49 protein-coding genes are annotated in these 53,393 nt (G+C 48.5%); 31 read left to right on the top strand and 18 right to left on the bottom strand.

Annotation, left to right across the window (positions count from 1 at the left end):
- The first annotated feature begins 658 nt into the window (after window positions 1-658).
- The 4 genes from AAKU64_RS15045 to AAKU64_RS15030 all read left to right on the top strand — a co-directional run bounded on the left by AAKU64_RS15045 (window position 659) and on the right by AAKU64_RS15030 (window position 5,434).
- Window positions 659-1,552 (top strand): DUF1700 domain-containing protein, encoded by an 894-nt coding sequence (locus AAKU64_RS15045; protein WP_354333269.1) that lies wholly within the window; start codon window positions 659-661, stop codon window positions 1,550-1,552.
- Between the two features lie 72 nt (window positions 1,553-1,624).
- Complete coding sequence (locus tag AAKU64_RS15040; protein WP_354333271.1) at window positions 1,625-2,464, top strand: head GIN domain-containing protein; 840 nt, start codon at window positions 1,625-1,627, stop codon at window positions 2,462-2,464.
- 353 nt (window positions 2,465-2,817) lie between these two features.
- Window positions 2,818-3,933, top strand: a complete 1,116-nt coding sequence (locus tag AAKU64_RS15035; protein WP_354333273.1) for a substrate-binding domain-containing protein — start codon at window positions 2,818-2,820, stop codon at window positions 3,931-3,933.
- 172 nt (window positions 3,934-4,105) lie between these two features.
- Window positions 4,106-5,434 (top strand): TIGR03862 family flavoprotein, encoded by a 1,329-nt coding sequence (locus tag AAKU64_RS15030; RefSeq protein WP_354333274.1) that lies wholly within the window; start codon window positions 4,106-4,108, stop codon window positions 5,432-5,434.
- Between the two features lie 66 nt (window positions 5,435-5,500).
- Here AAKU64_RS15030 and AAKU64_RS15025 read toward each other — a convergent pair whose 3' ends face one another.
- Window positions 5,501-5,935, bottom strand: coding sequence for a hypothetical protein (locus AAKU64_RS15025; RefSeq protein WP_354333276.1), 435 nt, complete (start codon window positions 5,933-5,935; stop codon window positions 5,501-5,503).
- A 198-nt stretch (window positions 5,936-6,133) separates the two neighbouring features.
- Here AAKU64_RS15025 and AAKU64_RS15020 point away from each other — a divergent pair, with 198 nt between their 5' ends.
- The 5 genes from AAKU64_RS15020 to AAKU64_RS15000 all read left to right on the top strand — a co-directional run bounded on the left by AAKU64_RS15020 (window position 6,134) and on the right by AAKU64_RS15000 (window position 9,538).
- Window positions 6,134-6,481 carry a PilZ domain-containing protein gene (locus tag AAKU64_RS15020; RefSeq protein WP_354333278.1) on the top strand — a complete coding sequence of 116 codons (348 nt, stop codon included), beginning with the start codon at window positions 6,134-6,136 and terminating at the stop codon, window positions 6,479-6,481.
- Window positions 6,482-6,613: 132 nt separating this feature from the next.
- Complete coding sequence (locus AAKU64_RS15015) at window positions 6,614-7,111, top strand: YbaK/EbsC family protein (RefSeq protein WP_354333280.1); 498 nt, start codon at window positions 6,614-6,616, stop codon at window positions 7,109-7,111.
- A 7-nt stretch (window positions 7,112-7,118) separates the two neighbouring features.
- Window positions 7,119-7,358, top strand: coding sequence for a DUF1289 domain-containing protein (locus AAKU64_RS15010; RefSeq protein ID WP_354333281.1), 240 nt, complete (start codon window positions 7,119-7,121; stop codon window positions 7,356-7,358).
- Between the two features lie 156 nt (window positions 7,359-7,514).
- Window positions 7,515-8,402 (top strand): MBL fold metallo-hydrolase, encoded by an 888-nt coding sequence (locus AAKU64_RS15005; protein ID WP_354333346.1) that lies wholly within the window; start codon window positions 7,515-7,517, stop codon window positions 8,400-8,402.
- A gap of 188 nt (window positions 8,403-8,590) precedes the next feature.
- Window positions 8,591-9,538: an alpha/beta hydrolase gene (locus AAKU64_RS15000; protein WP_354333283.1), complete on the top strand. Its 948-nt coding sequence runs from the start codon at window positions 8,591-8,593 to the stop codon at window positions 9,536-9,538.
- Between the two features lie 143 nt (window positions 9,539-9,681).
- Here AAKU64_RS15000 and AAKU64_RS14995 read toward each other — a convergent pair whose 3' ends face one another.
- A complete protein-coding gene (locus AAKU64_RS14995; protein WP_354362354.1) occupies window positions 9,682-10,311 on the bottom strand; it encodes a hypothetical protein in 630 nt (209 codons plus the stop codon).
- A 103-nt stretch (window positions 10,312-10,414) separates the two neighbouring features.
- Window positions 10,415-13,003: a DEAD/DEAH box helicase gene (locus AAKU64_RS14990; RefSeq protein ID WP_354333287.1), complete on the bottom strand. Its 2,589-nt coding sequence runs from the start codon at window positions 13,001-13,003 to the stop codon at window positions 10,415-10,417.
- 223 nt (window positions 13,004-13,226) lie between these two features.
- Between AAKU64_RS14990 and AAKU64_RS14985 the strand changes: the two genes are divergently transcribed.
- Both AAKU64_RS14985 and AAKU64_RS14980 read left to right on the top strand, forming a co-directional pair.
- Complete coding sequence (locus tag AAKU64_RS14985) at window positions 13,227-14,489, top strand: efflux RND transporter periplasmic adaptor subunit (RefSeq protein ID WP_354333289.1); 1,263 nt, start codon at window positions 13,227-13,229, stop codon at window positions 14,487-14,489.
- Window positions 14,490-14,491: 2 nt separating this feature from the next.
- Complete coding sequence (locus AAKU64_RS14980) at window positions 14,492-17,731, top strand: efflux RND transporter permease subunit (RefSeq protein WP_354362353.1); 3,240 nt, start codon at window positions 14,492-14,494, stop codon at window positions 17,729-17,731.
- 129 nt (window positions 17,732-17,860) lie between these two features.
- Here AAKU64_RS14980 and AAKU64_RS14975 read toward each other — a convergent pair whose 3' ends face one another.
- Window positions 17,861-18,715: an enoyl-CoA hydratase-related protein gene (locus AAKU64_RS14975; RefSeq protein WP_354362352.1), complete on the bottom strand. Its 855-nt coding sequence runs from the start codon at window positions 18,713-18,715 to the stop codon at window positions 17,861-17,863.
- A 44-nt stretch (window positions 18,716-18,759) separates the two neighbouring features.
- Complete coding sequence (locus tag AAKU64_RS14970; RefSeq protein ID WP_354333294.1) at window positions 18,760-19,413, bottom strand: TetR/AcrR family transcriptional regulator; 654 nt, start codon at window positions 19,411-19,413, stop codon at window positions 18,760-18,762.
- A 170-nt stretch (window positions 19,414-19,583) separates the two neighbouring features.
- Between AAKU64_RS14970 and AAKU64_RS14965 the strand changes: the two genes are divergently transcribed.
- The 3 genes from AAKU64_RS14965 to AAKU64_RS14955 all read left to right on the top strand — a co-directional run bounded on the left by AAKU64_RS14965 (window position 19,584) and on the right by AAKU64_RS14955 (window position 22,767).
- A complete protein-coding gene (locus tag AAKU64_RS14965; protein WP_354333296.1) occupies window positions 19,584-20,558 on the top strand; it encodes an NAD(P)H-dependent flavin oxidoreductase in 975 nt (324 codons plus the stop codon).
- 497 nt (window positions 20,559-21,055) lie between these two features.
- Complete coding sequence (locus tag AAKU64_RS14960) at window positions 21,056-22,177, top strand: carbonic anhydrase (RefSeq protein WP_354362351.1); 1,122 nt, start codon at window positions 21,056-21,058, stop codon at window positions 22,175-22,177.
- Window positions 22,178-22,542: 365 nt separating this feature from the next.
- Window positions 22,543-22,767: a hypothetical protein gene (locus AAKU64_RS14955; RefSeq protein ID WP_354333360.1), complete on the top strand. Its 225-nt coding sequence runs from the start codon at window positions 22,543-22,545 to the stop codon at window positions 22,765-22,767.
- Between the two features lie 67 nt (window positions 22,768-22,834).
- Here AAKU64_RS14955 and AAKU64_RS14950 read toward each other — a convergent pair whose 3' ends face one another.
- Window positions 22,835-23,545, bottom strand: a complete 711-nt coding sequence (locus AAKU64_RS14950; protein ID WP_354362350.1) for an ArsR/SmtB family transcription factor — start codon at window positions 23,543-23,545, stop codon at window positions 22,835-22,837.
- Window positions 23,546-23,620: 75 nt separating this feature from the next.
- Here AAKU64_RS14950 and AAKU64_RS14945 point away from each other — a divergent pair, with 75 nt between their 5' ends.
- On the top strand, window positions 23,621-24,007 hold the full coding sequence (locus tag AAKU64_RS14945) for a RidA family protein (protein WP_354333302.1): 387 nt from the start codon (window positions 23,621-23,623) through the stop codon (window positions 24,005-24,007).
- 7 nt (window positions 24,008-24,014) lie between these two features.
- Here the strand turns inward: AAKU64_RS14945 and AAKU64_RS14940 are convergent, their stop codons facing one another.
- The 4 genes from AAKU64_RS14940 to AAKU64_RS14925 form a co-directional block, all read right to left on the bottom strand.
- On the bottom strand, window positions 24,015-25,277 hold the full coding sequence (locus tag AAKU64_RS14940; protein ID WP_354333304.1) for a phenylacetate--CoA ligase family protein: 1,263 nt from the start codon (window positions 25,275-25,277) through the stop codon (window positions 24,015-24,017).
- Between the two features lie 53 nt (window positions 25,278-25,330).
- Entirely contained in the window at window positions 25,331-26,179 is an 849-nt protein-coding gene (locus tag AAKU64_RS14935; RefSeq protein WP_354333348.1) for an ABC transporter ATP-binding protein, read from the bottom strand.
- Between the two features lie 111 nt (window positions 26,180-26,290).
- Window positions 26,291-27,601, bottom strand: coding sequence for an ABC transporter substrate-binding protein (locus AAKU64_RS14930; protein ID WP_354333305.1), 1,311 nt, complete (start codon window positions 27,599-27,601; stop codon window positions 26,291-26,293).
- A 96-nt stretch (window positions 27,602-27,697) separates the two neighbouring features.
- On the bottom strand, window positions 27,698-28,756 hold the full coding sequence (locus AAKU64_RS14925; protein ID WP_354333307.1) for a branched-chain amino acid ABC transporter permease: 1,059 nt from the start codon (window positions 28,754-28,756) through the stop codon (window positions 27,698-27,700).
- An 11-nt stretch (window positions 28,757-28,767) separates the two neighbouring features.
- Between AAKU64_RS14925 and AAKU64_RS14920 the strand changes: the two genes are divergently transcribed.
- Window positions 28,768-29,052, top strand: a complete 285-nt coding sequence (locus tag AAKU64_RS14920; RefSeq protein ID WP_354333309.1) for a hypothetical protein — start codon at window positions 28,768-28,770, stop codon at window positions 29,050-29,052.
- Between the two features lie 6 nt (window positions 29,053-29,058).
- On the opposite strand, the gene AAKU64_RS14915 is transcribed toward AAKU64_RS14920, so the two are convergent.
- Genes AAKU64_RS14915 through AAKU64_RS14905 form a run of 3 tightly spaced genes read right to left on the bottom strand, consistent with a single transcriptional unit; the run spans window position 29,059 to window position 32,794 of the window.
- Window positions 29,059-29,955: a branched-chain amino acid ABC transporter permease gene (locus AAKU64_RS14915; protein WP_354333350.1), complete on the bottom strand. Its 897-nt coding sequence runs from the start codon at window positions 29,953-29,955 to the stop codon at window positions 29,059-29,061.
- Window positions 29,956-29,975: 20 nt separating this feature from the next.
- Window positions 29,976-30,809 carry an ABC transporter ATP-binding protein gene (locus AAKU64_RS14910; RefSeq protein ID WP_503012619.1) on the bottom strand — a complete coding sequence of 278 codons (834 nt, stop codon included), beginning with the start codon at window positions 30,807-30,809 and terminating at the stop codon, window positions 29,976-29,978.
- A 17-nt stretch (window positions 30,810-30,826) separates the two neighbouring features.
- Window positions 30,827-32,794 carry an AMP-dependent synthetase/ligase gene (locus tag AAKU64_RS14905; protein ID WP_503012617.1) on the bottom strand — a complete coding sequence of 656 codons (1,968 nt, stop codon included), beginning with the start codon at window positions 32,792-32,794 and terminating at the stop codon, window positions 30,827-30,829.
- Between the two features lie 559 nt (window positions 32,795-33,353).
- On the opposite strand from AAKU64_RS14905, the gene AAKU64_RS14900 reads away from it, so the two are divergent.
- Window positions 33,354-34,007 (top strand): Crp/Fnr family transcriptional regulator, encoded by a 654-nt coding sequence (locus AAKU64_RS14900; protein ID WP_354333356.1) that lies wholly within the window; start codon window positions 33,354-33,356, stop codon window positions 34,005-34,007.
- Window positions 34,004-34,843, top strand: a complete 840-nt coding sequence (locus AAKU64_RS14895; RefSeq protein ID WP_354333311.1) for a Rossmann-like and DUF2520 domain-containing protein — start codon at window positions 34,004-34,006, stop codon at window positions 34,841-34,843. Before AAKU64_RS14900 ends, AAKU64_RS14895 begins: the two co-directional genes overlap by 4 nt.
- Here AAKU64_RS14895 and AAKU64_RS14890 read toward each other — a convergent pair.
- Both AAKU64_RS14890 and AAKU64_RS14885 read right to left on the bottom strand, forming a co-directional pair.
- Window positions 34,828-36,363, bottom strand: a complete 1,536-nt coding sequence (locus tag AAKU64_RS14890) for a sensor domain-containing diguanylate cyclase (protein WP_354333313.1) — start codon at window positions 36,361-36,363, stop codon at window positions 34,828-34,830. The two genes, AAKU64_RS14895 and AAKU64_RS14890, sit on opposite strands and share 16 nt — an antisense overlap.
- 269 nt (window positions 36,364-36,632) lie before the next feature.
- The gene (locus tag AAKU64_RS14885; protein WP_354333315.1) at window positions 36,633-37,175 is read right to left on the bottom strand and encodes a glycine zipper 2TM domain-containing protein; all 543 of its coding nucleotides are present in this window, start codon (window positions 37,173-37,175) and stop codon (window positions 36,633-36,635) included.
- Window positions 37,176-37,389: 214 nt separating this feature from the next.
- On the opposite strand from AAKU64_RS14885, the gene AAKU64_RS14880 reads away from it, so the two are divergent.
- From AAKU64_RS14880 to ptsP, 8 genes are all read left to right on the top strand, one after another.
- Window positions 37,390-37,788, top strand: coding sequence for an MAPEG family protein (locus tag AAKU64_RS14880; RefSeq protein WP_354333317.1), 399 nt, complete (start codon window positions 37,390-37,392; stop codon window positions 37,786-37,788).
- 17 nt (window positions 37,789-37,805) lie between these two features.
- Window positions 37,806-38,816, top strand: a complete 1,011-nt coding sequence (locus AAKU64_RS14875) for an AI-2E family transporter (RefSeq protein ID WP_354333319.1) — start codon at window positions 37,806-37,808, stop codon at window positions 38,814-38,816.
- A gap of 57 nt (window positions 38,817-38,873) precedes the next feature.
- Entirely contained in the window at window positions 38,874-39,173 is a 300-nt protein-coding gene (locus AAKU64_RS14870) for an antibiotic biosynthesis monooxygenase family protein (protein WP_354333321.1), read from the top strand.
- Window positions 39,174-39,541: 368 nt separating this feature from the next.
- The gene (gene gshA, locus AAKU64_RS14865; RefSeq protein WP_354333323.1) at window positions 39,542-40,840 is read left to right on the top strand and encodes a glutamate--cysteine ligase; all 1,299 of its coding nucleotides are present in this window, start codon (window positions 39,542-39,544) and stop codon (window positions 40,838-40,840) included.
- Window positions 40,841-40,957: 117 nt separating this feature from the next.
- The gene (gene gshB, locus AAKU64_RS14860) at window positions 40,958-41,896 is read left to right on the top strand and encodes a glutathione synthase (protein WP_354333325.1); all 939 of its coding nucleotides are present in this window, start codon (window positions 40,958-40,960) and stop codon (window positions 41,894-41,896) included.
- A gap of 94 nt (window positions 41,897-41,990) precedes the next feature.
- Window positions 41,991-42,398 carry a PTS sugar transporter subunit IIA gene (locus AAKU64_RS14855; RefSeq protein ID WP_322120835.1) on the top strand — a complete coding sequence of 136 codons (408 nt, stop codon included), beginning with the start codon at window positions 41,991-41,993 and terminating at the stop codon, window positions 42,396-42,398.
- A 122-nt stretch (window positions 42,399-42,520) separates the two neighbouring features.
- The gene (locus tag AAKU64_RS14850) at window positions 42,521-42,790 is read left to right on the top strand and encodes an HPr family phosphocarrier protein (RefSeq protein WP_322120836.1); all 270 of its coding nucleotides are present in this window, start codon (window positions 42,521-42,523) and stop codon (window positions 42,788-42,790) included.
- 89 nt (window positions 42,791-42,879) lie between these two features.
- Window positions 42,880-44,631 carry a phosphoenolpyruvate--protein phosphotransferase gene (ptsP, locus tag AAKU64_RS14845; RefSeq protein WP_354362349.1) on the top strand — a complete coding sequence of 584 codons (1,752 nt, stop codon included), beginning with the start codon at window positions 42,880-42,882 and terminating at the stop codon, window positions 44,629-44,631.
- Between the two features lie 82 nt (window positions 44,632-44,713).
- Here the strand turns inward: ptsP and AAKU64_RS14840 are convergent, their stop codons facing one another.
- The 3 genes from AAKU64_RS14840 to AAKU64_RS14830 are packed head-to-tail and all read right to left on the bottom strand — an operon-like array spanning window position 44,714 to window position 47,093.
- Window positions 44,714-45,418: a c-type cytochrome gene (locus AAKU64_RS14840; protein ID WP_322120838.1), complete on the bottom strand. Its 705-nt coding sequence runs from the start codon at window positions 45,416-45,418 to the stop codon at window positions 44,714-44,716.
- The gene (locus tag AAKU64_RS14835) at window positions 45,419-46,750 is read right to left on the bottom strand and encodes a cytochrome C (RefSeq protein WP_354333329.1); all 1,332 of its coding nucleotides are present in this window, start codon (window positions 46,748-46,750) and stop codon (window positions 45,419-45,421) included.
- A gap of 37 nt (window positions 46,751-46,787) precedes the next feature.
- Window positions 46,788-47,093: a high-potential iron-sulfur protein gene (locus tag AAKU64_RS14830; RefSeq protein WP_354333330.1), complete on the bottom strand. Its 306-nt coding sequence runs from the start codon at window positions 47,091-47,093 to the stop codon at window positions 46,788-46,790.
- A gap of 874 nt (window positions 47,094-47,967) precedes the next feature.
- Between AAKU64_RS14830 and metX the strand changes: the two genes are divergently transcribed.
- The 5 genes from metX to AAKU64_RS14805 all read left to right on the top strand — a co-directional run bounded on the left by metX (window position 47,968) and on the right by AAKU64_RS14805 (window position 53,358).
- The gene (gene metX / locus AAKU64_RS14825) at window positions 47,968-49,167 is read left to right on the top strand and encodes a homoserine O-succinyltransferase MetX (protein ID WP_503012708.1); all 1,200 of its coding nucleotides are present in this window, start codon (window positions 47,968-47,970) and stop codon (window positions 49,165-49,167) included.
- The gene (gene metW, locus AAKU64_RS14820) at window positions 49,164-49,766 is read left to right on the top strand and encodes a methionine biosynthesis protein MetW (protein ID WP_354333334.1); all 603 of its coding nucleotides are present in this window, start codon (window positions 49,164-49,166) and stop codon (window positions 49,764-49,766) included. The genes metX and metW overlap by 4 nt, the downstream gene beginning before the upstream one ends.
- Before the next feature lie 2 nt (window positions 49,767-49,768).
- Window positions 49,769-51,061: an AmpG family muropeptide MFS transporter gene (locus AAKU64_RS14815; RefSeq protein WP_503012618.1), complete on the top strand. Its 1,293-nt coding sequence runs from the start codon at window positions 49,769-49,771 to the stop codon at window positions 51,059-51,061.
- Between the two features lie 83 nt (window positions 51,062-51,144).
- Window positions 51,145-52,029, top strand: a complete 885-nt coding sequence (locus AAKU64_RS14810) for a M48 family metallopeptidase (RefSeq protein ID WP_354362348.1) — start codon at window positions 51,145-51,147, stop codon at window positions 52,027-52,029.
- 684 nt (window positions 52,030-52,713) lie between these two features.
- On the top strand, window positions 52,714-53,358 hold the full coding sequence (locus tag AAKU64_RS14805; protein ID WP_354362347.1) for a TonB-dependent receptor plug domain-containing protein: 645 nt from the start codon (window positions 52,714-52,716) through the stop codon (window positions 53,356-53,358).
- The last annotated feature ends 35 nt before the right edge of the window (window positions 53,359-53,393 follow it).

Here is a 53,393-nt window from a genome sequence, read left to right as displayed (position 1 = left end):
CCAGACAGTGCGCCGGAGCGTGCGGTGGGGCTGGTGGTGAGGTAATCCATCAAATGTATTTCCGTGAACGTGGGCTTGTTGATGTTGATAAATTAGTGGTTGTAAATCAATGGCAATAAATTAATGTTGATAATTTTATCATGACATTTTATAAAGAAAGAAAAGTAGATGTATAAATGGCATTTATTCTAAGGCTGCAGATTTGATGCGAAGGCTTAGATTTACAATCCAGCGCAAGTGATGAGGCTCAAGCTAATACCGTAGCGTAACAATGCAGAGCGTGACTGCTCGTCTAAATGGGCTTGAAATCAATATACTCCCAATCAAATTTATGAAATATGCCGTATTGTCCAGGGGTTATATGGAGGACTAATATATACCCTTAGGGAGTATATTAATTAAGAAAATGACAGGCAGCTTAAGTCCTTGATGCGCAATGGCAGAGTTTTGCTGAAAAAAAAGGCATCTCGATTCAACTGACGGCCAGCTTATATCCCATTGCCCGGCTCATTTTTCTAGCCAACTATCCCCGTCTCTCGCAATCTGATCCCACTATCTTGCGTACTGTCGCATCCGGGTAGCGCCATGCAGCGTGATTGCTTACAGTCACTCTACGCAATCCGTTATGACTACCCACAGAGCATCAGAGGAGAACAAAATGAACAAAGCAGAATATATGAATGCCCTCAAGCAATCGCTGGATGGCTTACCTACAGCGGTAGTGGAAGAAACCATGTGGGCTTACGAGAGCAAATTTATTGACGCTTTAATGGCGGGGCGCAGCGAAGAACAAGTTGCTGCCAGTTTGCCTTCGCCACAATTGGTCGCTGCGCAACAACGCAGTAAAGCGCGCCTGGATGCGTTTAAGCATCGAGCTAGCCCGGCTAATCTGGCGGCTTTGCTGGTGGCTCTGTTAGGCGTGATGGTGTTTAACTTATTTATGATTATTCCGGCGATTGTGTATGTCAGCATGCTCGTGGCAGCCTATGTCACTTCATTAAGTTTCTACGTTGCTGGCATTGCGATTGCAGCAGGTGGTCTGTCCGGCGTAGAGCATTTTAAATTTGACATGCCGTCGCACAACCATCATGTGGTGATCATGGATGACCATGATCTCAAATTCCATGGTCGTAACAATGTCACCGTCGATATCACGCCGGTCGGAATTAATATCGAGGATGGTGATACTGAGTCGTCTGATTCTGTGGAGCCGTTGGCTTCCACCAGTTCTAAAACAACTACCAATAATCCAGTCAATAGCGCCTCCAGCGTTGTAGCGAATAGCGCATCTAGTGCTGTAGCCAGCAACACTCTCGGTGCAAGCACCATCGCAATAGAAAGCAAGAGTAAGCAAGGCGGTATTCAAGTCAATGTTGACAATGGTTTGAATCGATACCATGTCTTGCAAGGTATTGGCTTTCTGCTCGGTGGCATTGCCTTATTCATGCTGTGTCTGTTCATGACGAAATACACTTTCATCGGCTTCAAAAATTACTTGCAATGGAATATTTCGCTGCTGCGCTTGCCTGCTCACGCTAATGCTAATGCCTAAGAATCCCAGCCTAAAACATCATTTTAATTTTTGCGCCCACGTTATTTGTTTATTTATTTGCAGGAGAAAATCATGAGAAATATCATCAAAACAGGTCTAGGCATGTTGTTGCTCGCCATCGTTTTAATCGGCTTAAGCGCGGTCGTAATGCGGGCGCATGCAGCATCTGTATCACTAGTGATATCAGCCTCGTCAGCTTCGTCAGCCGCATCAGTTACATCATCTGCCTCCAATAGCGAGGTGCGACCTGTTGATGCTTCCATCGTCAATATCGTGATGAACGGGCCGATTGATCTGGTACTGAAACAAGCGGCAGTACCTGAGTTGATGGTACATGGCGAACCTAATATGTTGTCTCGCGTGACTACCAGAATCGAAGGCAATACTTTGTATATCGGCACCCGTGGCATGTTCATCGTGATCCGTCAGCCCTTGCGTATAGAGATGGCGCTACCTGCGCTAGAAAAATTGCAAATGCAGGGCAGTGGTGATGCCATGATCAAAGGCTTTCATGGAAGACAGTTTGAAACCATCTTGCGTGGCTCGGGCAACCTCCAGTTTGAGGGCGATTATCAGCAAGTGTTGGCCAATGCGGTTGGCAGCGGCGATGTTAATCTGGTCTTACCCAACAGTGACAATATTGAACTGACCGCTATGGGGTCTGGCAACATCAATCTAAAAGGTCAAACTAAACTACTGACGGCAAAAATGAGTGGGTCGGGCAACCTCGACGCCGTGGCTTTACGTGCAAATCTAGCGATACTCAATGCCAGTGGCTCTTCTGACGCAAAGATCACGGCAACGCAAGAAGTCAAAGTACGTCTCAGCGGCAGCGGTGACGCTAGAATTTACGGCAATCCTACTAAACGTACAGTACAGAGCTCTGGCTCGGGAGAAGTTAACTGGCAATGAGTTGTGAACTCCAGACTGACATAAAACTGCCCCAGCTAAGTTGCCGCTCCTGGTTGCTTCGCCGGGGCAGTTTTGTGTCTGCTCTAAAGCGCTGATTTTGTCGCACCGCAACCACTTATTATTAAAGTTTATTCTGATAAAAATAAGTTTCAAAGAATAAAAGTCAGTTTCGTTGATGTGATCCAGTTTAATATTCTTCCGTGACCGCTTGGTAGTGAAACTCTATTTACGCACGACAATTTTCTGCAATAATCATTCCGCATTTGTAAAATAAGTTTCATCAGCGGTGCGGACTGTCTGCAGATCACCTTCAGGCATGCCGGTTTTTTACTCAACTTGACCGATCCAGAATCATGACTGCTATTCAAAGTAAGTGCTTGACCTTGTTGCTTGTTGCGTTTTGCTCCATCAGTGGTATTGGTGCCGCCAATGCCCAGGAAAATCCTATGCTGTTCCTCAGCCGTGCTAATGCCACCGTAGCAAAAGCAGCTGGATTAAACAATCGCTGGGAAGGTCCGGTAGACGGTCCCAAATTACTCAAGAAAAAGAAAATTGTCTTTGTCGCCGCCGATCTAAGCGACCCGGGTATCGTTGGCGTTTTTAATGGTATTAAAGAGGCGGTCAAAGGCGCTGACTGGGAACTTTTATATATCGATTGCAGGGGCAGATGCAACCAGGGCGCTGCGATTGTCAGTCAGGCGCTGGACATGTCACCGAACGGCATTATTTTGGCAGGTGTAGACGCGACTAGCCAGGCTAAAGGTTTAGCTGCCGCAGCCAAAGCAAAAGTACCGGTCGTCGGCTGGCATTCTATGGTCAAGAGCGGTCCCTCCGAGGGCATGTTCACCAACATCACTTCTAATCCCAAAGAATCGGCACAAATTGCGGCTTTGTATGGCGTAGTTGAGTCCAATAGCAAGGCCGGGATTGTCGTTTTTTCAGATATGTCCAGTCCGTACACGGCTGCCAAATCCAATGCGATTATTGAAGTCATCAAGCAATGCGAAAATTGCCGTTTGCTAAGCGTAGAAGATGTGCCGGTAGCGGAGGCTTATACCAAGATGTCCAAAGTTGTTGAGAGCGTAGAGAAAAAATTCGGTGCTAAATGGACGCATGTTATTGGTGTAAATGACGTGTATTTTGATTTGCTGGAAAAACCAAGTATCGCGGCTCTGCTTGGCGGAAATAAAGTGATCGGACTATCAGCAGGCGACGGTTCTAATAGTGCCTTCAAGCGCATCCGGGCGAATGCCTTACAAATTGGCACTGTGCCAGAGCCGTTATCTTTACATGGCTGGCAGTTAGTCGATGAAATGAATCGTGCTTTTTCAGGGGTCGCCCCCAGCGGTTACGTCACTCCAGTACATCTGGTCACGAATCAAAATATTGCCTATGACGGCGGTCCAAAAAACATGTTTGACCCAGAAAATGATTATCGCAATCAGTATTTAAAAATTTGGGCTAAATAAACACTATAGATATTGAATGAGCAGCTGCACTAGAAATCAGCAGCAAATCAGCAGCAAGTAATCGTAAGCTTCATGACAAACAAAGGGTGAGTGGGAAACCATTCACCCTTTGTTTTTTGTTTTGCGGTTCTTAGCCTTTACAATGTGCTGATTCATAAAAGATGGAAGCAGTATGCAGACAGGTGCACAAACAAGCATAAGAACCAATGTAAAAACCAGCGTAAAAACCGCCAAGCATAAGGTAGTCATTATTGGCGGTGGTCCCGCAGGTTTGATGGCGGCAGAAACGGTATCGCAAGCGATTAGTAGCGATGCCACGCAGCTTACTGTTCAGACGGATGTGCAGACGGATGTGCAGGTGGATGTATATGATGCTATGCCCTCAGTCGGGCGCAAGTTTTTACTCGCCGGTAAAGGCGGGATGAACCTCACCCACTCCGAACCCAGCGACGCTTTTCTGGCGCGCTATGGAGATCGCCAACAATATTTAGCTGGCATGTTAGCGAGTTTTGGAGCTGCCGAATTAAGAGCCTGGGCAGAGGCGCTGGGTGTCACTACGTTTGTCGGTAGTTCCGGTCGCGTCTTTCCCACCGATATGAAAGCCGCACCGCTTTTGCGTGCCTGGTTGCATCGCTTGCGAGCTGCTGGCGTTGGCTTTCACATGCGGCATCGTTGGTTGGGCTGGGATGGTGCTGCGCTACGTTTTAGTACGCCAGAGGGCGAGCAAACTATACAAGCCGATACCGTTGTATTGGCATTAGGTGGTGGTAGTTGGGCACGCCTCGGGTCAGACGGTGCATGGGTGGCGCCTTTACAGCAGCGAGGTATCGACGTTGCGCCTTTGCAGCCTGCCAATTGTGGTTTTGATGTTGGCTGGTCTGAACACTTTCGACAGCGTTTTGCCGGGCAAGCGCTCATCACGGTAGTTGCGCACTTTATTCAAGATGATGGCACGCCACTCGCACGCCAAGGGCAATTTGTCATGACAGAAGGCGGTGTAGAGGGCAGTCTGATTTATGCTTTATCAGCACTGCTACGTAAGCGTATCGCTAGCCAAGGCAAGGCCGTAATGCACCTGGACCTTGCGCCCGGCAAAAGTGCAGAACGCATCATGCAAGAGGTAATGCATCCACGAGGATCTCGCTCGCTCTCTAGTCATTTACAAAGCAAAGTCGGGCTTGATCCCTTAAAGATCGGCTTGCTGCGAGAGTGCCTGACTGCAGAACAATTCCAACAACCTGCCTCGCTAGCAGCAGCGATCAAAGCGCTGCCACTCACCTTGCATGCAGCAAGACCAATTGATGAAGCCATCAGCAGTGCAGGTGGCGTGATGTTTGATGCTTTAAACGATAAGCTGATGTTGCAGAATTTGCCCGGGGTATTTTGTGCAGGCGAGATGCTGGATTGGGAGGCACCGACCGGAGGATATTTATTAACAGCCTGTTTTGCCAGCGGCAGGCAGGCCGGTTTGGGAGTGCTTGATCTGCTAACTAAGATTTAGAATAATTCAGTTTGTTTAAACACAGGGTCAATTCATCTTTTAGTTATAGATCTTTTTAAGAAATTATTATTGTCTTGGTTCGGTGATAATAGTATTTGCGCTGTCAGACTGAATAATTTTGTGTACCTGATTAAAAAGTTTTTTGATTGTGGACTCCGTATCCTGTTTGTAAAATAATTTGCTTATCAGTGACTGCTCAGCGACGATGGTGGATGTCCAAACCACTTCGTTGCCAATAGGGAGTGGGTTATTTTCAGATGAATTAAAATAATCATGGACGTTCACACAGCTTATCCAAAGTAAGAATGGTTTGCGCTGAACTACAACACACCACCCCCAGTCTTCGGGAACAACTTCCAATACTGTCAGACCCTCCTTTAGAAGTTGTTCATGCATCCAAGACGCAAATTGACGACCAAAACACATTGGATTCGTTTCCTCATCTTCACCATGTTCAATATTGAATAAAGTTGACTGGAAAAAAATTTGATAGTTGGACATAGTTAACTTTGTTTGTTCTTTGGCTACCCTAGCTTACTAAGAATGAAAAAGCAATTTTGACGGAATTAGGAACAACAAGATTATCGCAACATTTAAGTTGCGCTATGGAAAAATTTGGTACAATCAAAACGTCAATTTGAATTTTTTCTTTCAACTTTTAATCAATTTCAGCTCTGTTTTTCTAGTCTGTGTTTTGTCATGAATGAGTCCCGTACTAGTCCTCGCTCTAATGTGTCCTGGCGTTCTGCCATCTTGATTTCCCCCGGTAATATTGTCGCCTCCAAAATCCTTAATTTTTCTGGTTCTGGTATTCAGGTGCAATGTGCGCATTTATTAAAGGACGGACAAATTTATCAAATGATGATGGAAGTGCCGGATCAGCGTGATGCCTCGCAACGGACACAGGTTATTTGTAAAGCGACCTGCCTTTACAGCATTTTAAGCGGCAGTGAATACCGTGCCGGTATGAAGTATTTTGATGTGCCTTCACAACATCAGGCTCTGCTCAATAGCTGGGGTGGCAAAGTCGCTGTGACGATGGAGTAAGTATTTTTTTGCTGGATTTGTTGCTATCAAAATCTTCTTAAGCACCCCGCAATATCACATCGCTACACCCGCACAAGCATCCTTGTGCGGCCTATGTTATAAATTGATCTGTTTCGTTTGAACTTTACGCTCATGTCCACAGATCAAGCTCTTCCCGAAACCGTACAACGCGTTGCCGGTTTACTCCAACATTTAGGTCACGACCAAACCATTGTCATGCTGCCAGCCAGCGGCAAAACCTCGGCCGAAGCAGCCGCCGGTCTGGGTTGCAGTATTGCTGAAATCGCTAAGTCGATTGTATTCCGCCGTTTGTCGGATGATGCTGCCGTGATGGTCGTTGCCAGTGGCAGCAACCGCGTTGATGAGAACAAAGTTGCCGCGATTGTCGGCGCACTGGGCAAAGCCGATGCGAGGTTTGTAAAAGAAAAAATCGGTTATGCCATCGGTGGCGTTTGCCCTATCGGTCATCTGGAAAAAACATTAGTCTTGATTGATCAGGACTTGATGCAATACCCTGCGGTCTGGGCGGCTGCCGGACATCCGCATGCCGTCTTTAAACTCACCCCAACACAATTAATCGCCATGACCCAAGCGCCATTGGCAGACATCGCACTGAAAACATCTTTATGAGTAATTTATGAGTAATGGAAATAATCTTAACAGCGGCACAAGCAAAAACGTTTTATACGATTACGACCCTGAAAACAGTGTCGGCGATGTGCCCTCACCTTGTATCGGCATTTGCAAAATGGATCAGGTCAACGGCTGGTGTGCCGGATGTTTTCGGACCATACCGGAACTGACTGGCTGGAGCACCGCCAGCAACGACATTAAGCGCCAGATTTGGATGCAGGTTAAGGAGCGGATGTTTGCTTAGAAATGATGAGGACTTACATCCTTAGCTAATATTAATACTCCACCGCGTTCAGACAGAAGCTTCATGCCAGCCACAACTAATACTCAGAATATTCAGCCAGCAATATCCTCATCCATCCGGTTAGCAGATCCGGTTGGCTTGCAATTGCCCGCGGGTATGCAAGTCTTTGAACGCGGCTGGCTCTCGTCCAATAATATTCTTTTGGTAGACGAACACACGACCGCCTTGGTTGACAGCGGTTATCTGACGCATGCCGGTCAAACCCTGGCACTAGTGCAGCATGCACTGCAAGGGCGTCCATTAGATTTGCTGATCAATACTCACCTGCATTCAGATCATTGTGGTGGTAACGCCATCCTGCAACAGACTTACGCTTGCCGCACGCTGATTCCGGTGGCAGATGCGCCGGCGGTTGCGGCTTGGGATGAAGATGTCCTGACCTACAAGGCGACCGGGCAACGTTGCCAGCAATTTAGTTTTGATGCCAGTTTGTCGCCGGGTCAGCAGGTGACTTTGGCCGGTTTGCAATGGCAAGTATTGGCGGCACCCGGTCATGATCCACATTCGCTGATGCTGTATTGCGCCAGCGAGGCAATTTTGATTTCCGCCGATGCCTTATGGCAAAACGGTTTTGGTGTGATCTTTCCCGAACTGGAAGGTGAATCCGGTTTTGCTGAGCAAGCAGCAGTCTTGCAGATGATTAGCGAGCTCGAGGTACGCATCGTTATTCCAGGCCACGGCGCACCGTTTACCGATGTTGCTGCAGCGCTTGAGCGTGCCCACAGCAGGCTCGATTATCTGGCGGCTGATCCCAAACGCAATGCCCGCAACGCCTTAAAGGTGATGATCGCGTTTCAGTTATTAGAGACGCAGCAATTACCAGTAAGCGCCATCCGGCAATCGCTGACGCAAAACCGCATCATGCGAGCGTCTTCGCAGATCGTTGATGAAGCTGTAGAGCCCTTAATGAACTCCTTGCTTGCTGACTTAATTAAATCCGGTGTCGCCAGATTGCAGGATGATGTGCTGGTAAGTACCCGCTAACATAATTTATTGATTCGGCAATTCAATATGCGGGCTCAATTTGATTCTCACTTCGTCGCTCCTGCGAGGGCAGGAATGACGTATTTTAAGAATTGCCGGAGTAACAGCAACACTCAACAAAGCCGTTGATTTGAATCCAAACGCGGTTTTACTGCGAATAAAGTCATACCCATCTTCTAGGAGCTACTGTGGCAGCTTGGCTAAAACTCATTATTTCTATAGCGACGGTACTAATTCTGTTTGGCGTTATCGCTGCCTGTTCACCGGTACGTACGATCAATGCACTGACGCCAAGCTCGTCGTATAGCAAGGTTGCCGATATTGCTTACGGCACCGACCCGCGGCAAAAGATGGATATTTACACGCCCACCGGCAATCCTCCTGCGTCGGCTAGTACTACCAATACCATGCCCAAGGCTTCATGGCCGGTCGTGGTGTTTTTTTATGGCGGTACCTGGAATTCGGGCTCGCGTGCTGACTATCTGTTTGTGGCAGAAGCGTTGACCTCACGCGGCATTCTTTGTGTGTTGGCAGATTACCGTTTGTATCCGCAAGTCCGGTATCCGGCATTTTTGCAAGACGGCGCATTAGCCATGGCGTATGTGAGTAAAGAAATCCAGCGTTACGGCGGTGATCCCAAGCGCCTTTTTGTGATGGGGCACAGCGCCGGTGCCTACAACGCGGCGATGATCGCGCTCGATCCGCGCTGGTTGGCAGCGGTCGGTATGCAGCCTTCGGCCTTGCGCGGCTGGATCGGTTTGGCCGGGCCGTATGACTTTATTCCCATCACTAATGAAGAAGCGAAGCCAGTATTTTTTTATCCGGATACGCCTGTAGATTCTCAACCGATTAACCATGTCAGTACCAGTTCGATACCGAGTTTATTGATCGCGCCAGTGGACGATAAGTTGGTGAATCCCATCCGTAACACTACCGGACTCGCCAACAAATTACGTGCTGCCGGTGTGCCGGTGCAGGAGTTCCATTTTGATAAAACCAGCCATGTGAGTCTGATCGGCAGCATGTCCTGGCCACTGCGAGGCCTGGCGCCGACCTTGGACACCGTCAGTCAATTTGTGTTGACGGACGCCGGGCGTCAGCCTGTATCTACGACGGGATCTCAGCCAGCGAAGTAAGATCAGCGCGGGTAATCAAATAAATACTCCGCCCTAGTAATATTTTGTTGTCCAATGATTATATGGACACTATGGCATATTGAAGGTTAAAACTGGGGGAGTATATGATTTTGGCGCGGTATTAATCGCGCTCTTGATCGCTGTTAGGTTGGTGCTGGGGTGTACATAATGCCGATCACGGTCAGTAACCATAAGATCGCTCCGATCAGCATCCAAAACCAATTTGCTTCAGATAAGCGCGAATTGGATTGTCCTTTGGGATCATTGCAGGCGACGTTGATAGCAATCTGAACCTGACTCAACAAATAGCCCAATACAAATAGCAAACTCATGCTTACCGCATCAAATAGGCCCCAATCAGTATTCTTACTAGCGAAGCGCTCAACAAGGCGGTTTAAAATACTTAGGATTACGAACGTAGTTGCAACCATGCTGGGCGACCAGCTGAAATTCTTTTGTTGATCTTGTATTTTTGCATCAACCGCGTTGCATAAATAATGTGTGAAAAAGATATAGAAAATGGCGCGTGGTACCGGCCATATGTCCTTATCGTCGCTGCTCTGTTTATACATCGCCCAGTTCTTATAAAACCAGAGCACGCCATAAAAACCCATGGTCAGCACAAATAAGAGCCAGAATTTTTTCAGTGAAACGACGTAAAAATCTTGCGTTGGTCCGGCTTCGACGATGGTTTCCGGCGTAACGATATCGCTAGAAAAACTGCTGGATTGAGTCACATTGTCTTGCTCGGGTGATTGATGATTGGTGTTCATAAATGTAGGTAAAGTAAAAAAGCCCGTCGATGGTATCAAGCCTTTAACTCAACAACAATGATCGAGCTGATATTGAACCGATCTTGGCACGACTAATGTTGTTTTAGACACTCAGCGGTGCCAGCAATGCCTGCAAATCTTCCACAGTAAACTTCGGTGCCAGAGCAGCATCACTGCCTAAGATACCTTCCGCCAGCGCCGCCTTGCGCGCTTGTAAGTCGAGTATGCGTTCTTCTATGCTGCCTTCGACCACCAATTTATACACAAAGACGGCTTGCTCCTGACCAATCCTATGCGCGCGTGCGGTAGCTTGTTCTTCTACCGCCGGATTCCACCAAGGGTCCATGTGGATCACGGTGTCGGCAGCGGTTAAGTTTAGCCCCACGCCGCCTGCTTTCAGGCTGATTAGTAAAATCGGAATAGTTTTACTCTGGAACTCTGCCACCACGGCACCGCGTTGCGCTGGTGGTGTTTTTCCGGTCAGCGACAACCACGGCAATTCCAGTTCGGTTAGCTGTGTGGCGATCAGCTCCAGCATTTCTGTAAATTGAGAAAACACTAGTATCCTGCGCCCTTCGGCGACCAGATTTGGCAGCATATCGCTGAGCATCTCTAGCTTGGCGCGCTCCATTGTCGGAAATCTGGCTGCTCCGGTTTGCCCCTTTGATCCTCTCGATTGTTTTAGCAGATAGGGATCGCAACAAACCTGGCGCAGTTTTAATAAGGCATCCAGAATCGTAATTTGTCCGCCGCTAAACCCTTTGCGCTGCAGGATGCGCCGCACCTGTTCGTCGGCAGCGACGCGTACGCTTTCGTACAAATCGCGCTGCTGGCCTTGCAGTTTCAGCCGTTTGATGACTTCGGTTTTTGGCGGCAGCTCGCTGGCAACATCTTGCTTTCGCCTGCGCAGAATAAAAGGCCGTATCCGCTGCGATAGCAATTGAGCCCGCAGGGTTTCGCCATTGACTTCGATGGGTTTGCGCCATAAGCGTGTAAAACTGCGCATGTCGCCAAGAAAGCCTGGCATCAAAAAATCAAACTGGGTCCATAGTTCGCCCAGATGATTTTCCAGCGGTGTTCCGGTGATGCACAGACGATGCCGGGCGCGCAGGCGGCGGACTGCATCGGCACTGCGGCTTGCAGCATTTTTGACGGTTTGTGCTTCATCCAGTATCAGTAAATGAAATTGCTGCGCCTCAAGATAGGCAAGATCGCGCCACAACAGCGGGTAGGTGGTCAGTACGATATCTGCCTTTGACATTTGCTCAAATCCGTCGGCACGCTCCGCACCTTGCAAAGCCAGTACGCGCAGCCCAGGTGTCATACGCCGCGCCTCAGCCTGCCAGTTAAAAATCAGCGAAGTAGGTAATACGATGAGAGCGGGGCAATCAAGACGCCCTGCTTGTTTTTCTATCAGAATATGTGCCAGCGCTTGTGCTGTTTTACCGAGTCCCATATCGTCCGCTAAAATCCCTGCCAGATGATGGGTACGTAAATATTGTAGCCACGCGACGCCATGCAATTGATAAGGCCGCAGCGTAATGTTTAAGCCTTCTGGTGCGGTCACGGCTTGCGGGCTTCCCGCTGTTGTTAAGCGGTTTGCCAGTGCACGCAGTCCCAAGTCACCTCGCAATTGCCAGCTGCCATGCACACCGGCACGGTCGGCCTGACTGTCTAACAAACTCTGGCGCAGGGCTTCCAGCCTTTGGGTGTCCCATGCAGACAAATGCAAAGCGGTTGAAGCTGGATTGTTCAGGCGGGAGTCGTCAGTGAGCAAGTCCAGCATATGCATGACGATGGCTTTTAAAGGTGCGGCTACAGCGTCAATCCGTTTGCCGCCTGGTGCCCTTAGCTGTACTACTTCCAGATCGTCAATTGCCATGACTTGCTTGATGTTTAACCAGCGTCTGTCGCGCTGGAGCAAATTGGCAAGCAAAGGGACCAGATCGAGGATTTGCCCATCGATCTCGATTCCCAGACTTAGTAGCCATGAGCCTTCGCGTGCGGGTAACCCGAGTCGGCTGATTTTGGCAAGAGCACTACTATCGACACCGTTAGTGTTGGGAAGGCGGGCGGTCTGGTCTTCATTGCCATCATTACCTTCATTACTTATGAGTTCTCCGCTATCCTGATTAATCATCAGATGCCAGGCTTCCACCGGCACACTTTGATGGCCAAAGCCAGGGCGTATCACCACCGACCAGCCCAGCGCCTGTAACACTGGTAACTGCTCAGCCCAAAAGTCAGCGAAAAAATGTTCTTGCTGCAAACTCCAGAACGGACCGAACTCGGTTGCCGCCGCCTCATCCCGCCATTGCAAACAGGTGGCAGGTAGCGGTTGTAAATTCAGTTCCCAGACTTTGTCCAGTGCATCGGCTTCTGCACCCAGATCACGCAATAACAGAAAAGGCTTAGATTGCGCATCAAGTAGTTCCTGAGTGGAATGTGGCCGGCGGTTAAGCAGGGTGGTTGGCGCCGGTGTCTGCCAAGTAATGTTGTTTTGGTTGGAAGGGGCGACCGTGTGGTCGATTTTATACAGCCAGTCGATCTGCACTACCGTCACGCTGCCACCACGCGGACCAAAAGTGCCGGTCGGCTTCATCCCTAACAGGCCATCGCCACGCCCCAGAGTTTGCAAAGTGATTCTTGGGCGAAATGTGCCGGGCAGAGTGAGTACAGGTGCTTGTGACATTCTGGCTTAGTTCAGGAGGATGGACGCCTTGCATCTTAAGCGAAAAGCAGCGCCGCAAGAGAAGTCCAGGAATCTGGCACAGCAGGCTATTGCACTTCAAGCTGTAAAAATGGCATTTCATCCGTCCAAAACAGCAACTCGCCACTTCGCCTCTTGAAGCCAAACTGGTGCTTGCTCATACTGCGGCATCATTCCCCCATTCCTCTTGCCTCAGGGATTCATCATGTTACGACAAACGGTTCTCGTATTCGCCACCACAATTGCTATCGCATCTGGTCTGGTTGCATGCAGCAAAGATAAAAAAGATACAGCGAGTGCTGATGCGTCCGCCGCCAGCAGTGCTGCTGCAAGTGCGGCTAGTTCGGCGGCAAATACCGCCCCCGATAAAACCAGCGCAGGCGACAAAAAGGATGCTAAGCCACCAGTCAAACTTGTCATCGCGCCAGAAGATGTCATGACCGTGCAAAGCAATGCGCTGGCATCAGGACCGGTTGTGACCGGATCGATACAGCCAGAACGTAAGGCAGATTTACGTGCCGAAGTTTCTGCCGTGGTATTGCAGGTACTAAAAGAAAACGGCGATGTCGTTAAGCATGGCGATATTCTGGTCAAACTGGACGAAACCTCGATCCGCGATAATTTGGCCTCGGCAGAAGACAACGCCCGTAATGCGGCGTCGGCGCTGGATCAGGCGGATCGTGCCTTGCAACGCTTAAAAACTTTACGTGCCTCAGGCATGACGTCGATGCAAGCGATGGATGATGCGGAGGTACGTCGCAATAGCGCACAAAGCGAATTATCCGCCTCCAAAGCGCGTGCGGTCGTCGCGCGGCAGCAGTTACAGCGCACGGTTGTGCGGGCACCGTTTGATGGTGTGGTCAGTGAGCGCAAGGTATCGGCGGGTGATACGGCATCCATCGGTAAAGAACTGGTCAAGGTGATCGACCCTACCAGCATGCGTTTTGCAGGTCGCGTCTCTGCCGACAAAATCGCTATGGTAAAAACTGGTCAGGCGGTCAGCTTCCGCATCAATGGTTATGGCGGCCAGGAATTCCGTGGCAAAGTCAGCCGGGTTGATCCGGCTGCGAATGATGTCACGCGTCAGGTTGAAGTGCTGGTTACTTTTGCTGATACCAATCAGCCACGTGTCTCTGGTCTGTATGCCGAAGGCAATATCGAGGCCGCGACTGTCAGCGCCTTAATGTTGCCAGAAGCTGCGGTAGTCAAGTCGGGTGACAAATCCTATGCATGGAAGATCGCAGGAAAAACTCTGAGTAAGGTCGATCTGCAAATCGGTAAGCGCGATCAGCGTACCGGCAACTACGAGGTGCGTAGTGGTCTGAGTGCAGGCGACATTATCATGCGTAATCCAAGCTCTAATTTTAAAGACGGTCAGTCGATAGAAATGGCAGCGGCGAAAGTAGCGATTGCGGCGGCGACAAGTTCTGCTACCGGTACTGCAAACGCCACTTCGGAAGGAAACTGATTATGTTTTTATCCGACTTCAGTATCAAACGACCTACGGCGACTATCGTTTTAATTGTTGCTCTGATGGCGATGGGTTTGCTCGCCATCACCAAGCTCAAGGTCAATCAAAACCCGGATGTGGAAGTACCCGGCCTATCGATCGTGATTGCCTATCCAGGCGCATCGCCTGATACGGTAGAGCGCGAAATCATCAACCGGATTGAGAAATCTTTGCTCAGCGTATCCGGTGCGAGTCAGGTCTATGCCAGTGCAAAAGAGGGCACTGCCCAATTCGACGTGGAATTCGTGTTTAAGAAAAACATGATTGAAGCCAGTGATGAAGTGCGTAACGTCATCGCCAGTGTCCGCTATAAATTACCGACAGAAATGCGTGAACCGATTATTGAACGCTGGGACCCCGCGGCACAGCCTATTTTGAATCTGGCACTTTCTTCCAGCAAGCAAACGCATGCCGAAATTTCCCGCTTGGCAGAAGATCAGTTAGCGGACAAATTGCGCGGTGTCAGCGGTGTTGCCAACGTAGAGGTCAATGGTTCTTTAAAGCGTGAATTGTCGGTCTTACTACGCGCAGAAAAACTACGCGAATTTAATGTCTCCGCTGGAGAAGTCGTCAACGCGCTACGCAACCAGAATACCAACGCGCCAGTCGGTAAACTTCGCGGTACTCTGGAAGAAGAGAGCATCCGTCTGGTTGGTCGCATTGAATCACCAGAAGAGTTCCAGAATATTGTGGTGAAACGCAATGGCGATCAAATCGTGCGCCTGGCGCAGGTCGCCACGATTGAAGACGGCTTTGCTGATGTCAATGGATTGAGTATCCGTAGTGGTAAGCCCAACGTCGGTTTATTGATCACCCGTTCGCATGATGCCAGCACCGTCAGCGTCGCCAAAGCGGTACGCGATATGGTCAAAGAAATTAATACTGATCTAGATAAAAACCATCCGGGTACAAAGCTGGAAATCACGCGTGATGGCGGTAAAGATGCACAAAACAGTTTGAATAATGTGATCGAATCGCTGGTCTTGGGTGCAGGCTTAACTATTTTTGTGGTGTACGCTTTCCTCAATTCATGGCGTTCAACGCTGATCACCGCTTTGAGTTTACCTACCTCGGTGATTGCTGCGTTTATCGCGGTCTGGTTGTGTGGCTTTACCCTCAACTTCATGACTTTGCTGGGACTGTCGCTAGCGATTGGCGTACTGATCGATGATGCGATTGTGGTGCGGGAAAATATCGTGCGCCACATGCAGCGCGGCTCGGATCGCCGTACTGCTGCACTGGAAGGTACGGCTGAGATTGGTATGGCCGTTGCTGCGACCACCTTCTCTATCATTGCGGTATTTATTCCTGTGGCGTTTATGCCGGGTATGCCCGGCGAATGGTTCCGTCCGTTTGCCTTGACGGTGACTTGTTCCGTCCTGGTCAGCCTGGGTATTTCTTTTACGCTCGATCCTATGTTGTCTGCGTATTGGGGTGATCCTGTCGATCATCACACCGCGCCTAAAAAAGGTATCAGCAAAGTTCTGGCGCGTTTTAACGACTGGTTTGATCATCAGTCCGACCGTTATAGCCAAGTGATCGCCTGGGCTTTGCATCATCGTCGCTGGATGGGGACGATTGCGCTGGTGACTTTGATCGCGGCTTTGGGTTTGCAGATTAAATGGGGCGGTACCAGTTTCTTGCCTACGGCGGATTCCGGCAACTTGATGATACAAGTGCGGACACCTGCATCCTCATCACTGGAATATGCTCGTCTGAAAATGGAGCGCGCCGCAGCGATTGCACGCAGTATTCCTGAGACTAAAGACACTAATAGCACAATCAATCCAGCTGGTGGACGTATCTATGTGGACATCGGAAAACGTACCGAACGTAAGCGCAGCGCCAAAGAAATTGCGGTTGAATTGCGTGAAAAAGTCCGTGGTCTGGTCGGTGCAGAATACGTGGTACTGGATGATCTGAACAACGGTGCCCGCAAGCCGGTACAAATTGATTTTACCGGTCCTGATTCCCGTAAATTACTTGAAATCACCAGCGCCTACATGGATAAGTTGCGTGAAGTGCCGGGTGCCGTAGATATCGGCTTATCAGAACAAGATCCTAAGAAAGAATTGAAGATCGAACTGAACCGTGGCTTAGCCAATTCTATGGGTATTTCATCCAACGATGCGGCACAAGCTTTACGGGTTGCATTTGCCGGCATTGAGGTGGGTGACTGGGTTGATCCAACGGGTGAAACCCGTGATGTGGCGGTACGTTTGCATCCCGATGACCGTGTCAGCAAAGAGAATATTGAACGTCTGCCGATTTCTGTCACCGGTACAAATCAAATGGTACCGCTGGATCAGATTGCGACGATTTCTATGGGCAAAGGTCCTTCTGGTATCGAACATGCTAACGGCAAGCGCACGATTACCGTGTCTGCCAACGCCCAGGGCCGGTCTAATGGTGAGGTGATTGATGATGCCTTGAAGTTGGCCAAGTCATTTAACTATCCTCCTGGCTATGGTTTGTCACTGGGTGGTTCTGGTCAGGATCAGGAAGAGGTATTTAGCGCCATGTTGATCGCCTTATTATCGGGTATCGGTTTGATGTATCTGATTCTAGTGATTCAGTTCGGTTCTTTTACCGCACCTTTGGGCGTGATGTTGTCCTTGCCGTTGTCACTGATCGGCGTGGTCGTCGCGTTATTGATTACAGGTAGCACACTCAATCTGATGAGCTTTATCGGCATCATTATGCTGATGGGACTGGTCGCGAAAAATGCCATCTTGTTACTCGATGCGGCACGCAAAAATGAAAAGGAAGGGATGAATCGTGAAGACGCTCTGATGCATGCTGGCCGTATCCGTTTGCGTCCTATCTTGATGACGACCTTTGCACTGATCGCGGGCATGATGCCGGTCGCATTAGGCTTGGGTGAAGGCGGCGAGTTTTATCGTCCGCTGGCAATCGCGATTATCGGCGGCACGATTACTTCTACGATTTTGACGCTGCTGGTCGTGCCAACTTTTTACGACAGTATTGAGATTGCACGTGATCGTATGATGGTCAAGATGCATCGCCGCATGGAGCGCTTTAATCCTTTATTAGGATTCACCATGACCATGCTGGAGGCCTTGTTCACGCTATTGTTCTTGCGATTGATTTATCGCCTGCTGAAAAAATTATTGATGCTGGTGTCAGGTCGCGGTAAGCGAGTCAAAGAGAGCAAGCAGCAAGCTGCACCGATCCTATAAACAGTAAGTTGTGTGCTTGGTTGTTGGTTCAAACACTCGGTGAGTGAGTAAACCAACAACTGCTTCCTGCTTACCGCTTCCTGTTTTATTGATTTATTGTTTCTTCACCGGCTTATCAAATCAGATTAATTATTTGACTTGATAAGCCGCATCCGCAAACGAGCTGATCGGCAGCAGATCGGCATATTCGGTAGGGCGTCCTTGTTGCTTCGCCATAAACGCTTCCATCAAATTACTGTTTTGCCAGATTCCGGATTGTAGCCAGCCCATTTGCTGTAAGGCGTCGTGCGTAGAATGGTCGCGGGCGTAGTGAATCGCTTGCTTGCTGCCCCAGATCGCCACCGGTGGTTTCTCCGCGATTTCAGCTGCCATTTGCAGCGCGGCGGCGAGCATGTTTTCTTGCGTATCAAATAGTTCATTGACCAGGCCAACCGCTAAGGCGCGTTGTGCTGGCAGGCGCCGACCTGTATAGGCCATTTCGTGGACGATACCTTCGGGTATCAGTTTTGGCAAGCGTTGCAAGGTGCCAAGGTCGGCGGTCATCCCGATATTAATTTCTTGGATGCAGAAAAAAGCATCCGTTGTTGCCAGACGGATGTCACTGGCGCACACCATGTCCACGCCGCCGCCGATACAACCTCCCTGAATCGCGCTGATTACTGGCATACGCAAAGTTTCAATCAGATTAAACGCCTGATGCATGTCTTGCAATGCCAGCACAATATTGGCGCGAACGACTGCCGTCAAATCATCCATCGTCATCCCGCCGCTAGAAAAAACATCCAGCGACATGCCCGCCGTAAAGTGCTTTCCGGTAGAAGAAATCACCAAGGCTCTGGCGCTGGCTTCGCGTTGCAGGGTTTGTAGTATTCCGGTCAGCTCGCGCCAAAATACTGGCTGCATGGTGTTCATGCTGGCAGGGCGGTTCAGTTGCAGATGAGCGACTTTATTGCTGATGTTGAGGGAAAAACATTGGTAAGTCATGGTGTCTCCGATTTGGATTTTTTGATTTTGATCGTGCGAAGTTCTTATGCTTCAGGATGTTTAAGCGATTGCAATACGGCATTCACGGCTGCGCGATACAGTTCATCCGAATGCTCTTTTTTTAAATAATACCCTTTGAGTTCCAGGCTGATCACGCCATGCATTGCCGCCCACAAAAGACGCGCGGCATTGGTCGATTTAGTCGTCGTGGGCAGGCTGCCTTCTTGTATGCAGTGGTCAAACTCATTGATCAGCGGCGTAAAGGATTCCCAGGCGGCGACCCGCGATTCTAGCGGTGGCACAAAGCCTGCAATCGCATCGCCAAACATCACCATGTAATAGCTAGGATTACGGCGGGCGTATTGATGATAATTGGTGGCATACATCCACAATCGATCGAGGCCATGCGTCTTTTCGGCAAGTGGAAGGCTAGCTTCGTAGGTAGCAAAGTCTTGTTTAAGCCGGCTAAAACCCTCCAGATACAGGGCATTGGATAAACCGTCCTTACCGCCAAACAAGGAGTACAAAAGCGTGGTCGAACAATTGACCGCCTCGGCTACTTTACGTACCGTCAGCGCGGCTGCGCCTTCTTCCACCAGCAAGCGGCTGGCGGCATCCAGCATGCCTTGGCGCAAAGTGCTGCGTAGCTCTTCCTGCCCCTGCTTAAAATCGATGACTTTGGGTTTTTGTGTTGGCATAATGACCCGCAAATTTTTTATGAAAAACAACGTTTTTTCTGATAACATCATATCAGCATCATTAATAAATACCAAAATAATTTCTAAGATCAGTACAAACATCAACAAAAACGTCAGCAAAAACATCAGTACCAAGTTCAGACCAGACAAACCACATTAGAGACAAGATTATGACCACTTCTCATCTACCTAAAGCCTTACAAAATCTCTCGCTGCCAGTGATAGGTTCACCGCTCTTTATCGCCAGCGGTCCTAAGCTGGTCGCCGCCCAATGCAAGGCTGGTATCGTCGGCTCTTTCCCTGCTCTCAACGCTCGTCCGGCAGAATTACTAGACACTTGGCTGACCGATCTGAAAGCAGAACTGGCCGACTATCAAGCCGCCAATCCGACCGCCAAAGTCGGGCCGATTGCGGTCAATCAGATCGTGCATCAATCCAATGATCGCCTCGCCCATGACGTAGAAATGTGCGTCAAGCATCAAATTCCTATCATCATTTCATCCCTGCGCGCACCACCAAAAGAGATGCTGGACGCGATCCATAGCTACGGCGGTATCGTCATGCATGACGTGATTTCTATCCGTCACTCAGAAAAAGCGTTGGAAGCGGGTGTCGATGGTTTGATACTGGTCGCTGCTGGTGCTGGTGGCCATGCCGGTGGTTTGTCGCCATTTGCGCTGGTCGGCGAAGTGCGCAAGTTCTTCAAAGGTCCGATTGCGTTGTCCGGTTCGATTGCCTCCGGCGATGCGATTTTGGCAGCCCAGGCGATGGGAGCAGATTTTGCCTACATCGGCTCACGCTGGCTGGCAACGCAAGAATCGAATGTGGATGATGGCTATCGCAATGCAATTATTGAATCCTCCGCAGCCGATATCGTCTACACCAACCTGTTCACCGGAGTGCACGGCAACTACCTGAAAAAATCCATCGTCGCTGCTGGCCTCGACCCGGACAATTTGCCAGTCGCCGATAAAACCGCCATGAACTTTGGCTCAGGCAGCAGCAGTAAAGCCAAAGCCTGGCGCGACATCTGGGGCGCTGGCCAAGGCGTAGGTCTGATGGAAGATGCACCAAGCGTGGCGGAAGTCGTTGCGCGGTTTAAGCTGGAATACGATGCGGCGAAAGCGCGTTTGATGGCGCTGTAATTGATTGCGAGTGTGTCCTGACAAACTTGCAGGCGCGCTCAAAAATCACTCTAAAAAGCATCCATACCGGATGCTTTTTTACTTTGCTGCCAGCGCATTACTTTCTCATGTCATTCCGGCATGGTTTTAGCCGGAATCCCGTGTCTTCATCTTGATAACGTTTGCTGTCGCTAGTTTCCGGCTTAAAACACGCCGGAATGACGCTTCCGTTTTTTTGAACATCAATGTGACGATGATCAATATTTAACCTGAATATAGCCATCCGTTCAACATACTCCCCTTTTATTTTATAAAAATTGCTCTATTGTCCAGCAATTATATGGACAATCTATATATACTAATTACCAGTATATTTTTATCATAACGTACACGGATCAAACTGCCGGCAGTTGCAAGGCTAAAATTTCCTTCATCGTAGCGATCTCTTGCCGCCATTCAAGTTTTTTCCACAATCTGCCGTAACCTCGTCATACCCCGCCAACTACTTCCCAATTCTTATGATGCGTCGCCTGATTGCTGTGCTGATCCCCGTATTGCTGTGCGCCCAGGTGCAGGCGAATGACGAGCCGACTCCGTCTAAACCGATTAAACCAGCTGCCGCAAAAGAGGAGGCTTCGGTAAAAGACGAAGCAAAACCCGCTGCGAAAGAAAAAGACAGCAAAGACAAAGAACCGAAAGAAACCAAAGAAAGTAAAGCTGCCGCCGCAGCGCGTGCCAAAGAAGCTCTAGCCGCCGATGAGCTGGCCGCCAAAATTGCCGACAAGCTCGCCATCATCCGCAAAGAAAAAGAAGAAACGTCCCGTAGCAATCCTAAGGCGATGGCGAGAAGTTACGCCTATGCACCACCGGTCAAAAAACCAGTAAGCGCTGACATGTCAAAAGAAAAAATCATGGATAGCCGTGGCATGACCATCAGCCCCAACGGCACCATGGCATCCAGCAAACCGGTGCAATGGAGTTATGAAGGTGAGGGCGGACCTTTAAACTGGGGCAAGATTAGCCCTGCTAACGCCAAGTGCGATAGCGGCGACCGGCAATCGCCGATTGATATCCGTGACGGTATCCGGGTGGATCTGGCTCCCGTCAGTTTTGACTATAAACCGGCTGGTTTCAGAGTCACGGACACTGGTCATACGATTCAGGTCAACCTTGGTCCCGGCAATTACATTACGGTGAATGGCCGTAGTTTTGAGCTGGTGCAATTCCATTTCCATAAGCCAGCGGAAGAGCGCGTCAATGGCAAAGGTTTTGAGATGGTCGTGCATCTGGTACACAAAGATGCTGATGGCAAACTCGCGATCCTCGCAGTGCTGATTGAGCGCGGCAAACCGCATAGTCTGGGGCAATCGGTCTGGAATAATTTGCCGCTGGAAAAAAATGACTCCATGCAAGGACCTGCTGCAATGGATTTAAACGAGATACTGCCAGCCAGGCGCGACTATTACACTTTTATGGGGTCTCTGACCGAACCACCTTGTACCGAAGGCGTATTGTGGCTGGTCATGAAAGAGCCGATAGAAATATCCGCAGAGCAATTAGCGATCTTCAACCGTTTGTATCCGATGAACGCCAGACCGATACAAAAGACCTCGGGTCGTCTGATCAAGGAATCTAACTAATTTAGAGATTAACTTAGGGCACGGTTCAGACCTTGGCTCAAACATTATTTTATCGAGATCAATCAACGAATTAAAATATACTCCCCTGTATTTTTCATAAAAATGCTCTAATGTCTAGTTAATACATGGACGGTTAAATATACATATAGGGAGTATAAATAAAATCATAGATAGCAGACCGCCTATTACCATGTTCATTTCACCGGAATGAACACCTTAATATCGATGAGTTGTCATCAAGCCGAGTCAAAAAATTAGTCATAGTTGCTTACGGACGCAACATTCGCTTACAAGCTTTTCGTCAACGCAAATCGCCTCCAAAGAGTTAATTCCCTACACGGACAATTAATTAAAAGGAGCCCATCATGCGCCTGCCACTGAACAACCTTTCGTTGAGTTTATCTCAGCATGTTTCCCGCTATGCCATCATCACAGCGGTCGTCGCCTCAAGTTTGTTATCAGGCTGTGCGGTCTACGGACCGGCACCATACGGTCCGGCGGTGTATGTCAGACCCGCGCCTGTCGTCGTTGCACCAGCCTGGGGTTATGGCTATGGCGGCTACGGATACGGACACTGGCGTCGTTGGTAGTTTGTATTCTTCAGGCTTGATTACCTTGATTTAGTATTGGGTAATCAAGGCCTGACTAACAGACTAATTAGTCACGAACGCCGAGTATGTATTTAAAGGCATCATGTCCCTTGGGTGTGATGTTGACTACGCGAGATTGAGTCGTCCTGAGTATCCACCCATCTCGCACATACAAATCAAGCAATGCAGCGCCCAAAACGCCCGCCAGATGCGGGCGTCGTTGCGTCAGGTCGACACAACTGCGTGCAAATAGCCGTCGCCCTTTAGTTTCACTCTGCACCTCTATGTCTAGCGCAGCTAATTTCTCTTTACCTAAAGGCGTCAACGCAAAATCTTGTCCTTCGCTGACCAGCCATGCGGATTTCAGCATAGCCTGCAACACTTTCACTGCCATATCGCCTGCCAAGTGGTCGTAGCAAGTCCTTGCATGCAAAAATTGACTGGGCATGGTTTTTAGCAGCGGTGGACTACGTGGTGTTTTCGCTTGGATTGATGCGCCAAATGAGGCCATGTTTTCGATCAAATTCGCGGCCTCGGTGCTCGCAATTTTAAAATATCGATGCCGTCCTTGCGCCTCTGAAAGTAGCAGGCCACCTTCGACCAGTTTAGTTAAGTGGGCACTGGCAGATTGTGGCGATACATTGGCTGCAAACGCTAACTCACCGGCAGGACGCATCGTGCCATCAATCAAAGTCCAAAGCATTTTTGCCCGTGCGGGGTCGGCCATCAAATTGGCAACGGCTGGTATGTTGAGTGCGGTATTTAGTGTGTCAGCCATATTTCATCGCAAGGTGAAACGTCGAGCATCTATATTGCCCATAATCGTTGGCACTGTCCATAACGAAAGAAATAAATGAATACTCAGCACAATATTGGCGTCGCCAGCCAAATTGGTAAGTACACAGATGCAATAGAAGTGCCAACAGGCGCAAGATGGTTGATGACATCGGGTACGCCAGGTTTGGCATTGGGTGGCGCATTGCCGGATGGAATCGTGGCACAGGCAGAGATGGCCTGGCAGCACATCCTTACTATGCTAGATCGTGCGGGAATGACGGTAAACGACTTGGTAAAAATTAACCACTACTTAACACAGGAGTCTGATGTCCCTGAGTATGTGCAAGTCCGCAGTCGTTTTCTTGGCGATGCCAGACCTGCTTCTATGCTGATGGTGATTCCTGCGTTAGTCAGGCCAGGATTTTTGGTCGAAATTGAAATCGTTGCCGCTAAGATGTCGTGAGAATGGTTTACTCATAGGTTCTGGCATCATCAATGACTTTGCCGTCATTGGGCAGACTACCTTTCGCCAGCAACACGACATCGCCGCGTAGTTTAGTCAGGTCACGCATGCAATTGATCAGGGCTTCCTTAAAATCTGTTTGCGTGGACGTTTCGGCTGTTTTATCCACCTCGCAATGCAAAGTCATCACGTCATTCGCCATTTCACCTGTCACAACCAGTCGGGCTTTATGAATCTGCGGATGGCGTTTGACGATCTCTGCGACCTGTGACGGGTGCACAAACATCCCCTTAATTTTGGTGGTCTGATCGGCGCGCCCCATCCATCCCTTAATACGGGTATTGGTACGGCCGCATGGCGAGATGTCCGGCAAGGTAGCTGACATATCGCCAGTGCCAAAGCGGATTAAAGGGTAATCCGGATTGAAGGACGTGACCACGACTTCGCCGACTTCCCCTTCTGCTACCAGATCACCGGTGCCCGGGCGGACGATTTCTAGCAAGATATCTTCGTCTAATACCATACCGGGATTGACTTGTCCGTTGGTCAGCGTCTCATAAGCGATATTGCCGATATCTGCAGTGGCATACATCTGCACCACATTCGGTATGCCGTGTTCTTGCAGCCATTTTCGCAAGCTGGGTGGTAAGGCTTCTGCGCCCAAAATCGCGTATTGCACGCTGCTGATATCCGCGCCCATTTCTGCCGCTTTGTCGATGATGATTTTTAAAAAACTGGGCGTACCTACGTAAGCATCAGGACGTAATTCCACCATGGCTTGGACTTGCATCTCGGTCTGGCCTATGCCTGCCGGAATCACGGTACAACCCAGCTTAGCCGCCGCGCCCTCCACCATAAACGCCGCAGGCGTGAAGTGGTAAGAAAAACAGTTTTGTATGATGTGACCTGCACGCAGGCCGACTGCGTGCATCGGTCTGGCGAAGCGCCACCAGTCTTGTGTACGACCTTCAGGATCAAAAATCGGACCGGGCGACATAAAAATACGACTCAATTGCCGCGGTGCTGTTGTCGTTAATCCGCCAAAAGGTAATGCTGTTTTTTGTATGGTTTTTAAATCCGATTTGCGCGTTACCGGCAACTGCGCCAGTGCTTGCCTGCTTTTAATCTCAGACGCCTGTACTCCCTGCAAAATATGCGCCCATCCCGGTGCAGTCTGCGCATGTGCAATCAGTTGCGGCAAGCGTGTTAACAAGGCTTGCTCGCGGCTTGGAGGGTGACGGGTTTCTAATGCATCCAGATAGGCGTTCATAGCTTGTTCTAGTAGGGGGTAACGTTATTGACGAGATTTAAAATAGGTATTAATTACGCTAGCCAACGCTTACGACGACGATAAAATTTCATCTCACGGAAACTCTTGCGACCAGCACCGGAGACACCTAGATAAAATTCTTTGACATCCTCATTCGTTGCCAACTCTTTAGCGTCACCCTCCATCACGACTCGACCGTTTTCCAGGATGTAGCCAAAATCGGCGTAACGTAAAGCGACATAAGTGTTTTGTTCCGCCAGTAAAAATGAGACGTTTTCTTTGGTGTTCAGACTTTTGACGATGTCAAAAATCTCCTCGACTAATTGTGGTGCGATTCCCATCGACGGCTCATCTAACAATATCATCGAGGGCTTCGCCATCAGTGCACGACCGATTGCGCACATCTGCTGCTCGCCGCCAGAGGTATAGCCTGCCTGCGACGTGCGACGCTGCTTTAAACGGGGGAAATAGTGATACACCATCTCTAGCGATTCTTTTAATTCAGCGCGTGAGATTTTGCGCGTGTACGCACCCGTCAGCAGATTTTCTTCTATGCTGAGATGTCCAAAACAATGACGACCTTCCATCACTTGCGATAAGCCGCGTTTGACTAATTCGTTCGGTGTCAGATGGTCAACTCGCTGTCCTTTAAAGCAAATATCGCCTTTGGTAATATCGCCGCGTTCATTGCGTAATAAGGTGGAGATCGCTTTGAGCGTGGTTGATTTCCCTGCGCCATTAGCACCGAGCAGAGCAACGATTTTGCCCTGCGGGACTTGCAGCGAAATCCCTTTTAATACCAGGATGACGTGGTCGTAAATCACCTCAATATTATTCACACTCAGATAGGCGGGGCTGGCCGCTACCGCATCAGTGATACCAGCAATACTATGGGTCGTCATATCGATCTCACCTGCGATTTCATCCAATTTATTGTTGATCAATAAAACAGGGGAAAGAAGCTGTGCCAATGATATTTTTTACGGGCACAGCGACTCCCTCGTCGCAACAATTTATTTCAAACAAGCTGGTGTAATTTTCTTCTCAGCGGCATATTTATTCGACGATTCTTCGAGCAAGCTGCGGGTCAATGCTTTGTCACCGACCATCCAGTTCGGTGTGATGGCGACCCATTTGCTGCCATTCCATTGCTGTACTTTGACTGCGCCAGAACCTTCATGATCGTCGCAAGATGTTTTGACCGGCGGGAACATACCAAAAGCGCCCAAGGCTTTTTGACGTGCATCGTCCACGTTCAGATTCTCGAAGCCCCAACGGATTTGCTCGCCTGTCATTTGCTTACCTTTGCCGTACTTTTCTTGCGCTTTTAAGATGGCCTCAACCCACAACATGCCAGCAGTTACGCCACGCATGTGATACACCGAACCAATACGGGTTTTGTCCGCCAGATTGCCGTTACCGGGCGCATAGATTTTGCTGCGGATTTCATCCAGAACTGGGTAGTTGCCTGGGGTATTAAAAGTCATGGAAGAATAGCCTTTTGCTGCGTCACCCGCCGGGATGGTGTCTTCCTCAGAGCCAGCCCACCATACACCGAGCATTTTTTCACGTGGGAAGCCATTGCGTTGCGCGGTCTTGATCGCTACCGCATTCATCACGCCCCAGCCCCACAAAATGACGTAGTCAGGATTGGCCTGACGGATTTGCAGCCATTGCGATTGTTGTTCGTTACCAGGATGCGCGACAGGGATTTTTACCAGATCAAATCCGTATTGTTTTGCTTGCGCCTCCAGCACAGGTAAGGGCTCTTTACCAAAGGCGGAGTCGTGATACAGATAAGCGATTTTTTTACCTTTGAGCTTATCCATGCCCCCCGATTTGTCGCCCAGATATTTGGTCATGGCGGCAGCCTGATTCCAGTAACTGGTAATCAGCGGGAAGATATAAGGGAACACCTTACCGTTGGCTGCATCAGAGCGGCCATAGCCCAGCATCGTCATCGGGATTTTATCTTCTGCCACGCGATCCAGAATACCGTATGCAATACCGGTAGAAAGCGGATCAACTAAGGACGCGCCACCTTTGGCATGTTTAAGACGTTCATAACATTCGATACCGCGCGAGGCGTTATATTCAGTTTCGCATTCTTCCCATGTCAGCTTGACGCCGTTCATGCCACCTTTGGCATTGACCAGATTAAAGTAATCAATAATCCCGCCATAAAATCCCGAGCCACCCGCTGCATACGGACCGACCCGATACGACAGTAAGGGGATGAACTGTTCATCCGCCTGCACCAAGCCAGATAGCGCAACAGTGCTGACTAAGGCTGCACTGACTAATACTGATTTAAGCAATTTCATGATGTCTCCTTTTTTGGATGGATATTGCAACTATTTGTACTTGTTGCTTAATGTTTTTTTTACTGTTTTTACTGATTACTTATTGATTGATACAACTTAATACGGGAAAGGCCATAAGCGCAATTTTTCCTTTGCAATTTGCCACAAGCGCGCCAGACCATGTGGTTCTACTATCAGGAAAAAAATAATCAAGCCGCCAAATACTATTAGCTCCAGATTAGACGCTACGCTGGTCGGCAGCGACAAACCATGCGCGATCATATTCAGAAAAATCGGTAACAAGATGATGAAGGCCGAGCCTAAAAAAGAGCCAAGAATCGAACCCACGCCACCGATGATAATCATGAACAAAATACGGAAGGATAAATCTAGATTGTAGGCATCAGGCTCCACCGTACCAAGATAAGCGTAAGCATACAAAGCACCTGCCACACCGCAATAAAATGACGAAACGGCGAACGCCAATAATTTAGTACGCATAGGGCGAAAGCCGATGACCTCTGCCGCAACGTCCATGTCGCGTACCGCCATCCAGGAGCGTCCAACATTCGAACGCACCATATTTTTTGCCAGCAGGGCGAGCACACAAACAATACTCAGAGTGAGCAGATACTTTTTCACTGGGGTAGTAAAGCTCACACCAAAAATCACCATCTCCTGCGCGGTGATCACGCCAGAAGAACTGTAATTACTAAACCACTGCACTTTGGTCAGACACCAGACCACAAAAAACTGCGTTGCCAGCGTCGCTGCCGCCAGATAAAAACCACGTATGCGTAAGGACGGCAAACCAAATGCAATCCCCACCAGTGCCGCACACAGCCCCCCAAGCACAAACGCTAGCAATAAAGGAATGCCAGGAACACGCAACACAAAGTTATACGAGGCAAACGCACCCACTGCCATAAACGCAGCAGAGCCTAGCGATAGTTGCCCGGCATATCCCGTCAAAATATTTAAGCCCAATGCCGCCAGTGAGAAGATTAGAAAAGGAATCAAGATCGCAGAAAAGGTGTATGCCGACGCAATCAGCGGCACGACAAAAAACGCCAGTACCAGAAGGACGACCATAGCGATCCTGTCCTGACGCAACGGAAAAATCTGGTTGTCCGCGGCATAGCTAGATTTGAATTGACCTGCTTCACGATAGAACATGTGTTTCCTTTATGTTGAAACCATTTTTAGATATTTTCATTTTTTATCTCCAATATCTATGCGGCTATCAGGCCATTTTTGCCTGGGAAGGCACAGAAGTATTGGACGTTCTAATTCATAAACTTCTAAAAATCATTGTAATAAATGACCTGATCATCGTAGGGTGCGCCATGCGCACCAGTACACAGTTGGTGCTGCGCGCTGCGGCGCGCATGGCGCACCCTACGACCAGCGCTGCATCTCGATTAAAGGTTTTTAGAAGCTCCCATTTCGTCCAACTCGTCCAACTTAGCTAAGCCAAATCAAATCCGCCGGATAATTTTTTCGCCAAACAAACCTTCTGGCCGTACTAGCAAAAATAATAATGCCAGTACATATGGGAACCAGCCTTCAATGCCGCCGCCAACCATAGGGCCGATATAGACCTCAGCTAATTTTTCAGACGCTCCAATAATCAAGCCACCGACAATCGCACCCGGTACCGAGGTAAAACCACCCAGAATCAACACGGGCAGCGCCTTTAGTGCGACAAACGTCAGCGCAAACTGCACGCCGTTACGTGCGCCCCACAGCAAGCCCGCTACCAGCGCAACCAAGCCTGCCACTGACCAGACTACAGCCCAAATTTGTTGTAGGGGGATGCCAACAGCCAATGCCGCCTGATGATCGTCCGCTACGGCGCGTAAGGCGCGACCAATTTTGGTTTTAGAGAACAGCAACGCCAGCCCAGTAACCAGCAGCGCGCAGATCAGCGCGGCGATGACATCAAATTGCGAGATGATGATGTTGAACTTTTCCATCAGATATTCAATCGGCACATCTTCGATTGGCAAGCTCAGGCGGTGTGGTTGCGATCCCCACAGCAATTGCGCCAAGCCTTCGATAAAAAAAGTTAAACCGATGGTTGCCATGAATAAGGTGATCTCAGGTTGATTGACCAAAGGCCGCAATACCACACGTTCAATCGCCAAGCCGAGTAAGACCATCACACCCATCGTGAGTGGAATTGCCAGCCACAATGACAAGCCGAATTTCTCAGTCAGACCAACGCAGGTCAATGCCGCAAAAAACACCATCGCGCCTTGGGCAAAATTGAATACACCGGAGGCTTTGTAAATCAGCACAAAGCCAAGTGCCACTAGTGCGTACATCACACCAGAGAGCAAGCCGCCGATTAAGACTTCAAAGAAAAAATTGATATTCATTCTGGTCTAGCCTTTCAATGGGCGACGCCGAGATACGCGTTAATCACTTCCTGATTCGCCAGCACTTCCGCCGGAGTACCATCGCCAATTTTTTTGCCATAATCCAGCACGACCACGCGGTCTGAAATATCCATGACCACGCCCATATCATGTTCAATCAATACGATGGTGGTGCCGAGCTGATCGTTGACATCCAGAATAAAGCGGCTCATGTCTTGTTTTTCTTCTACGTTCATGCCTGCCATTGGTTCATCTAGCAATAAGATTTCTGGCTCTGCTGCTAAGGCACGACCTAGTTCTACCCGTTTTTGTAAACCGTAAGACAGACGACCTACCGGTGTTTTACGTATATGCTGTATTTCTAAAAAATCGATGATTTCTTCGACCTTTTGACGATGTTCGATTTCTTCTTTTTGTGCGGGTCCCCAATACAAGGCTTGCATCAGAAAATTGCTTTTCATTTTCAGATTGCGTCCCGTCATGATGTTGTCGAGTACGCTCATGCCTTTAAATAAAGCGATGTTCTGGAATGTCCGGGCGATGCCACTTTTTGCCGCTGCATAGGTGTTCATATCTTTACGCCGCTGACCACGATAAGTGATCATTCCTTCTTGCGGGTGATACACGCCGTTGATCACATTGAGCATTGAACTTTTACCTGCACCGTTGGGGCCGATGATGGCGCGGATTTCATGCTCTCTGACATTGAAAGAGATATTCGTCAGCGCTTTAACGCCGCCAAACGCCAGCGAGATGCCCTGCAAATCCAGGATCACTTCGCCGATTTTTCTGCCATTCGTGGGCGTCGCCATAGTCACCATCGTCATCGGATCTACCATCGCATTCATACTGTGTTTTTCATGAGTCATGCCGCCTGTTGATGCGCTGCATAGGTTTTTACGTCGCTGATATGCAAATCAGCATTGACTAATCCCTGACGGCCATCTTCAAATTTGACCTGAGTTTCTATGTACTGTGACTGCTTACCGGAATACAGCGCATCGATCAGCACGGCGTATTTTTGTGCGACAAAACTACGTCGTACTTTGCGTGTGCGGGTGAGTTCATCATCATCGGGATCAAGTTCTTTGTGCAGTATCAAAAAGCGATGAATCTGGGTGTTAGCCATCAGGGCTTCGCCCGCCAGATTGGCATTGACTTTCTCGACACAAGAAACGATTAACTGATAAGTTTCTGCCTTGGCTGCCAGATCGGTGTAGCCAGAGTAAGCAATGCCGCGCCGCTCTGCCCAATTGCCGACGGCTTCCAGATCAATATTGATAAAAGCGCAGACCGTATCGCGACCATTGCCAAAGGCGACGGCTTCTTTGATATAGGGGAAAAACTTTAATTTGTTTTCAATATAGTTGGGAGCAAAGATATCGCCATTGATCAGCTTGCCCACATCAGCCGCACGGTCGATGATTTTTAAGTGGCCATCGCTATCAAATATTCCAGCGTCGCCCGTATGGAAGTAGCCATCTGCATCCATCACCTCGGCAGTGGCGTCGGGCCGTTTATAGTAGCCCGACAACATTGAGGGCGATTTCACCAGTACCTCGCCATTGCTGGCGAGTTTAATGTCTACGCCTGGCGCTGCCTGACCTACGCTATCAAATTTGATGTTGCCATCGGGCTGCAAGCACACATAGGCACAGGTTTCGGTGGAGCCGTATAACTGCTTGAGGTTAATGCCGATAGAGCGATAAAACCGGAACAGATCAGGACCGATTGCAGCACCGGCGGTATAAGCAACCCGCACACGTGATAAGCCGAGCACGTTTTTTAAGGGCGCATAGATCAGCAAATTACCGATTGCGTAGTGGATGCGGTTGAGTAGTGAAACGGGTTTGCCATCCAGAATATCGCTACCAATTTCGCGGGCGATTTCCATATAGTGATGAAACAATTTACGCTTGATGGCGCTGGCATCTTCCATTCGTATCATGACCGTGGTCAGCATATTTTCAAACACACGTGGCGGAGCAAAATAATAGGTCGGTCCGACTTCGCGTAAATCGGTTAATACCGTCTCACCGGACTCAGGGCAATTGACGGTAAAGCCTGCCGTCATTGCTTGTGCATACGAGAACAAGTGATCGCCAACCCAGGCCATTGGCAGGTAAGACAAAATATCTTCACGTTCGCTGAGTTGATCAAAGCCTGTGCCGCCTGTCGCTGCGTGGATAAACGAGCGATGGCTTTGGCATACGCCTTTAGGTTTGCCGGTAGTGCCTGAGGTGTAGAGCATGACGGAGGTGTCGTCAGCTGTACCTAAGTTAACTTGCTGGATAAAAAAGTCCGGATGGGCTTTGTCGTAAGCGCGTCCCAAGTCTTGCAGCACGGCATAAGAGGTGAGTTCGTCTTGGTGGTAATGACGCATACCGCGATCATCGTCAAACACGATATGACTAATCCCGGCATAGTGCTGTTTGATTTCTAATAGTTTATCGACTTGCTCCTGATCCTCTACAACTGCGAACTGGATTTCTGCATTCTCCAGCACATAAGCGATATCTGCCGCTGGTGAATCTTGGTAAAGCGGCACCGCAATCCCGCCCAGACATTGCGCGGCAGCCATGGCCCAATATAAACGCGGACGATTATCGCCAATGATGGCAAGGTGCATGCCGCGCTGGAATCCCTGCGCTGCAAGCCCACAAGCCAGCGCACGGACTTCATCACAGACTTGTGCCCAGTTCCAGGTTTGCCAGATACCCAAATCCTTTTCTCTGAACGCCGGACGCGATGCATGCAATTGCGCATTACGTAGCAGGAGCTTAGGGAAGGTGGTGTAATCCGGCATTGCTTGGTTGACGTCGATATGCTTCATTTGTCTCCATCACTTCATACTTGTTTTATGATTATCGACTGAGTGTCCTCACTATCCCTTACGGCATACTTACTAACTTTGTTAGCGTCGCTTACATATATATCGGGGGGCGTGGATGATCAGGAATTGTATTTGCTGACTTTGCTTTGAGTTTCGCTTATACAATGTCTCAGTACCATTTTTAGTAAATATTCTTATCAAGTAGGACTTACGCAAAATTGACCCAGCAAGGCGTAGCGACGACGACAGTACTTTAAGTACGGCTAGACGCTGCAACGCAGCTGGGGCGGTTTTGTGTAAGTCCTATTAGGTATTTTTGTTAGCTGGAGTGTAGCCAGATCAAATTCTCAGTGCTGTCATTTGCCCGACAATCTCGCTGAAACAACACAATTTCGGTGGTGCGCTGCACCATATTAATATAGCAAAAATGATGCAACCAATTCCTCCAGATCAGCCGATTCAGCCAAATCTATCGTCGTCCTCAAGCTCTGCTCCAGCGTCAACATCAGCATCAACGTTGACTTCAGCAGTGACTTCTACCGACCGGTTTTCCCGTACGATGTGGGCGAACATGTTGACGCCGGAGCATATGCAAAAGGTAGAAGCCGAAGTCACAGAGCGTTTTGTCCCCGCAGGCGGCTACGTCTGTCGCAAAGGCGATACGGTTGACTATTGGATGGGCGTGATTGACGGCTTTTTGAAGATGAGTAGTATGTCACCCGAGGGCAAGACCGTGACCTATAGCTGCATGCTGGCAGGCGGCTGGTTTGGCGAAGGCTCGGTGCTTAAGACAGAAGCACGTAAATATGATGTCGTCGCCCTGCGCGACACCAGAGTAGCATTTATGCCGCGCAGTACCTTTGACTGGCTATTGGATAACAGTATTCCGTTTAACCGTTTTTTATTGCAACAACTCAATGAACGCTTAGGCTTGTTTATCTCACTGGTGGAATACGATCGCATGCTCGATACTGACACCCGGGTAGCACGCTGCCTGGCGTCCTTATTCAATCCCTATCTGAATCCCGGCACCAGTATGCAATTGCAAATTTCTCAGGAAGAGATTGGCTATATTTCCAGTGTGTCACGTCAGCGAGCGAATCAAGCGTTACAGATATTAGAAAAGCAAAAATTGCTGAGCATTGACTACGGTGGTATTACCGTACTCGATCTTGAAGGCTTGCGTAGTTTTTTGGGAGATGCCGCCAAATGAAAACGCTGACAGTGATCGGTGCAGGCAAAGTGGGTCAGGTATTCGCACAGCAATTCGCGCAACACCAACTATTTACGATTCAGCAAATTTGTAATCGTACGCTGGCCAGCGGGCAGCAAGCAGTGGCGATGGTTGGTGCCGGCAGCGCGGTGTCTGCGATAGCGGAACTTACTCCTTCCGATATTTACCTGCTGACCGTGCCGGACGATCATATTGCGGCTACTTGTCAGTCATTGGCAGACGCGGGTTTGCTGGCTGCAAGCAACATCGTATTCCATTGCAGCGGTGCGAAAGCATCCAGCGAATTAGTAGCAGCGATTGCGACAGGTGCGGCGGTTGCCAGCGTTCATCCTGTGCGCAGCTTTGCTGATGTTGCCTATGTTGCCGCCAATTTTCTCGGGACGATTTGTAGTTTGGAAGGTGATGACCGTGCGCTGGATGTCCTTCTTCCAGCCATACAAAAAACCGGTGCACAGACTGTTCAGATTAGAGCCGAGAATAAGTTGCTATATCACGCAGGGTCGGTATTTGCGAGTAATTATCTGGTGACCTTGATGGATATTGCTTTGCATGCTTACGAGGCGGCAGGCATACCGCCAGAATTGGCAAAGGCGATGGCACAGCCCCTGGCACAACAAAGTTTGGATAACGTTTTTCAATTAGGAAGTGCTGCCGCACTGACCGGCCCCATTGCGCGGGGAGATATGACCACAGTCGCTAAGCAGCTGCAGGTTGTCAACGATTGGGATGCAAGCGCAGGTGCACTATATCAAGCGTTTACCCCACCAACGGTCGCCTTGGCGCAGCGCAAGCAGACACCTTATTCAGAGAAATAAACGCTGTTTCTACCATTCTCTTTGGCTTGTTGTAGCGCTACTTCGGCACGATCAAATACGCTGTCTTCCGTCTCGTTATCTTTGCATTGAGCCACACCCATGCTGACGGTAACTGCCAAACGCTTTTTCGCCAGATCGGTGGTGCGTGAAAAATCATTCGCCGCAATTGTACTGCGCAGATTTTCGGCAATCGAGGTAGCCTTTTCCAGGGTACAGTTTTTTAATAAGATCAAAAATTCTTCACCACCCCAGCGGCAAATGACATCACTTTCACGCAAAGAACGTTTGGCAATCAAAGCGATTTCTTTCAGAACATGATCACCGACTAAGTGGCCATTTTTATCATTCACTTTTTTGAAAAAATCGATGTCGATCAACGCCACACACAACGGTAAGCGTGAGCGCCCGCTGTCGAGTAAGGCTTGCTGAAAAACAAAATCAAATGCATGGCGATTAGGGAGTGATGTCAGTTGATCGGTGGCCGCAGATTTTTCTAAGCGTTGCTGAAAGCGTCGTACCGACAACACTAATAATACGATCACGATCAACATAATCGCGGCACTAACTGCCAGGTTAATCTGGAAGATATCTTGCAGCGGTTTGATATTGCTGCCGACTTCTTGCTCAACCAGCAAATGCCAGCCTAGTTCTGGAATAAACCGCTCGCTGACAGCGATATTTTCGGTTTCGTTTTTATAATCCAGAAATTGCGAGTCAATTTTTTTATTAGCTAAAATTTGTCCGGCGATACTGCGCATACCCGGCGTATCTTGCAGATTACTCAGACTTCGTCTCATCGCGCTGCCAGCTAAAACTATTGTCCCTTTTTGGTCTACAAAATAAATAGTGCGATGCAGGCTCGATTGATAGCTATCGATCAGACGCCTCATCGTATCTAAGGTAACGCTGACACCTGCTACGCCAATAAATTTACCGTTGTAATCCAGTATCCGGTGATTGATAGCAATCGTCATGCTGTCACGGTTGACCACATCGGTATCGACATTGATTTCGTAAGCGGTTTTTAAATTTGCTACGCGGAAAAACCATTTGTCACGCGCTTCACTAGCGGTGATCGTTTTTTGCGTGCCATCGGGCGAATAAGATTGATGGGTAATGGCGGATGCTAAAAAGCTGGTAGCGGCATTATTTTTTGATTTGATTTCTTTTAAATAATGCGTGATTTGTTCTGTATTTTGTGGCTGTTCTTGGTCTGATTTTTGTTCTGACTTTTGGTCCGATTGTTGATCAGTTGTCTTATCAAGTTCTGCTTTGATGATCCAATCACGCACAAACGTGTTATTTGCCATTTGCGAAGCGATCAGAACGGGCCGCAAAATATCCTTTTGCAGTTCTGCAAGCACAGCGTCGCTGGTAACCGGTAAAGCTTGTTCAGAACTATTTTGGTACACCGTATCGCGCGATACTTTATAACTGGCAAACGTAATAAATCCAAATCCAGCGATCAGGATGAGCGAGAGGCAGATGAGCAAACCGTATTGTTTTAATATTTTTCGCATAAGATGAAAATCAAAACGCGGTAAATGTTTGACTGCGTGTCTGGCGATGCGTCTGAGCCAAAATGAAGATCAGATGTACCTGTGGCACAAATCAATTTTTGTGGTGTTGCGGCAAGATCATACTATAAAGGCCGCCGGATTCTCGTTTAAATTCGAGGGGATGTGTGCGAATTGCGGGGAAAAATGACGAAAAAAATTGCCGCTATTTGCGGCAATTTTATCAACTCAGAGTGCGGCAGTGTGTTTGCTAGCGTTCTTCAAATCCCTGTTTAAGGACGTGGTGTGATTGATACATGTAATTTCAGGCGTGAACCTGGGTCGTACGGCATGATGCTAGTGTAAGTGCGGTTTTGGTATTCATAGGTTACGGCATAACCATTATTGCGGGTTTCCCAATGATCCACATTAGTACAGCGGCGCACTGGCTGACTGTCGTAAGTGGGCTGTTGATTGCCGCCGTTGTTACCATTGTTGTCTACGCGGTCACCCACCACTGCACCTGCAATCGCACCTGCGGCTGCGGCTGCAATGCGACCATTGCCACCACCCACCTGGCTACCCAGCAAACCACCAGCGATACCGCCGATGATGGAGCCGCCAGCACTGCGCTGTTGTTGCGGCTGCTGACGTTGTACGGTCTCATAGTCGGTGCGGCATTCTTGGCGCGGCACGTTGACCTGTTCGACTTGAGGCGCAACATTGATGACGCGAGCGAAATCATCGTAATCTGCTGCATGCGCTATGGACATGCCAAGACCTAAGAATGCAGTCGTTGCTGAAATAAGGGCTGTTTTCTTCAGATTGAGTGTCATTTTGTACCTCGTTTTATTAATCACAGTCCTCATATAACGTCTGGCTCCAAAAAAAGAAGACATGATTTGAAATTTAAATGTAAAACTCTGTATCAACCATGACATATAAAGCAATTTTCTGAAATTAAGTTATTCTGATGTTAATGGTTGTAATGTCTTGATCAAACCTTAATCAAATTCTAAACAGACCTTAATATTTTTAAAAAAGGCAACTATGCAAATACAATGGACCAGCTGGGCGACGATCGCGGCGCTTGCCGTATATTTCTGGACTTTTATCAATGCAGGAAAAGCACGCATGCAGCACAAAGTGCTTGCGCCTTCGATGGACGGTCCGCCTGAATTTCTGCGAGCTTTGCGGGTACAAACCAATACGCTTGAGCAAATTATCTTTTTCTTGCCCGTTTTGTGGCTATCCGCCATGTGGTTTAGTGACCGTGCTGCGGGGATCGCAGGCGCAGTCTGGGTAGTGGGGCGTTTGATGTATGCGCTAGCATATTACCAAGATGCTAAAAAACGGGCACCCGGTTTTATGATCGCTACACTGGCTTCGCTGGCATTATTATTAATGGCAATATTTGGTTTGGTGCAGCCTTTATTTTTAACTCATTAACCCTGACTGATCTATCGATGCTGACTTCTAAAACTACCGGTCCCGTTTGGGCGTCTTATATTCTGGCTGCCATCGCTTTATATGTTGTGCTGAAGATGGGTTTGCTGGTGGCGCTGTTTTCTGGGTTGCTGGTCTATTCCCTGATTCACTTACTCGCGCCTACCATAGAGCGAAAATTCAGCAGCCAGCAATCGCGCATGATTGCGGTTATTTTCTTGTCGGTAGTGATTATTGCCACGATTTCTCTGGTGCTCTGGCTGCTCTACGCCTACTTGCGCAGTGAAGGCGGCAACCTTAACGTGCTGCTGCAAAAAATGGCCGACATTATTGATGCCTCCAGCGACCAGATGCCGGATTGGGTCAGTAATAACTTGCCAGAAGGCGCAGATGCCTTGCGAGAGCTACTGACCAACGGCTTTAGAGAACACGCATCCGAAGCTAAATTGCTGGTGCAAGAGGCTGGACATGTGATTGTGCATCTGCTGCTGGGAATGATCATTGGTAGTATGGTCGCCTTGCAGGAGACGACACAGCATGCCAACTACCGTCCATTTGCAGCCGCTTTGCATCAGCGCGTGGTGACCTTGGGTCTGATGTTTCAGAAAATTGTCTTTGCCCAAGTGCGCATCTCGCTGATTAATACCGCATTTACAGCGATCTATTTATTAGTGATTTTGCCATTAGCCGGTATTCATTTGCCACTGACCAAAAGTATGATTTTGATTACCTTTTTGGCCGGACTGATCCCCGTGGTAGGCAACATTCTGTCCAATACGGTGATCGTGGTGGTGAGTTTGTCGCACTCTCTGCATACGGCTGTTGCCTCGCTGGTATTTATGGTGGTGATACATAAGCTGGAATATTTTTTAAACGCGAAAATTATTGGTTCCAAAGTCAATGCCCGTTCCTGGGAGCTGTTGACCGCGATTTTGGTCATGGAAACCATATTTGGCGTGCCGGGGGTTGTAGCAGCCCCAGTATTTTATGCGTATATTAAAAGGGAATTGAGCGATCAGGGCTTGGTGTAGTTGCCAATGGGCTCTACCTCAATACGCTTCCGTAGTTATTAATTTAAAGGAAATAAAATGATTTTAGAACTCGCCGATATTCGTATCCAGCCAGGCAAACAAGCCGAATTTGATATCGCCATCCAACGTGGCCTGAGCGAAGTGATCTCTCATGCCAAAGGGTTTAGTGGTTACAAAATCAACAAAGGAATAGAGTCGCCGGAACGTTACGTCCTGATGATTTTTTGGGAGACTTTGGAAAACCACACCGTCGATTTCCGCGAGTCACCGGCGTTCCAGGAATGGCGGGCGATTGTCGGCGGTTTCTTCGCCGTGCCGCCAACGGTAGAACATTTCAATCTGCTTGCTAGATCATAAAGTTATCAAGGGGAATTCAATATACTCCCCTATTTTTTGATCAATAACGCCGTATTGTCCAATGAATCTCTGGACAACTAATAAATACATGTAGGGAGTATTTATTGGTATTTGAGCTAGTGATACACAAGATAGTTTAATAATCATTGTGAAATAATAATCACTTTCAAATCATAGGACTACGCAAAAGCAGTCCGAGAATCGCGTGGCAAAACTGTCATGTCTTGATAATTGTTATTTCATCCCAAGTTAGACAAGCCAAGCACGTCAATTGCTGATTCCCGTTAGAATCCGTCCTATGCTATTCAGCAATTTAGCGCACTACGCATATCAGCAGTACCCTGCCCAGCTATACTACAAAGGACATCATGGTTCCGCACCTCGTTACCGCCCTCAACGGCCCCTTACTCGATTTAGAAAAAAAGATACTCGAAGCCACGCCTGCGATCGAGCGCTGGTTCCGTCTGGAATGGCAAGAGCATACGCCGCCGTTTTACTGCTCAGTTGATTTGCGCAATTCTGGCTTTAAACTGGCACCGGTGGACACCAATCTGTTCCCTGGCGGCTTCAATAATCTTTCTCCAGAAATGTTACCGCTGGCAGTACAAGCGGCAATGGCCGCGATTGAGAAATACTGTCCAGACGCTAAAAACTTGTTGCTGATCCCGGAGCGCCACACGCGCAATGCGTTCTATTTGCAAAACGTCGCACGCCAGATGCAAATTTTCCGTCAGACAGGTTTAAATGTCCGTCTCGGCACTTTATCTGACGACATCAAAGAGCCAACGGCGATTGATCTGCCAGACGGTACGCAATTGATTTTAGAACCGCTGGAACGCTCCGCCAATGGCCGTCGCCTTGGTTTGAAGAATTTCGATCCTTGTACGATTTTGCTCAACAATGATTTGTCGGCAGGTATCCCGCCGATTTTAGAAAATCTGAATGAGCAAACCTTGTTGCCGCCATTGCATGCAGGTTGGGCAGTACGTCGTAAGACCAATCACTTTGCCGCTTATGATGAAGTCGTCAAGAAATTTGCCAAGCTGATTGATATTGATCCGTGGATGCTGAATCCTTATTTTGCCAAATGTACCGGCATTAATTTCCACGAACGGATTGGTGAGGATGAACTAGCCAATACCGTCGATACGATTCTGGCAAAGATCCGCAAAAAATATAAAGAATACGGCATCAAAGAAAAACCGTTTGTCATCGTCAAAGCCGATGCCGGTACCTATGGCATGGGCATCATGACGGTGCGTGATGGTAGCGAAGTACGTGATTTAAACCGCAAACAGCGCAACAAAATGTCGGTCGTTAAAGAAGGTCTGGAAGTCAACGATGTGATCGTACAAGAGGGCGTACACACCTTCGAGCAGATCAACGAATCCGTCGCCGAGCCTGTCGTCTACATGATGGATCGCTACGTCGTTGGCGGCTTCTATCGCGTGCATGAAGATCGCGGTGTCGATGAAAACTTAAACGCACCGGGCATGCATTTTGTGCCGCTGGCATTTGCTCAGCAACATGCCGTACCGGATATCACCGCCAAACCAGGCACCGCCGCACCGAATCGTTTTTATATGTATGGCGTGGTAGCACGTCTGGCCTTATTGGCAGCGTCGCTGGAGTTGGAAAAAACAGATCCAAATCCTGAGGTGTATTAAGCCGATATCGGATTAGTCTCGTCCGCTCTCCTCGCCCGCTTGCGGGAGAGGGGTTGGGGGTGAGGGAGATTGACATGCCGAGCAATTCTAATTTGAGAAGTAATTTAAAGATCCACCATGAAAATCGTCTTCCTCACCGATCCGCTCGATCAATTTAAAACCTATAAAGACTCCACCTTCGCCATGATGCGCGAGGCGGATTCTCGCGGGCACCAGTTGTTTGCTTTCGGACCAGACGACATGGCCTTAGAAGGCGGCGTGGTGGTGGCAAATGTCCGTCGGATCAATCTGACGGGTGACGCGCATGACTGGTATCGTGCCGAAGCCCCGCAAGCGTCAGCACTAAGTGCGTTTGATGCGGTTATACAGCGCAAAGATCCGCCATTTGATATGGAATACATCTACGCGACGTATTTGCTCGAGCTGGCGGAGCAGCAGGGGGCACGGGTATTTAATAAGCCTGCAGCGGTCCGTAATCACAATGAAAAGCTGAGTATTGCGCAATTCAGCCAGTTCACTACGCCGACGCTAGTGACGCGGGATGAACAAAGGATTCGTGCTTTCCATCAGACCCATCAGGATATTATTTTAAAGCCGCTAGATGGTATGGGCGGCGCTGGCATTTTCCGCATCCGTGACGATGGCATGAATCTGGGTTCTGTCATTGAAACCTTGACCTTGAATGGTGCCAGAACCATCATGGTGCAGCGCTATATTCCTGAGATCGTGTATGGCGATAAACGGATTTTGCTGATTGGCGGCAAAGTGGTGCCGTTTGCGCTAGCACGTATCCCGCAAAACGGCGAAGTACGCGGCAATCTTGCCGCTGGCGGCATCGGAGTGGCGCAAGAACTCACTGCGCGCGATCTGGAGATTGCAGAGACTTTGGCGCCAATACTGTACCAGCGTGGTCTGTTGCTGGTAGGATTAGATGTCATCGGGCATTATCTAACGGAAGTCAACGTCACCAGCCCGACTTGTTTTCAAGAAATTACGCAGCAAAAAGGCTTTAATGTGGCTGGCATGTTCATCGATGCGCTGGAGTCCGCTATTTGATGGAAGAATATACTGCTATAGAGTATATTCTGGTGTCCAGATAAATAATGGGATGTAAGCATGGTTTTTGTGCATACTCCCAAGAAATGTGAATATGGTTGGAATACTTTTATTAACCCATGCCCCGCTGGGGTCGGCCTTTATGCAGGCCGCGGCGCATGTGTTTCGCGGCATGCCAGAACATTTTGAAGCGATTGATGTGATCGCTGACCAGAATATTGATGACGTTAATCGCCTTGCAAAAGAAGCGATTAAACGTCTCGACGCTGGTACCGGTGTGCTGGTCATGACAGATGTGTTGGGCGGTACACCGTCGAACTGTTGTCGTCAGTTAGGTGAGCCTGATCAGGTGGCAACCATTGCCGGCGTCAGCTTGCCGATGTTGCTGCGCGCTATTACCTATCGTCACGATACTCTGGATGTAGTGGTGGAGATGGCTTTGGCGGGCGGGCAAAATGGCGCTTTGCGAGTGGATAACCGGGTAAGGCTTTCTCCTAACTGAGTAGGTAATTGAGGTTGTCAGTAAGTGGATAAATACGGTTATATGTACGGTTATAGGTAGGTTCAGATTCAAGCTAATAAACCAATAAGGTCGTTCATTATGTCGAGTAAAGTGAAAATGCAATGATCCAACAAGAAATTGAAATCGTAAATAAGCTGGGCCTGCATGCACGAGCATCAGCAAAATTCACTCAACTGGCGGGCAAATTTAAGTGTGAGGTCTGGCTCACCCGCAATAACCGCCGGGTCAACGGTAAATCGATCATGGGCGTGATGATGCTAGCCGCAGGCAAAGGCAGCAAAGTCTTGCTGGAGACCGAAGGTGAGGACGAACAAGCCTGTTTTGACGCCATGCTTGCGTTGGTGAATGACAAGTTTGGTGAGGGCGAGTAGTGAACATCGCTAGCGCCAAAATTCTGGCTGCTAAAGCCAACGCCATCAGCTCGTAGCAAAAATAAAAAGAGTAAAGGGGACACAACAGCATGGCATCATTTACATTGCAGGGCATCCCCGTTTCACGCGGTATCGCCATAGGACGCGCTCACTTAATGCGTCCCGCCGCGCTGGATGTCGAGCATTACCTTGTTGCCCAGGAGCAGATCGAATCAGAAGTGCTGCGTCTGCAAGATGCCATCGTTCAGGTCCACAAAGAACTACAAACCATCTGGGCCGATCTGCCATTGGATGCGCCGACCGAGCTTGGCGCTTTTCTGGATGTACATGCGCTGATCTTGTCCGACCCGATGATCTCTGAAGCGCCGCTAGAAATCATCCGCACCCGCAATTACAACGCAGAGTGGGCGCTGGTGACTCAGATCGATGCCTTGTCTGCGCAGTTTGATGAGATAGAAGACGACTATCTGCGTGAACGCAAAGCTGACATCCAGCAAGTTGCCGAGCGCGTGCTCAAAGTCTTAACCGGTAGCGCTAATGACTTACCACGTGACGCCAATGTGGATGAACGCCGCGGGAATATGATTGTCGTTGCGCGGGATATTTCACCCGCCGATATGATGCAATTCCGCGATGCGGCTTTCAGCGGTTTTGTGACGGATGAAGGTGGCCAAAACTCCCACACGGCAATCGTATCGCGCAGTTTGGGTATTCCTGCCGTGGTTGGTTTGGGCAACGCTTCTCATCTGATTCAGCAAGACGACTGGCTGATTATTGATAGTGACGCAGGTGTTGTCATCGTCGCGCCCTCGGCTCAGGTGATTGAGGAATATCGCAACCTGCTAGCGGTTTTACTCAAAACCCGTAAAAAATTAACCCGGCTCAAAAAGACCCCAGCCATTACCCAAGATGGTATCGAGATCACCCTGCTGGCGAATATCGAATTGCCGCAAGATGCCATCACCGCGATGGAAGCTGGTGCCAGCGGCGTTGGTTTATTTCGCTCAGAGTTTTTGTTCATGGGACGTACCGGCCACGAGCAAGAATTACCTACCGAGGAAGAACAGTTCGTCGCCTACCGCGATGCCGTGCTCGCCATGAAAGGCAAGCCCGTCACCATCCGTACCCTCGATGTAGGCGCTGACAAACCACTCGACACCACAGATCACAATATTCTGAACCCCGCATTGGGCTTGCGCGCAATCCGCTATTGCCTGGCCGAGCCGCAATTATTCCTGACGCAATTACGTGCGATTTTGCGCGCCTCCGCTTTTGGACCGGTGCATATTCTGATCCCGATGATGGCGCACGCATTTGAGATTGATCAATCTCTGGCGATGATAGAACAGGCCAAAAAATCCTTGCTGGCAGAAGATAAAAAGTTTGATGACAAAGTCCCGGTTGGCGCCATGATCGAGGTTCCTGCTGCGGCACTCAGCTTGCCGATGTTTGTCAAAAAGCTGGATTTTTTATCAGTCGGCACCAACGATTTAATCCAATACACGCTGGCAATTGATCGCGCTGATCATGAGGTCTCCCATTTATACAGCGACATTCATCCTGCCATTTTGCAGTTGCTGGCGATGACCGTCAGCGCCGCACAAAAGGCCGAAATTCCGGTCGCGATTTGCGGTGGTATGGCGGGTGATATCCGTTTGACGCGCTTGCTGATCGGGATGGGATTCCGCGAGTTATCGATGCCCCCGGCTTTGCTGCCAGAGATTAAACAAGAAATCCTCAATACCAATATCGAGTCCTTGCAATCTCTGGTCAAAAAGATTCTGCGCTCTTACGATCCTGATGTGATTCAGGAAAGTTTGGCTCAGTTAGCCATCGCCTGATTTGATATTGGGAATGGCTTAAAAAAAGTAGATTTACGCCGGATCTGCTTTTGCAGACAGACCTGACGTCGATCAACTTAACTCAACTAGACGGCATCGCCTCTAAATAAATGGCTATGTTTTCGATGTCTTGGTCTTTCAATCCATGCGCGATTGTTTTCATCAGTGCACCCTCAGGCCGCTGATCGGTATTTCTAAAGACCATTAATTGTTTCTTAGTATAGTCCGCATGCTGACCTGCCAAACGAGGGAATAGTTGCATGCCCTCAGCCTTAGGGCCATGACAACTGGCGCAAGCGGGAGTATTGCTTGCTGTAATGCCTTTTTCATAAATCGCTTTTCCTGCAATTAACAGATTTTCGCTGGACTTTTTCCCTGCAGGAGCACGCTGTTCAGAAAAATACTGCGCTAGCCCCTCAATCTGATTGTCTGTCAGACGTGCACTGATACCCCACATGTATTCATATCCTTCAGGGTCTGAACGGCCATGAGTTTTAAACGATTTCAATTGTTCAGTCAGGTAGAGTTTTGATTGCGCCGCTAAGTTGGGAAAAATCGGCGAAGTCGAAATACCGTTTACCCCATGACAATTTGAGCAAACCTGAAGCGCCACCGTTTTAGGTAATACTGTAGGATCGTCTAGCGCTCGCGATCTTTCCTCTGAAGTACAAGCACTTAAGAAAATACTAGTACCTAACAGGAGTAAGAGAAATGTATTGCTCTTACGGCGCCTCTGTTCCCCATGAAATTGGTGACGCAGATATGTTGCTTGTTCACGATTGATCATTTAATAGGCTCCCCATGCGTACAGAAAAAACGTATTGTTATTTTTCGCATTTCGTCCTGATCCGTCGTAATTAACAGATGCACCATGGAATCTATTGAATCGATAATACTGCGCACCAATTCTCAGATATTGTACTGGCGTCCAAAATAACTCTGGCACAAATCCTCGAGTATCCGGGTTACTGGCAGGATCAGGATATAAGATATTGTCGGATGTTCCTGTCGTACTGAAATAACTCAGGCTACCTCCATATTTGGCTCGATAAATATAGCTGGCTTTCATTTTTAGCTGATTTAGCGTGTTGGAAGCGTTTGCACTTACGCCAGTGATGTCTCCATTGTTAATGGTTTCGCGTACATAGCTGATTTGTGCAGTAACAGAATGGGGATCGAGTAAATATTGATACTGGGCATCCACTCCTCTGTCGCGGTACTTAATAGTAGGACCTGCAAGAGTCAGGTTATCAGGGTAGACATCAGTGTTCATCGCTAACAGGCCTACCATAGCACTATGCGGACCCCAATCGTGGCTAAGTGCCAAGCGAATGTAGGGATTAATTCCCTTTAGTTTGGTCTGATCAGTATTAGCTATACCTTTACTCAAAAAAGAGAATGAGCCGTTCGCAGTTTGATAACCCGAAATCTCAGCATATATAGTTTGATTTAAGAAAATATATGCACCAGTGCCTGCTACTTGCGAGCCTAGTTGTGTGATTATTGGACTAGCGTCGGCGCCGGTCACGCCAAAGCCAGTCGGAACATATTGCAACCATGCGGGAGCGGTGTTCCAAGGATCCGATATAGACGGATTGTTATTGAGACTAAACCCAAAAATCAAATCCCGATTTGCATCGATATATCGATCAGCGTAGCGCAGGTCAAAGTTATCTGATCCCCATTTGCCTTCCCATTGATTCGTATCTGTATTTTGATTGCTGTAATTGTTGTAAGTAAATTGAGCAAATATGCCGACATTATTTGTGATTTTGCCTGCCACAAAAACGCTACCTGTTTGAAAAAGCGCTACTGCATCTTTTGCAAACGCGGCGTCAGCGGTTGGAGTCGCACTTTTTGTATAACTTGCGACTGCCATCACTGCTAAAGGATTTCCTCTTTCACCTATGGTGTAGCCAGTCATTTTGAATAGCCGCCCGTATGGCGTTAATTCAGGAAATTGTCCCCCGGCATGGCATGCAACACAGTTTTGTCCTGTCTGTCTGGCGAAAGAAGGTAATGCGTGTACTGAAGAGAGAATTAAAAAATTACAAAAAATGAATAGTATTTTGTAGTGCCAGTATTTAATTAAAGAAATGGGTTTCTCAAGGGAGTTCATCGCTTGCCTTGCTCCTTCTGTTTGTTGTGTTCAACGTTTACAGTTTTTTTGACCAGGCGTTGCACCAGCCAACACTAGTTACCTGCTTTCCTGAGAAAAGTGCGCAACCTCCGGTAATATTCTCCGTTTTTCCTTGGTATAGAGTGCAATTACTGCACTGCTGGCTGGTAGCGTGCTTAGGATATTTTGTACCATCGACTTTATTACTATTTTCTTTGTAGCCCATAGACGAGGGCAGTGGATCCGTTTCATTAACCATCACAACTTGGGCACTGGCGTTTTTTAATAAAAAGGCAGCACTCCCCCAGCTCAGTTGGGCTATAAATTTTCTGCGGTTTGACATTTGATTTCCTAAGTAATAGCAAAGAAAGTGCTTGTTATTGAGTAATTATTGGATAGAGTGATCCGTGAGCGTCTTGAAAGTTACAATCAGCAAAATGCCATACCTTTAAGCATAGGCTCTACGAATGATCTTTCCTTGATCTATGTCAAAAGCTGGTCACTAATGAGATGTTTGTGAACAGATAGGTCTGTGTTACGACATCAGACATGTTGCGTATCGGTCAAAGCCTGTATTTTTGGGTATTTACTTGTGAGTTATCGCTCTTAGAGAGAACGCTTTGACTTCGGGTCTGCAAATTATTTAGATAGTTTTCGCAGAGACCTTCCGAAGTCGCTAAACGAAATGACACTGACATATGCAGTGGCCACATCTGTTTGAGTGTGGGAAAATGCTTTATTCATATACTCCAGAATAAATTATCTAAAAAGTGGATTTGTCCACGTATATAGGGGTAATTTTATATATACATATGGGGAGTATATAATTTGCGTTTAAACTACATTTTACATATTGAGTTCCCCATGTGAATATTGCTGTCACTATCAATTGCTTACAAACGTCGAAGTCATTAATCAGTACGGCGCGAAATTCTAACGCCTCGTACTTAAAACTTCGTTAGTTTTGCTTGGATACCATCGAGAGCGTCGAGTGATACATCTCTGGACTTGTTCCGGTTTGACGCCACCGCGATACTTCGTTATCCTTTACCCATTGCGCCGATTTGAAATCAGCTTGCGGGCGCCGTTTTGGAAAATTTTCTGAAACAATAAATACGGCTAAAGCGAGCTTGAATGCCGCCTCTCCTCCTCATTCAGCCCTTCTTTTAGCCTTCCTGAATTAATGTAAAACGAGATGATTCTCGCTAGGAAGACGCATGACTACCGTACCGTCATCGACAACATCAGTTTCAACACCGGCATCGGCGCCGCCAGTGCCAACAACGCCATTGTCATCAATCGGTTTTGTCACGCCGCAGACGATACAATTTGATCAGCCGCTGATTTTACAAAGTGGCGCAACGATCAGCGACTATCATCTGATGATAGAAACCTATGGCACGCTGAATGCCGACAAATCCAATGCTGTACTGATTTGCCACGCGCTCAACGCCTCGCATCACGTCGCTGGTGCGTATGCCGACGACCCAAAAAATATCGGCTGGTGGGACAACATGATTGGCCCTGGCAAGTCGGTCGATACCAACCGGTTTTTTGTGATCGGCATCAACAATCTTGGCTCTTGTTTTGGTTCCACCGGACCGATGCACAACAATGCGCAAACGGACAAACCGTATGGCGCGGATTTTCCGGTAGTGACGGTGGAGGACTGGGTGCAAGCGCAAGCGCGGGTAGCGGATCATCTCGGTATTCAGCAGTTTGCCGCGGTGATGGGCGGCTCGCTTGGCGGCATGCAGGCGCTGGCGTGGAGCATGTTATTTCCAGATCGTTTGCGGCATTGTGTCGTGATCGCTTCGACCGCTAAATTGTCAGCGCAAAATATCGCCTTCAATGATGTCGCACGGCAGGCGATTTTGACCGACCCGGATTTTTATGGCGGCGATTTTTATGCGCATAAGGTGGTTCCGCGTCGCGGCTTACGAGTCGCACGCATGATTGGTCACATCACTTACTTATCCAATGACGATATGGCGGAAAAATTTGGCCGTGATCTGCGCACTGGCGAATATCAATTCGGCTTTGGGATTGATTTTGAGATTGAATCTTACCTACGCTACCAAGCGGATAAATTTGCGGATTATTTTGACGCCAATACATATTTGTTGATCACGAAAGCGCTGGATTATTTTGATCCCGCCCGCGCGTTTGATGGCGATCTGAGCAAAGCGCTGGCAAAGACTAAGGCAAAATTTCTGCTTGCCTCATTCACGACGGACTGGCGATTTTCACCGCAATGCAGCCGGGATATTGTGCAGGCTCTGGTCAGTAATCAGCGCACCGTCAGCTACGCAGAAATCGATGCACCGCATGGGCATGATGCCTTCTTGCTCGACGACGCTCGTTATTTGAATTTGATCGCTGCTTATTTTGCGAATATCGACCAGGAGCTTGCATGAATTTTTCTGAACTCAGTCAGCTCCGCCCTGATCTGGCATTTATTGCACATTGGATCAAGCCGCAATCGCGGGTGCTAGATGTCGGTTGTGGCGATGGTGTCATGATCGATTATTTAAAAAGCGATAAGCAATGCAGCGCCTACGGCACAGAAATCGCCGACGACAAAGTATTGGCGTGCGCCAAACGCGGCGTCAATGTGATTCAGCAAGATATGGAAAACGGCCTCAGCATGTTTCAGGACAATGGCTTCGATACCGTGCTGTGTTTATCGTCGTTGCAAATGATGAAGCATGTAGAGCCTTTGCTGCGTGACATTGCCAGAGTAGGGCGCGAGGCGATTGTGTCTTTCCCTAACTTTGGTTATTGGCCGCATCGCACTGCGCTGCTACGCGGCAAAATGCCGGTGTCTAAATCCTTGCCCTACGAGTGGTACGACACACCCAATTTACGCTGCGCGACGATTTATGATTTTTCTGATCTGGCGACCGAAGTCGGTCTGGAAGTTTTAGAGTGCGTCGCTTTGCATGAAGGCAAGCCGATACAATTCTTACCTAATTTGCGCGGTAGTTTGGCGGTCTTTAGACTGCGGAAGAAATAAGGATGACCGATATCAAATCACCTGCAACGTCGGCGGAATTACCATTAGAAGTCGAGACCAAATCAGAAAGCGTTATTCACTGGACGGAATATCTGAACAGGCGAATGTTAGTACTCGTCTTTCTAGGATTCAGCTCAGGGCTGCCTTTATATTTGCTAGTCAATTTGCTGCAGGCATGGCTGGCAAAATCTGGGCTTAATGTAAAAGCGATAGGCTTGTTCGCCCTGGTGATGATTCCCTACACCTGGAAGTTTTTGTGGTCACCGTTGATGGACCGGTTTAGCTTTAACGTGCTAGGACGCAGACGTGGCTGGATGGCGCTGACACAAGTCTTATTGGTATTCTCCATCGGTAGTTTGGGCATGTTTGATCCCCAAACTCAGTTACCGATCATCGTTGCATTAGCGGTCGGTGTTGCCTTTTTATCCGCAAGCCAGGACGTAGTGATTGACGCGTATCGGCGTGAGACTTTGCTAGATAACGAGCAAGGTTTAGGCGCAGCGATTTACGTCAATGCCTACAAGGTTGCCAATTTGGTGCCGGGATCTTTGTCCTTGATTTTGGCAGATCATGTGTCGTGGAATTTAGTATTTTGGGTAACTGCTGCGTTTATGTTGCCAGGCCTAATTTGTACGCTGCTGGCACCGGAGCCGACGATGTACGGAGCGCCGCCAAAAAATATCAGAGAAGCGGTGGTATTACCCTTTAAAGAATTTATCGCACGCGATGGTTGGGTGACTGCCTTGTGGATATTGAGTTTTATTTTTTTATACCGGATTGGCGACAGCGTTGCCGGTGCTTTACTGACCAAGTTTTTTATTGATCTGGGATTTCAGTTAACTGAGATTGGCGTTGTCGCTAAACTCACCGTGTTTTGGGCCAGTATCGCGGGTGGTGTCGTGGGCGGTATCTGGATGGTGAAGTTAGGGATTAACCGCGCTTTATGGATTTTTGGTGTCTTGCAGGCATTGACCAGTTTGGGGTTTGCCTTGTTAGCTTATGTAGGCCCCAACCTGTATCTGCTGGCTGCTGCGATTGGTTTTGAGGGATTTGGGGTCGGACTGGGAACCGCAGCGTTTGTGGCGTATATCGCCAGAACCACCGATCCGCGCTACACCGCAACGCAATTTGCTTTGTTCTCTAGTCTGGCGGCTGTGCCGCGCACGTTTGTCACATCCTCTGTCGGCTTTATTGTGGCGGAGACAGGCTGGTTTTACTTTTTCATTTTCTGTTTCGTTATTGCGATTCCCGGCATGTTGTTGCTCCCGAAAATCGCGCCATGGAATGCAAAGTGAGTAAAGTGATTCGTTTTAGCGGTGACTTTAAATTGGATGTAGCGCCACCATTTCATGCTTATTCCATTTTCTAACGCCAGACTATGACGCCAGCTCGCATTGCCATTCTTGTGTCCGCTGTTTGCCTCACCTTTGCTACCCCTACCTATGCACAAAATAGCGGCCAGGATGGCGTCAAGGTTGGTGAAATGTCGATCTTTCGCAAATTGGGTGGCGGTTTAGAATCCAAAGCGGCTATGCAATATAGCCAGACGATGCAGCAAGCTCAACAGCAAAATGCCCTAGCGCCAGACAGCAACCCACAACTGATACGTTTACGCGCAATCGCCAAAGCCTTAATCCCATTCGCATTGCGCTGGAACGAGCGTGCGCCGCAATGGAAGTGGGAAGTCAACTTAATCGGTTCTAAGCAAATCAACGCCTATTGCATGCCCGGCGGCAAAATCGCGTTTTATACCGGCATTCTCGATACACTCAAATTGACGGACGATGAGGTCGCTATTGTCATGGGACACGAGATTGCGCATGCCTTGCGTGAACATGGCGCAGAGCGGGCGGGCAAGGCGGCTGCCGCCAATTTTGGTATCAAGCTGGCAGAAATCGTAGCGGGTGCAAAAGGCTATGATCCTAACGTGGCAGGTTCTGTGGCAGGCGGTCTCGCCAATGTTGGCATGTTGAAATTTTCCCGCGACGACGAGACCGAAGCCGATGTGGTCGGATTAGACATCGCTGCCCGTGTTGGTTACGACCCGCGCGCAGGTATTGCGCTTTGGAAAAAAATGGCAATGGTCAATAAAGGTGCGCCACCACAATGGCTATCCACCCATCCTGCTGGTCAAAATAGAATTGCTGAAATTCAACGCCATTTGCCAGAAGTGTTACCTTTGTTTGCCAAGAAACAAGGCATTCTCCTCGCTAATCTGCCGCCTTACCGAACGAATATCAAAACTATCCCCGCTATTAATTGAGACAACTGCTTGCCTAATCGGCTTGTCTAGCTGCTCATGTGCTTCGCACATCTGTGGTGCTAATTTGCCTCAAAAGTCCAAAAAGTCGCATTTATGACACGTTTTAATGCGAATTTAGTACCTGTCATCAACTGTTCATAATTGAATGCCAGACTTTGCCTACCCAAAATTTTGTGTGCTAGACTTTATTTCAGTGAATGTATATCTGGTAAGCAAGTGTAAAAATCACCCGATATTTGTCTCAGCTTAGTTTTTGCTGAAAGGCACTCCAAAGCGTGGCACGTTCTCTGCTTTTAATAAAATTACACGATGATGTTCTACTCTGTAGCAGTATGGAATTTGTAGCCAAAGAGTTGAAAAACAAAATCCGGATGCAGCCCTTATCGTTTTTTTTAGTTGGTAAAGCAATCGTTTGCGCTGATCGAAATTTGAATGTTTTTTTGTGCAATTTTTCTTCTAAAACGAAGAGTTTGTTGTGATGATGCAACGCTCCTTATGTCGATTGGAAGATATTTTCAAATTTTTGATCCGCTTTTCGCTGTGTTGAAATTGCTCGTAAATAAAAGCGGAATAGATTGTTCTTTTAGTAACTTAAATTGGTATCAAATGTTTGTTTAAATAGTTTTTCGTGCATTTTTTATATCTATTAGTAAATTCCAAAAAAAATTGATCAAGGAGTAGTAAATGAAGCAATCAAGAAAACTTTCATCGACATTCCCATCGCGTTTGTCGATGGTTGCTGTCGCCTGCCAGTTGGTTTGCCTGAGCATGTCTGCTTATGCGCAAACAGCACCAACAGCAGAATCAAATGAACCAGTCGATCCAAATCGCGTCACGATCACTGGCAAAAAAGTTGGTATGGGTCTGATGGTGCAAGAAATAGCGCCCAAAGCGCGTAGTACAGTGACCGCAGAAGAATTGTCAAAACAGCGTCCAACTGGTAATGCTTACCAAGCGCTTGAATTGATGCCAGCGGTTAATAGCTATAACTATGACGCGACGGGTTTGTTCGGTGGTGGTTTGACTTTGCGCGGTTTTAACAGCGATCAGATCGGTGTGACTATTAACGGTGTGCCTGTCAATGATTCAGGTAGCTTCTCTGTGTTTCCGCAAGAGTTCGTTGATCAGGAAAACACTTGTACGCAATTTGTTACTCAAGGTTCTACGGACGTAGATTCCCCACAAATTGGTGCTACCGGCGGTAACATTGGCATTACAACTTGTGATCCGGCTAAGCAAAGAAATATACGTGTAATGCAAACTTTGGGTGGGCGGATTCAAGTACGAAGAGCAACATTGAATAAAAAGTCAAAGGGTCAGATGCGATAGCATTCTGCCTTTTGACCAGCCAGTCGAAAGTTGCC

Origin of the sequence: Undibacterium sp. GrIS 1.8, from assembly GCF_040544445.1 — a bacterium.
In the GTDB taxonomy this organism is placed as follows: Bacteria; Pseudomonadota; Gammaproteobacteria; order Burkholderiales; family Burkholderiaceae_D; genus Undibacterium.
Note: the sequence above shows the minus strand (reverse complement) of the source record. Positions and strands in the feature narration are given on the sequence as shown.

Excerpts from the sequence above, each read along its gene's own strand:
- AAKU64_RS15045 (WP_354333269.1), top strand. The coding sequence starts at position 659 with ATGAACAAAGCAGAATATATGAATGCCCTCAAGCAATCGCTGGATGGC.
- AAKU64_RS15040 (WP_354333271.1), top strand. The coding sequence starts at position 1,625 with ATGAGAAATATCATCAAAACAGGTCTAGGCATGTTGTTGCTCGCCATC.
- AAKU64_RS15035 (WP_354333273.1), top strand. The coding sequence starts at position 2,818 with ATGACTGCTATTCAAAGTAAGTGCTTGACCTTGTTGCTTGTTGCGTTT.
- AAKU64_RS15030 (WP_354333274.1), top strand. The coding sequence starts at position 4,106 with ATGCAGACAGGTGCACAAACAAGCATAAGAACCAATGTAAAAACCAGC.
- AAKU64_RS15025 (WP_354333276.1), bottom strand. The coding sequence starts at position 5,935 with ATGTCCAACTATCAAATTTTTTTCCAGTCAACTTTATTCAATATTGAA.
- AAKU64_RS15020 (WP_354333278.1), top strand. The coding sequence starts at position 6,134 with ATGAATGAGTCCCGTACTAGTCCTCGCTCTAATGTGTCCTGGCGTTCT.
- AAKU64_RS15015 (WP_354333280.1), top strand. The coding sequence starts at position 6,614 with ATGTCCACAGATCAAGCTCTTCCCGAAACCGTACAACGCGTTGCCGGT.
- AAKU64_RS15010 (WP_354333281.1), top strand. The coding sequence starts at position 7,119 with ATGAGTAATGGAAATAATCTTAACAGCGGCACAAGCAAAAACGTTTTA.
- AAKU64_RS15005 (WP_354333346.1), top strand. The coding sequence starts at position 7,515 with ATGCAAGTCTTTGAACGCGGCTGGCTCTCGTCCAATAATATTCTTTTG.
- AAKU64_RS14995 (WP_354362354.1), bottom strand. The coding sequence starts at position 10,311 with ATGAACACCAATCATCAATCACCCGAGCAAGACAATGTGACTCAATCC.
- AAKU64_RS14990 (WP_354333287.1), bottom strand. The coding sequence starts at position 13,003 with ATGTCACAAGCACCTGTACTCACTCTGCCCGGCACATTTCGCCCAAGA.
- AAKU64_RS14985 (WP_354333289.1), top strand. The coding sequence starts at position 13,227 with ATGTTACGACAAACGGTTCTCGTATTCGCCACCACAATTGCTATCGCA.
- AAKU64_RS14980 (WP_354362353.1), top strand. The coding sequence starts at position 14,492 with ATGTTTTTATCCGACTTCAGTATCAAACGACCTACGGCGACTATCGTT.
- AAKU64_RS14975 (WP_354362352.1), bottom strand. The coding sequence starts at position 18,715 with ATGACTTACCAATGTTTTTCCCTCAACATCAGCAATAAAGTCGCTCAT.
- AAKU64_RS14970 (WP_354333294.1), bottom strand. The coding sequence starts at position 19,413 with ATGCCAACACAAAAACCCAAAGTCATCGATTTTAAGCAGGGGCAGGAA.
- AAKU64_RS14965 (WP_354333296.1), top strand. The coding sequence starts at position 19,584 with ATGACCACTTCTCATCTACCTAAAGCCTTACAAAATCTCTCGCTGCCA.
- AAKU64_RS14960 (WP_354362351.1), top strand. The coding sequence starts at position 21,056 with ATGATGCGTCGCCTGATTGCTGTGCTGATCCCCGTATTGCTGTGCGCC.
- AAKU64_RS14955 (WP_354333360.1), top strand. The coding sequence starts at position 22,543 with ATGCGCCTGCCACTGAACAACCTTTCGTTGAGTTTATCTCAGCATGTT.
- AAKU64_RS14950 (WP_354362350.1), bottom strand. The coding sequence starts at position 23,545 with ATGGCTGACACACTAAATACCGCACTCAACATACCAGCCGTTGCCAAT.
- AAKU64_RS14945 (WP_354333302.1), top strand. The coding sequence starts at position 23,621 with ATGAATACTCAGCACAATATTGGCGTCGCCAGCCAAATTGGTAAGTAC.
- AAKU64_RS14940 (WP_354333304.1), bottom strand. The coding sequence starts at position 25,277 with ATGAACGCCTATCTGGATGCATTAGAAACCCGTCACCCTCCAAGCCGC.
- AAKU64_RS14935 (WP_354333348.1), bottom strand. The coding sequence starts at position 26,179 with ATGACGACCCATAGTATTGCTGGTATCACTGATGCGGTAGCGGCCAGC.
- AAKU64_RS14930 (WP_354333305.1), bottom strand. The coding sequence starts at position 27,601 with ATGAAATTGCTTAAATCAGTATTAGTCAGTGCAGCCTTAGTCAGCACT.
- AAKU64_RS14925 (WP_354333307.1), bottom strand. The coding sequence starts at position 28,756 with ATGTTCTATCGTGAAGCAGGTCAATTCAAATCTAGCTATGCCGCGGAC.
- AAKU64_RS14920 (WP_354333309.1), top strand. The coding sequence starts at position 28,768 with ATGTTGAAACCATTTTTAGATATTTTCATTTTTTATCTCCAATATCTA.
- AAKU64_RS14910 (WP_503012619.1), bottom strand. The coding sequence starts at position 30,809 with ATGAATGCGATGGTAGATCCGATGACGATGGTGACTATGGCGACGCCC.
- AAKU64_RS14905 (WP_503012617.1), bottom strand. The coding sequence starts at position 32,794 with ATGAAGCATATCGACGTCAACCAAGCAATGCCGGATTACACCACCTTC.
- AAKU64_RS14900 (WP_354333356.1), top strand. The coding sequence starts at position 33,354 with ATGTGGGCGAACATGTTGACGCCGGAGCATATGCAAAAGGTAGAAGCC.
- AAKU64_RS14895 (WP_354333311.1), top strand. The coding sequence starts at position 34,004 with ATGAAAACGCTGACAGTGATCGGTGCAGGCAAAGTGGGTCAGGTATTC.
- AAKU64_RS14890 (WP_354333313.1), bottom strand. The coding sequence starts at position 36,363 with ATGCGAAAAATATTAAAACAATACGGTTTGCTCATCTGCCTCTCGCTC.
- AAKU64_RS14885 (WP_354333315.1), bottom strand. The coding sequence starts at position 37,175 with ATGACACTCAATCTGAAGAAAACAGCCCTTATTTCAGCAACGACTGCA.
- AAKU64_RS14880 (WP_354333317.1), top strand. The coding sequence starts at position 37,390 with ATGCAAATACAATGGACCAGCTGGGCGACGATCGCGGCGCTTGCCGTA.
- AAKU64_RS14875 (WP_354333319.1), top strand. The coding sequence starts at position 37,806 with ATGCTGACTTCTAAAACTACCGGTCCCGTTTGGGCGTCTTATATTCTG.
- AAKU64_RS14870 (WP_354333321.1), top strand. The coding sequence starts at position 38,874 with ATGATTTTAGAACTCGCCGATATTCGTATCCAGCCAGGCAAACAAGCC.
- gshA (WP_354333323.1), top strand. The coding sequence starts at position 39,542 with ATGGTTCCGCACCTCGTTACCGCCCTCAACGGCCCCTTACTCGATTTA.
- gshB (WP_354333325.1), top strand. The coding sequence starts at position 40,958 with ATGAAAATCGTCTTCCTCACCGATCCGCTCGATCAATTTAAAACCTAT.
- AAKU64_RS14855 (WP_322120835.1), top strand. The coding sequence starts at position 41,991 with ATGGTTGGAATACTTTTATTAACCCATGCCCCGCTGGGGTCGGCCTTT.
- AAKU64_RS14850 (WP_322120836.1), top strand. The coding sequence starts at position 42,521 with ATGATCCAACAAGAAATTGAAATCGTAAATAAGCTGGGCCTGCATGCA.
- ptsP (WP_354362349.1), top strand. The coding sequence starts at position 42,880 with ATGGCATCATTTACATTGCAGGGCATCCCCGTTTCACGCGGTATCGCC.
- AAKU64_RS14840 (WP_322120838.1), bottom strand. The coding sequence starts at position 45,418 with ATGATCAATCGTGAACAAGCAACATATCTGCGTCACCAATTTCATGGG.
- AAKU64_RS14835 (WP_354333329.1), bottom strand. The coding sequence starts at position 46,750 with ATGAACTCCCTTGAGAAACCCATTTCTTTAATTAAATACTGGCACTAC.
- AAKU64_RS14830 (WP_354333330.1), bottom strand. The coding sequence starts at position 47,093 with ATGTCAAACCGCAGAAAATTTATAGCCCAACTGAGCTGGGGGAGTGCT.
- metX (WP_503012708.1), top strand. The coding sequence starts at position 47,968 with ATGACTACCGTACCGTCATCGACAACATCAGTTTCAACACCGGCATCG.
- metW (WP_354333334.1), top strand. The coding sequence starts at position 49,164 with ATGAATTTTTCTGAACTCAGTCAGCTCCGCCCTGATCTGGCATTTATT.
- AAKU64_RS14815 (WP_503012618.1), top strand. The coding sequence starts at position 49,769 with ATGACCGATATCAAATCACCTGCAACGTCGGCGGAATTACCATTAGAA.
- AAKU64_RS14810 (WP_354362348.1), top strand. The coding sequence starts at position 51,145 with ATGACGCCAGCTCGCATTGCCATTCTTGTGTCCGCTGTTTGCCTCACC.
- AAKU64_RS14805 (WP_354362347.1), top strand. The coding sequence starts at position 52,714 with ATGAAGCAATCAAGAAAACTTTCATCGACATTCCCATCGCGTTTGTCG.